Raw genomic sequence first — 55331 nt, 5'->3', positions numbered from 1 at the left:
AGTTAATGCTGGTTCAGACCGGCGAAATTATCTGGTCAGGTAAAGGTGCCGTTACGCAACAATAAGCGTACGCGTCATGACGTCCTGACGCGTTATTTCCCTCAGTACCGTGTTATCGCGCCGCAAGCCCCCGCCGGGCTTGGCGGCGCGAGTTGCATTATTGAGCGTGGCGACCATCGGCTGGTTTTACGTCAGCATCACGATGCCGCCGCGCCTGCCTCCCATTTTCGTCGCCAGTTCCGCGCCCTGAAGCGCCTGCCCGCCGACCTTGCGCCACAACCTCATCTCTTTATCAGAGACTGGATGGCGGTGGCGTTTATTGAGGGTGAGATCAAAAGCGAGCTTCCCGATACGCCTGCGCTTGCAGCCATGCTGTATCATCTGCATCGCCAGCCGCGTCTGGGCTGGCGGGTAACGTTACTTCCTTTGCTGGATCACTACTGGCAGCAGGCTGCGCCTGGACGACGCACGCCCTACTGGCTGGCGCAGCTTAAGCGGCTACGCAGAGCGGGAGAGCCGCAGGCGTTACGTCTGGCGCCGCTGCATATGGATGTCCACGCGGGTAATATCGTTCATACCACGGCAGGCGAGAAACTTATCGACTGGGAATATGCCGGAGACGGTGACGTGGCGCTCGAACTCGCTGCGGTCTGGATGCCTGATGAGGCGTCGCGCGAGCAGCTGATAACCGCCTATGCCCGAAACGCCAACATCAATGCGCTCACCCTTGCGCGGCAGGTCGCGCGCTGGCGTCCGTGGGTGTTGATGCTGATGGCGGGATGGTTTGAAATGCGCCTTCAGCAGACAGATGACAAACAATTTATTGCGCTGGCAAATGATGCCTGGCGTCAGTTACAAACGAAAGGATAAGAGAGGTAGGTGTGGGTCCAGTAATGTTGGATGTCGAAGGGTTTGAGCTGGATGCGGAAGAGCGCGAAATTCTGGCGCATCCGCTGGTAGGGGGGCTGATTCTTTTCACCCGCAATTATCATGATCCGGAGCAGTTGCGTGAGCTGGTTCGCCAGATCCGTGCGGCGTCGCGCAATCACCTGGTGGTGGCCGTAGACCAGGAAGGTGGGCGTGTGCAGCGTTTCCGCGAAGGGTTTACCCGTTTACCCGCCGCGCAATCTTTTGCTGCGCTGCTGGGGATCGAAGAGGGCGGTCAACTGGCGCAGGACGCCGGCTGGCTGATGGCCAGCGAGATGATCGCCATGGATATCGACATCAGCTTCGCCCCGGTGCTGGACGTAGGACACATTAGCGCGGCAATTGGTGAGCGTTCGTATCATGACGATCCGCGTATTGCGCTGGCAATGGCGACGCGCTTTATTGACGGTATGCATGCTGCGGGCATGAAAACCACCGGCAAACATTTCCCGGGCCACGGGGCGGTGACGGCGGATTCCCATAAAGAAACCCCGCGCGATCCGCGCCCGGAAGCAGACATTCGCGCTAAAGACATGTCGGTTTTCCGCTCGCTGATCGCTGATAACAAGCTGGATGCCATCATGCCTGCGCACGTCATCTACAGTGAGGTCGATCCGCGTCCGGCCAGCGGCTCTCCGCACTGGCTGAAAACCGTGCTGCGTCAGGAATTAGGCTTCAATGGCGTAATTTTCTCTGACGATTTATCCATGGAAGGGGCGGCGATCATGGGAAGCTATGCCGAACGTGGGCAGGCTTCGCTGGATGCGGGTTGCGATATGATCCTCGTCTGCAATAATCGTAAAGGGGCGGTGAGCGTGCTGGATAACCTGTCGCCGATCAATGCTGAACGTGTTACACAATTGTATCATAAAGGTTCATTTAGTCGTCAGGAGCTGATGGACTCGGCGCGCTGGAAAACGGTAAACGCCCGGCTTGAAGCCCTGAACGAGCGCTGGCAGGCACATAAAGCAGCCCTTTAATTCATCCCGGAAGGCGTAGCGTGGTGAGACGATGATCATTTATTTACACGGTTTTGACTCAAACAGTCCTGGTAATCATGAGAAAGTGCTGCAATTGCAGTTTATCGATCCGGATGTCCGGCTGATCAGTTACAGCACACGTCATCCGAAGCATGACATGCAGCATCTGCTTAAAGAAGTGGATAAAATGTTGCAGCTCAATATCGACGATCGCCCGCTGATCTGCGGCGTGGGGTTAGGAGGATACTGGGCAGAGCGCATCGGTTTTTTGTGCGATATCCGTCAGGTCATTTTTAATCCTAACCTCTTTCCGAACGAAAACATGGAAGGCAAAATCGATCGCCCGGAGGAGTACGCCGACATCGCAACTAAATGCGTGAGCAATTTCCGTGAAAAGAACCGCGATCGGTGTCTGGTGATCCTCTCCCGCAACGATGAAGCGCTGAACAGCTCCCGCGCCGCCGAGCTTCTGCACCATTACTACGAAATTGTCTGGGACGAAGAGCAGACCCACAAGTTCAAAAACATTTCCCCGCACTTGCAGCGTATTAAAGCCTTTAAAACGCTGGGCTGATCTCCCTGAACCTGATAAAGGCCCGGTACGTGAAAGCGTACCGGGCCTCTTTTTTGTCAGAGTTGTCTACTTTTAAACCATCAAAACTTGATACATATCAATTTTGGTATGACCAATGCGCCTGACGTGCTATTCTCAATGAATCTGAATGGTTTCAGCGCAGTAACCTGTTGTTAATTAAGGGTTATTTATATAACTTTTAATTAACAATTGGTTAATAATTTGAGGGGGTCACGTTGACTACGCCATTGAAAAAGATAGTGATTGTCGGCGGTGGTGCTGGCGGACTGGAGCTCGCGACACAGCTGGGTAAGAAGCTGGGTCGCGGTAAGAAAGCCAAAATCACGCTGGTGGATCGTAACCACAGTCATCTGTGGAAGCCGTTACTGCACGAAGTGGCGACCGGGTCGCTGGATGAGGGCGTGGATGCGCTGAGCTATCTGGCGCATGCGCGTAACCACCACTTCCAGTTCCAGCTGGGTTCGGTGGTGGATATCAATCGTGAAAACAAAACCATCACGCTGGCTGAGCTGCGTGATGATAAAGGCGAGTTGCTGGTTCCTGAGCGCAAGCTGGCCTATGACACGCTGGTGATGGCCCTGGGCAGTACCTCCAATGATTTCAACACCCCAGGCGTAAAAGAGCACTGCATCTTCCTGGATAACCCGCATCAGGCGCGTCGTTTCCATCAGGAGATGCTTAACCTGTTCCTGAAGTACACCAATAACATGGGTGCTAACGGCAAGGTCAACATTGCTATCGTGGGCGGCGGCGCAACGGGCGTTGAATTATCGGCGGAGTTGCACAATGCGGTCAAACAGCTGCACAGCTACGGCTACAAAGGGCTGACTAACGAAGCGCTGAATGTGACGCTGGTGGAAGCAGGTGAACGTATTCTGCCTGCGCTGCCGCCGCGTATTTCCGGCGCGGCGCACAACGAGCTGACCAAACTGGGCGTGCGCGTGCTGACCCAGACCATGGTGACCAGCGCGGATGAGGGCGGCCTGCATACCAAAGACGGCGAATATATCCAGGCCGACCTGATGGTTTGGGCTGCGGGGATCAAAGCGCCTGATTTCATGAAAGATATCGGTGGGCTGGAGACGAACCGCATTAACCAGCTGGTGACAGAGCCGACGCTGCAAACCACGCGCGATCCGGACATCTTCGCCATTGGCGACTGTGCCTCCTGCGCACGTCCGGAAGGCGGATTTGTACCGCCTCGCGCTCAGGCCGCGCACCAGATGGCAAGCCTCGTGCTGCATAACATCCTGGCGCAGATGAAAGGCAAACCGATGAAAGCCTATGTCTACAAAGACCACGGCTCTCTGGTGTCGCTCTCAAACTTCTCCACCGTGGGCAGCCTGATGGGTAACCTGATGCGCGGCTCCATGATGGTGGAAGGGCGCATCGCCCGCTTCGTGTACATTTCTCTGTACCGTATGCACCAGATTGCGCTGCACGGCTACTTCAAAACCGGCCTGATGATGCTGGTTGGCCGCATCAACCGCGTGATCCGTCCACGCCTGAAGCTGCACTAATTTCTCTCTCCCTCCGGGCCCTCCGGAGGGAATTCTTAGCACATCATGCTGTGCATTTCCCTCCTGACGCTTAAGAGTTCTCTTAAACCCACGTTGTCCCGGTCAACAGCCCTGATTTTGATCCTTTATCTTATTGGCGAAGCGTTTATTGCGCTGCAAAATTGCTACCAATTGCAACAAAGGAGGAAGTCCCGTGAATAAATCAATGTTGGCGGGTATAGGGATTGGCGTCGCAGCTGCGTTAGGTGTGGCTGCCGTTGCCAGTCTGAACGTACTTGATCGTGGCCCGCAGTATGCGCAGGTGGTTTCCGCTACACCGATCAAAGAGACGGTCAAGACGCCTCGTCAGGAGTGCCGTAATGTTTCTGTCACCCACCGTCGTCCGGTTCAGGATGAAAACCGTATCGCTGGCTCCGTGCTGGGCGCGGTTGCTGGTGGGGTGATTGGTCATCAGTTTGGTGGCGGCCGTGGTAAGGATGTCGCGACGGTGGTTGGTGCGCTGGGTGGCGGTTATGCCGGTAACCAGGTACAGGGCGCGATGCAGGAAAATGATACCTACACCACAACGCAGCAGCGCTGTAAAACCGTGTATGACAAGTCTGAAAAAATGTTGGGCTACGACGTAACCTACAAAATTGGCGATCAGCAGGGCAAAATCCGCATGGATAAAGATCCTGGCACGCAGATCCCTCTCGACAGCAACGGTCAGCTGATACTGAATAACAAAGTGTAAAAAAGATGTTCTCTGAACTTAGCTCCTCATGCGCTCAGGCTGAGGAGCTTTTTTTTTGCGTCAGAGTTTAAGAAGTTCAGGCCACAGGCGCAGCGTTGTTTGCGTAATCCCCTGCAATTTTTCCAGCGTCGCGCCTTCACGGGCGCTGATGGACATCCCCTGTAAAATACAGCTCAGATACTGGGAAAGCTCCTGCGGACGGCAATGCGCCGGTATTTCGCCGCGCTGCTGACGCTGAGCCAGAAACGTGCTGAGCGTCTCCTCCTGCATCGCATGTCGCGATTTGACCGTGTTGGCAATCTCTTTAGACGATGCCGCGAGGGTCGCGGAGGTGTTGATCATAAAACAGCCCGCAGGCGTGTCCTTGCTGGTATAGCAGGTCGCGATTGCCGTGAAATAATCCTGCAATGCCTGCTCAACCGTTTTTTCTTCGCAGAACAGCTGGGCTTCATGTTTTGCCGCGAAGCGCGCGATGTATCTGTCCAGAACGGCCCGGAATAAGCCTTCTTTGTTGGTGAACTCTGCGTACAGGGTAGGGGCTTTCGCGCCCGTTGCTTCCACGAGATCGGAAAGCGACGTGGCTTCATACCCATGCTGCCAGAAGAGCGTCATGGCCTTATCGAGCGCCGCATCCCTGTCGAACACTTTTGGTCGGCCACGGCTTTTCTTCGCGCAACGCGTGACATCGGTTGTCATGTGCCGTTGGTCCTCTGTTGTTTTGTTGAATAGTCATTATAAAAATAAACGTCTGCAACGACCAGCGGTGATTTCTGAAAAATAATTTAATTTTATCTTTATGAAATATAAGGCAAATGAAATTAATTTAACGACCATTATAAAAATGGGTTGACGTGTGACCTGGATCACATCTATCATTTACCTATCGATCGTTAACTAAATAACTAACGACCACTACATCATCTGCCTAAAGGTATAAAATCATGAAAAACGTTAAAACCCTCATCGCTGCCGCCGTTCTGAGTTCACTCTCTTTCGCAAGCTTCGCTGCTGTTGAAGTGCAATCCACGCCAGCAGACCAGCAGAAAGTCGGTACCATCTCTGCCACTGCCGGGACTAATCTGGGCTCTCTGGAAGATCAGCTGGCACAAAAAGCTGACGAAATGGGTGCGAAATCATTCCGCATCACCTCTGTGACCGGTCCTAACACCCTGCACGGTACCGCTGTTATCTACAAATAAGCGTAACGCAACCCTCCGTTATGCCACTGCAATAAAAAACGCCCTGCTGATGCAGGGCGTTTGTCGTTATTACTGCTTTACATTGATTGCTGAGCAACCTCATGATGCCGCGTGACATCGGTTGGCATCCCCGAGCGCGCTTCCATCGCCCGCTCCATCACCGCGCCATCGGTATTGGCATTCGTTTTAAAGCTCACCATCGAGGCATTCAGATTAATCGGCAGCGTCTGCGGATCGTCATTGATGTTTTTCGATAGCGGCTGGTGGATCTCAACCAGACGGACGCCACCCGGCTCTTCAGACACTTTAATCGGCGTATTAATGATATTCACTTTCGTGCCAGGGGCGATCACGCGGTAGAGCGTTTTGATATCGTCATCGCGCAGGCGAATGCAGCCGGAGCTGACGCGCATCCCGATCCCGAAATCCGCATTCGTTCCGTGCAGAAGATAAACCCCACCGTATGCCGCCAGGCGAATCGCATGGTGCCCCATCGGATTATCCGGGCCAGCAGGCACCACGGCAGGCAGGTCGATACCTTGAGCTTTATAACGGGCGCGAATGTTTGCCGTCGGGGTCCAGGTTGGATTAGCGCGCTTATCAGAGACGGTGGTGACCATGGTAGGCGTGAGCGTATCGCCCCCCAACTGACCAATACCGATAGGGTAGACGGTCACTTCGTTCTTGCCCGGCGGGTAGTAATACAGACGCAGCTCGGCGAGGTTAATCACAATGCCCTGACGCGGCGCGTCCGGCAGGATGGTTTGCAGCGGAATCGTCAGTACGCTGCCTGCCCGGGGCACGTATGGATCTACGCCCGGGTTGGCCTGCAACAGCGCCAGGAACCCGACGTTATATTTTTTGGCAATCGCTTCCAGCGAACCGCCATCGTTTTCAACCACGTGAAAGCGGTTTTCACCTACGACGTTGCTGCCGGCAGGCGGAAGAGGCCAGGTATTGGCGCGAGCGGGGAGCGCGACGGCAACCGTCGCGGCCAGCGCAAACAGAGTTAACCAGCGGGTAAAACGCGAAGAAATCATCATTATCATAATCCATACAAATGATAAGGTTATTGTTTTATAAGGCGTTAATGATAATTATGGCGAATGTATAGTCGGGAAGTTCGGGCGAAGTGCAAAGAGTTTGTAAATTGTCCCCCCGCCAGCCGGGCGCTGGCGGGGGATACCGTTATGCGATGGCGTTCTCTTCCAGCTGACGCATAAAGTTACGCACCCAGTCCATGCGGGTTTTACGTTCCGTCAGATCCTGAGTGAATTTCAGACGCGTCGGGCCATCAAGACGGAAATGCTGCGGCTGTTTTTGCAGGAGGCCAATCAGCCACATCGGATCGACGTGGTTCTTCTCGGCAAACTCAATGACGCCGCCTTTCTCATTGCCTTCAAGTTTGCGAATGCCCAGCTTCTGCGCCTGCTGACGCAGGCGGGCAATGTCCAGCAGGTTGCGCGCCGCATCGGGCAATATCCCAAAACGGTCAATCAGTTCGACTTTGATCTCTTCCAGCTCGCCTTCGCTTTTCGCGCTGGCAATGCGTTTGTAGAACGACAAACGGGTATTCACGTCAGGAATAAAATCATCCGGCAGCAGAGAAGGCATGCGCAGTTCCACTTCGGTCTGCTGGCTGGTGAGATCTTCCAGAGACGGTTCACGTCCGGCTTTAAGCGCGTCGACGGCATTTTCCAGCAGCTCCATATACAGCGAGAAACCGATGGTTTCCATGGAGCCGCTCTGGTCTTCACCCAGCAGCTCACCGGCGCCGCGGATCTCCAGGTCGTGGGTCGCCAGCGCAAAGCCAGCGCCCAGATCTTCCAGCGAGGCGATAGCTTCCAGACGCTTTTGCGCGTCGGTGGTCATCGCCTTCGGATGCGGCGTCAGCAGCCAGGCGTAGGCCTGATGGTGCGAGCGACCGACACGCCCGCGCAGCTGGTGCAACTGGGCCAGGCCGAAGTGATCCGCACGTTCGATGATGATGGTGTTCGCCGTTGGAATGTCGATCCCGGTCTCAATGATGGTGGTACACACCAGCACGTTGAAACGCTGGTGGTGGAAATCGTTCATCACCCGCTCCAGCTCGCGCTCGCGCATCTGACCGTGACCAATGGCGATGCGCGCTTCCGGTACCAGCTCTGCCAGCCTGTCGGCGGCTTTCTGAATATTTTCAACGTCGTTATACAGGTAATACACCTGGCCGCCGCGCAGCACTTCGCGCAGGATCGCCTCGCGCACCACCAGATTGTCGTACTCGCGAACAAAGGTTTTCACCGCCAGACGGCGCGCCGGTGGGGTGGCGATTATCGACAGATCGCGCATGCCGCTCATCGCCATGTTCAGGGTGCGCGGGATCGGCGTTGCGGTCAGGGTCAGAATGTCGACGTCGGCGCGCATCGCTTTGATGCGCTCTTTATGGCGCACCCCGAAGCGGTGCTCTTCATCCACGATCAGCAGCCCCAGATCTTTCCACTTCACGTCGCTTTGCAGCAGCTTGTGAGTGCCGATCAGAATATCAATTTTGCCTTCGCTTGCCTGTTCCAGGATTTGCGTCTGCTCTTTGGCGCTGCGAAAACGCGACAGCATCTCAATGCGCACCGGCCAGTTGGCGAAGCGGTCGCGGAAGTTGTCGAAGTGCTGCTGGGCGAGAAGGGTAGTCGGCACCAGCACCGCCACCTGCTTGTTGTTTTCCACCGCCAGGAAGGCGGCACGCATCGCCACTTCGGTTTTGCCGAAGCCCACGTCACCGCAGACCAGGCGGTCCATGGCCAGCGGCTGGCACATGTCGCTCAGCACGGCGTTAATGGCCTGGGCCTGATCCGGCGTAGTTTCAAACGGGAAGCTATCGCAGAACAGCTGATACTGCTCTTTATCATGCTTAAACGCATAGCCCTCTTTGGCCGCACGCTGGGCGTAAATATCCAGCAGCTCGGCGGCCACGTCGCGCACTTTTTCCGCCGCCTTCTGGCGCGCACGCGCCCAGGCATCGCCGCCCAGCTTATGCAGCGGCGCATTATCCTCAGCACCGCCCGCGTAGCGGCTGATCAGGTGCAGGGACGACACCGGCACGTACAGTTTGGCGTCGTTGGCGTAGGTCAGCATCAGGTATTCACCTTTGATGCCACCTGCTTCGAGGGTGGTCATCCCCTGATAGCGACCCACCCCGTGTTCAAGGTGAACGATCGGCTGGCCGGGGTGCAGTTCGGCAAGGTTACGGATCAGGGTGTCCGGGTTGATGGTGCGACGGCTGTCCTGACGACGGCGCGCGACGCGCTCGCCCAGCAGGTCGCTTTCACAAATCAACGCCAGGTTATTGAGCGTATCAATGAATCCGTGCTCGGCGGCGCCGATCATCAGGTAACGGCCATTTCCGGTCGCTTCGCTCAGACGAAGAATGCGCTTCGGCGCAACTTTGATCCGTCCCAGCAGTTCGCCCAGCGCTTCGCGGCGACCCTCACTTTCAACGGAGAAGACCACTGGCCCGGTGAAGGACTCAAGAAACTTGCGCAGATTATCAAGGGGGGATTTCTGCTGCGCCTGGACGGCCAGGTCAGGCAGCGTCCGGAACGCGAGATTGGTGTTCGCCGCCTTCTCGGTAAGCGCGTCGGTTTTGAGCTGCATGCGCGGCCAGCGTTTCAGCTCGGCGTTGAGCTCGTCGGTACGTAGCCACAGCATTTCCGGCGGCAGCAGCGGACGCATCGGGTCAACGCCCCGATTTTCAAAGCGGGCGCGCGTTTCGCTTTCAAAGCGGCTGGCACTGGCGTCGATATCCCCGGTGTTAACAATCAGCGTATTCGCCGGGAAGTAGCTGAACAGCGCCGGCAGCGGTTCGTTAAAGAACAGGGGCTGCCAGTACTCGATCCCGGCCGGAAGGGTGCCCTTGCTGACTTGCTGGTAGATATGTTCGGCATCGCGCTTCACGTCGAACCTGTCGCGCCACTGGCTGCGGAACAGCTCGATGGCGGTTTTATCCGTCGGGAACTCATGGGCGGGCAGTAGGTTAATGGAGTCCACTTCCTCCAGCGTGCGCTGGGTGTCAGCGTCGAACACGCGCAGGCTGTCGATCTCATCATCAAAGAAATCCAGACGATATGGCCGATCGCTGCCCATCGGATAGAGATCCAGCAGCGCACCGCGCGTCGCATATTCGCCGTGCTCCATCACCTGGTCGACATGTCGATAGCCGGCTCCGTCCAGCTGCACGCGCAGGGCATCGCGCGACAGGCGTTGGCCTTTTTTCATCACCAGCGCATGGCTGTGCAAATAGCTGTGCGGACAGACGCGCTGCATCAGGGTATTCACCGGCACAATCAGCACGCCGCGCTGCATGGTGGGAAGCTGATACAGCGTCGACAGGCGCGAAGAGATGATCTCCTGGTGCGGAGAAAAACTGTCGTAGGGAAGCGTTTCCCAGTCGGCCAGGCTGAATACCAGACTGTCGGTGAACTGACGAATTTCATCGTGCAGGCGCAGGGCGTTTTGCATGTCCGGGGCAACCAGCACCACCGGCCCTGGATGCCGCTCAGCAATTTCCGCCACCAGGGTGGCGCAGGCCGCGCCCGTGAGTTCGCCCAGCTGGCGCTGGTCGCCCGCTTTGACAGGCAAGGAGTAACGATAGTGTTCAGGCATGGCTATGTCAGAGTCTCTTGGGGATATACCAACAGTATTGGGGCATATCACTGATACGCAATGTCTTTATTATCCTCGATCGTTTTACATAAGCAAATCGTAACCGCACAAGAGGGAAAGTGCCCCCGGATGGGGGCCGAGGAGATTAACGGGTAGCAGTCTGTGGCGAAAGCCGCGCGGGAGGGGAGAAGAAAAGATCGCCAAAGAGGGCGGTCGAGAGCTTACGTGCCCCCAGCCCAACCAGCGTGCAGACGAGCAGGCTGATAAACGGGTAGACCAGAATCAGCGTTAACTCTGCCCAGATCGGCCAATACGACGCATTCATTTCGCGGATCAGGAGCAGGCTAAATGCCTCGATTAAAATGCGGTGAGTGGTATATATCGCGATGGTGTTTGAACCGATGACGTTCAGCAGGTTATTGGGATGAACGGCATAACGCTGCTCGAAGCTGTAAAAGAGCTTCATGATAACCACGATCGACAGCAGAGAGAGCGGCAGAGGGACATTAGCGAACCACAGCACCACCGACACCGCACCAGAGGCGATGAGTATCAGCCAGCTGCGGCGCAAATTCATCCCTTTCATCCACGCCATCAACTGCGCGCCGTACCATGCGCCGAGGCTGTAGTAGACCATGTTGCGTACCACGCTGTTCATTCCCCACCACGGTAACGGCAGGAAGTTGATGGCGATGCTTGCCAGCGCCAGAAGCCCCAGCATCGGCAGTTTCCAGCGGCTCAGCAGCTTACAGAGCGTAAAGTAGACCACTAACGCGTACAAATACCACAGGCTGGTGCTGGCCGTGAGCATTCCCAGTACAAACCCTGAAACGGAATCGGCGTAGGCCGCATTAGATGATGTCGCCAGTTCTCGCTCGGGGGCGAGCCAGGCATTCAGATGAGTCAGCGCCTGCCATTGCAGGACGCCCCACAGGGCCAAAACCCAGACAATGCTCCAGATCCGCTTGTCGAGACTGGTGCGCCAGTTCACCTCGTCAATATATCGACGGATCAAATAGCCGGAGATAAAGAAAAACACCGGCATACGGAACGGGGCAAGGTAAAGATTAAAGTAGACCCAGCATTTGGCGAGCAGGCCCGATAACGGATGCTGTAGCCCGTCCAGGTGAGGATAAAAGGTGATCACCGAGTGGTAAATCACCACCAGGCAGATACACAGACCTTTTATCTGGTTAATCCATAATGCTTTTTGTTTCATTGTGCGTGACGACCTTGTTGCCATAAACGAAAGGTCGATTGTTGTAAAATGAAACCCTGATGTAACGGGTAACAGTCTGTATCAGGACGATTTTCGGAAAAGGTGGAGGCTGTCTGGCGGAAGTTCAGTCAGTAGCATGATGATTTATCTGAATTTTTCGGAAAAATGATTACCGAATCTTACGGTTTCAGTCATTTACGCTTAGCGGATTCGCTTATATACTCGTGGGTCTGCTATCAGCAAACAGACGGATTTCATGTATCAACCTGTCGCACTCTTTATAGGCTTACGTTACATGCGTGGGCGCGCCGCGGACCGCTTCGGTCGCTTTGTCTCTTGGCTTTCGACTATTGGCATTACGCTTGGCGTGATGGCACTGGTGACGGTGCTTTCCGTCATGAACGGCTTCGAGCGCGAGCTGCAAAACAATATCCTGGGGCTGATGCCGCAGGCCGTTCTCTCTTCCACTCAGGGGTCCGTTAACCCGCAACAGCTGCCGGAAAGCGCGGTGAAGTTACAGGGTGTCACGCGCGTTGCGCCGCTCACGACGGGCGATGTGGTGCTGCAAAGCGCCCGTAGCGTGGCGGTCGGGGTGATGCTGGGTATCGATCCGGCGCAAAAAGATCCGCTGACGCCGTTCCTGGTCAATGTGAAACAAACCGACCTGGAAGCGGGTAAATACAACGTCATCCTCGGCGAGCAGCTTGCCGGGCAGCTCGGGGTCAACCGTGGCGATCAGCTGCGCGTGATGGTGCCGTCAGCCAGTCAGTTTACGCCGATGGGGCGTCTGCCAAGCCAGCGCCTGTTCAACGTGATTGGCACGTTTGCGGCGAACAGCGAAGTTGATGGTTACCAGATGCTGGTGAACATTCAGGACGCCTCGCGTCTGATGCGCTACCCCGCGGGGAATATCACCGGCTGGCGTCTGTGGCTTGATGCGCCGCTGAAGGTGGATACCCTTAGCCAGCAGATGCTACCGGAAGGGACGAAATGGCAGGACTGGCGCGACCGGAAGGGCGAACTGTTCCAGGCCGTGCGCATGGAGAAAAACATGATGGGGCTGCTGCTGAGCCTGATCGTGGCCGTTGCCGCGTTTAATATCATCACCTCGCTCGGGCTGATGGTGATGGAGAAGCAAGGCGAAGTCGCCATTCTGCAAACCCAGGGGCTGACTCCGCGCCAGATCATGGCGGTATTTATGGTCCAGGGTGCCAGCGCTGGCATCATTGGCGCGCTGCTCGGCGCGGCGCTGGGGGCGCTGCTCGCCAGCCAGCTCAACAATCTCATGCCGATTATCGGCGCGCTGCTTGATGGCGCGGCGCTGCCGGTGGCAATCGAGCCGCTCCAGGTGGTCGGTATTGCGCTGGCCGCGATGGCCATTGCGCTGCTTTCTACGCTTTATCCTTCCTGGCGGGCTGCCGCCACTCAACCCGCTGAGGCTTTACGTTATGAATAAGATCCTGTTGCAGTGCGACAACCTGTCCAAACGCTATCAGGAAGGCACTGTGCAGACCGACGTGTTGCACAATGTGAGTTTTAGCGTGGGCGAAGGCGAGATGATGGCGATTGTCGGCAGCTCCGGCTCCGGTAAAAGTACGTTGCTGCATCTGCTTGGCGGGCTGGACACGCCAACCGAAGGCGATGTGATCTTCTCCGGGCAACCGCTGAGTAAAATGTCGTCTACGGCGAAAGCCGAGCTGCGTAACCGCGAGCTGGGCTTTATCTATCAGTTCCACCATCTGCTGCCGGACTTTACGGCGCTGGAAAACGTCGCAATGCCGCTGCTGATTGGTAAAAAGAAACCCGCGGAAATTAATGCCCGCGCCAGCGACATGCTAAAAGCGGTAGGGCTGGGTCATCGCGGAAATCACCGTCCGTCTGAGCTTTCCGGCGGTGAGCGTCAGCGTGTGGCCATCGCCCGTGCGCTGGTCAACAACCCGCGCCTGGTGCTGGCGGATGAACCGACAGGTAACCTCGATGCGCGTAACGCAGACAGCATTTTCCAGCTTCTCGGCGAACTGAACGCCGCGCAGGGAACCGCGTTTCTGGTGGTCACCCACGATTTACAACTGGCTAAGCGGATGGGGCGTCAGCTGGAAATGCGCGACGGTCGTCTGAATGCTGAACTGACGCTGATGGGAGCGGAGTAATGGCTTCACCGTTATCGTTACTCATCGGGTTACGCTTTAGCCGCGGTCGTCGCCGGAGCGGGATGGTATCCCTTATCTCCGTGATCTCCACCATCGGTATCGCCCTGGGCGTGGCGGTGTTGATCGTGGGCTTAAGCGCCATGAACGGCTTTGAGCGTGAACTGAATAACCGCATTCTGGCCGTTGTCCCCCACGGTGAAATCGAGCCGGTTAACCAGCCGTGGTCCAGCTGGCGTGATGCCCTTAACAAAGTGGAAAAGGTGCCCGGCATTGCGGCGGCTGCACCTTACATCAACTTTACCGGGCTGGTAGAGAGCGGGGTAAACCTGCGCGCCATTCAGGTGAAAGGGGTAAATCCTCGTCAGGAAGAGCGTCTGAGCGCGCTGCCGCGCTATGTGCAAAATGGCGCATGGGCAAACTTTAAGGCTGGCGAGCAGCAGATCATTATGGGCAAAGGCGTTGCCGATGCGCTGAAGGTGAAGCAGGGCGACTGGGTCTCGATCATGATCCCGAACGCCAGCGCTGATCACAAATTGCAGCAGCCTAAGCGCGTACGTCTGCACGTCACCGGTATTTTGCAACTGAGCGGCCAGCTCGATCACAGCTTCGCGATGGTGCCGCTGGAAGATGCGCGCCAGTATCTGGATATGAGCGACAGCGTGACGGGCATTGCCATTAAGGTTAACGACGTCTTCAACGCCAATAAACTGGTGCGTGACGCTGGCAGCGTGACCAATAACTATGTCTACATCAAAAGCTGGATCGGCACTTACGGGTATATGTACCGTGATATCCAGATGATCCGCGCGATTATGTATCTGGCGATGGTGCTGGTGATTGGGGTGGCGTGTTTTAATATCGTCTCGACGCTGGTCATGGCCGTTAAGGATAAGAGCGGCGACATCGCCGTGCTGCGTACCTTAGGGGCGAAAGACGGTCTTATTCGCGCCATCTTCGTCTGGTACGGTTTGCTGGCGGGGCTGTTTGGCAGCCTCTGCGGCGTGGCGATCGGCGTGGTGGTTTCCCTTCAGCTGACGCCGATTATCAACGGGATTGAAGCGCTTATTGGCCATCAGTTCCTTTCAGGCGATATCTATTTTATTGACTTCCTGCCGTCTGAACTGCACTGGCTGGACGTTATTTATGTGCTGGTTACAGCACTTTTACTGAGTCTGCTGGCAAGCTGGTATCCGGCGCGTCGCGCAAGCCGAATTGATCCGGCGAGGGTATTAAGTGGCCAGTAATTTCGTCATGGTTTAGCGGTCTTTTGGCCGCTGAATCAAACAGAGGAATGCATCATGTATTACGGATTTGATATTGGCGGCACCAAGATTGCGCTCGGCGTGTTCGATAAAGACCTTAAGCTACAATGGGAAACCCGCGTACCCACGCCGCGCGAAAGCTACGATGAATTTTTAACCGCCATTGCCGCGCTGGTGGCGCAAGCGGATGAACGCTTTGGCGTCATAGGCAGCGTCGGCATTGGTATTCCGGGTATGCCCGAAACCGACGATGGCACGCTGTATGCCGCCAACGTTCCTGCCGCCAGCGGCAAACCGCTGCGTGCCGATCTCTCTGCTCTCCTTGAGCGCGACGTGCGCTTAGACAACGATGCCAACTGTTTTGCTCTCTCAGAGGCCTGGGACGACGAGTTTCGTCGCTATCCGCTGGTGATGGGTTTGATTCTCGGAACCGGTGTGGGGGGCGGGATAGTCATTAACGGTAAGCCCATTACCGGGCGCAGCTACATTACCGGCGAATTTGGTCATATCCGTCTGCCGGTGGATGCGCTGGATGTTGTCGGACGTGATTTCCCGTTGATCCGCTGCGGTTGTGGTCAGCACGGCTGTATTGAGAGTTACCTTTCAGGCCGTGGGTTTGCATGGCTTTATGAACACTTCTATCATCAGAAACATGACGCCCCCCAAATCATTACCCTGTGGGAACAAGGGGATGCGCAGGCGCGAGAGCACGTTGAACGCTATCTCGACCTGCTGGCCGTGTGCCTGGGGAATATCCTGACCATCGTCGACCCGGATCTGCTGGTGATCGGGGGAGGGCTGTCAAATTTCACTGCGATTACGGAACAGTTGTCCGGGCGTCTGCCCCGACATTTATTGCCGGTCGCCCGCGTGCCGCGCATTGAGCGTGCGCGACACGGGGACGCAGGAGGCATGCGCGGAGCCGCATTCCTTCATCTCACCGATTAGTTTACGAGGTTATTATGCTGTCGCGTCGCCAGGGTCGACTCAGCCGTTTTCGCAAAAATAAACGCCGCTTACGTGAACGCCTGCGTCAGCGGATCTTTTTCAGAGACAGGATGATGCCAGAAGCGATGGATAAACCCAGAGTGGTGGTGTTGACCGGGGCGGGGATCTCCGCCGAATCCGGTATTCAGACCTTCCGCGCGGCGGACGGACTGTGGGAAGAACACCGAGTTGAAGATGTGGCGACGCCGGAAGGTTTCGCCCGCGACCCGGCGCTGGTGCAGGCGTTCTACAACGCCCGCCGTCGCCAGCTTCAGCAGCCGGAGATTGCGCCGAATGCGGCGCACCTGGCGCTGGCAAAGCTGGAGGAAGCGCTGGGGGATCGTTTTCTGCTGGTCACGCAGAACATCGACAATCTTCACGAAAGGGCCGGAAACCACAACATCATCCACATGCACGGCGAACTGCTCAAGGTGCGGTGCGCATGGAGTGGTCAGGTGCTGGACTGGAAAGAGGACGTGCTGGACGAAGACCGCTGCCATTGCTGTCAGTTCCCTTCGCGTCTGCGTCCGCATGTGGTCTGGTTTGGCGAAATGCCGCTGGGAATGGATGAGATCTACAGCGCCCTGGCCATGGCGGACGTCTTTATCGCCATTGGCACTTCGGGACATGTCTATCCGGCGGCAGGATTTGTTCACGAAGCGCGACTGCAAGGTGCCCATACGGTGGAGCTTAATCTGGAGCCAAGCCAGGTCGGGAGCGAGTTTGAAGAGAAACATTACGGTCTGGCGAGCGAGGTGGTGCCAGCCTTTGTGGATAAACTCCTGAAGGGGCTGTAAGAGTAACGGGCGACATTGCGTCGCCCGTTATGCATTAACGGCCTGCTTTTAGCTTCTGATAATACTCTTCATACAGGCGGCTCGCGTCACCGACGTCGTTCTGCCATTCCCCTTTGCTGATGGTTTCAGCGTCCGGATAAAGCGATTTATCATTTGCCACTTCAGGGCTTAACAGCTTCCGCGCGGCCAGGTTTGGCGTCGGGTAGCCGATGGTTTCCGCCACCTCTTTTGCCACATCCGGGCGCAGCAGGAAATTGATCAGCTTCAGGGCGCCCTCGACGTTTTTCGCATTCGCCGGGATCGCGAGGCTGTCCATCCAGAAGATGCCGCCCTCCTTCGGCCAGACCACCTCCAGCGGCGTCCCGGCCTGACGCGCCACAAACGCAGAGCCGTTCCAGACCATACCCAGATTCACTTCACCTTCCATATACGGGTTAGCCGGGTTATCCGAGTTGAACGCCGCCACGTTTGGCATCAGCTTTTTCAGTTCGTTATACGCCGCTTCGATCTCTTTCGGATCGGTGGTGTTACCGGAATAGCCGAGTTTACGCAGCGCAACCTGGAACACTTCGCGCGCATCGTCGGTTAACAGCAGGCTGCTTTTGTATTCCGGCTTCCACAGGTCAGCCCAGGATGAAACCGTTTTTGGATCAATGGCATCGCTGTTGACGCCAATTGCCGTCGCGCCCCAGATGTACGGAATGGAGTAGTCGTTGTTCGGGTCGAACGGCTTGTTTAGCATCTCAGGATCGAGGTTTGAAAAATTGGTTAGCTTCGTTTTGTCGATCTTCTGGATCATGCCTTCTTTGCGCATCTTGTCGACGAAATAGGTCGACGGCACCACCAGGTCATACGCGCCATCTTTATAGGTTTTGAGCTTGGCGTACATGGTTTCATTCGACTCGTAGGTCGAATAGATCACCTTGATGCCCGTCTCTTTGGTGAACTGCTCCAGCAGGCCCGGCGGCACATACTCGGTCCAGTTGTAGAAATAGAGCGTTTTGCTGTCATCAGCATGCGCGGCGCCCATTCCGAGCACCAGTGCCGCAGCGGCAAGCATTTTTTTCATTTCTGTGTCCCCTGAGATTTTGTTTTATCACGAGCAATAACCTGGCTGGCAATTACCAGAACCAGCGATAACACCAACAGAATAGTCGCCAGCGCGTTCACTTCGGGTGAAACACCGACTTTAACCATTGAGTAGATCTTCAACGGCAGAATTTCATAGCTCGGCCCGGTGACGAAGGAGGACACGACCACGTCGTCCATCGACAGGGTAAAGCTGAGCAGCCATCCTGCTGCCACGGCGGGCATCGCCAGCGGCAGAATGATTTTGCGCAGAATGGTCATCTCGCTCGCACCCAGATCTTTCGCCGCTTCCAGCATGCGTACGTCGAACCCTTTCAGACGCGCGTAGACGGTTACCACCACAAACGGCAGACAGAAGGTGATATGCGAGAACAGCAGCGACCAGAAACCGAGCTGGACGCCCAGCAGCATAAACAGCACCAGCAGTGAAATGGCCATCACGATATCCGGGGACATCATCACCACAAACAGCATGCCACTGACGAACGGCTTACCGCGAAAACGGTAGCGGTACAGCGCCACGGCGGTCAGTGAGCCAATCAGCGTCGCGAAGGTGGCAGAGAATACCGCCATCGTCAGCGAGTGCTGAGCGGCCTGTAGCAGGCTGTCATTGTTCATCAGCAGGCCATACCATTTGGTGGTAAACCCTTGCCAGTTGATCCCGAAGCGTGAGCTGTTAAAGGAGTTCACGATCAAAATGATTATCGGAATATAGAGATACGCATAAATGGCGGTCATAAAACCGCCGCGAAGCAGTCGACCGATCATTCCAGTTCCACCTTCTTATTCAGCAGGCGTGATGCACGCCAGTAAACCAGCAGCATCAGTCCCATCACCACCGTCAACGTTATGCTGGTGGCCGAGCCGAACGGCCAGTCGCGGATATTCAGGAACTGACTCTTAATCACGTTACCGATCAGCAGGTTTTTCGCCCCGCCCATCAGGTCCGATACGTAGAACAGGCCCATCGCAGGCAGCATGACCAGCAGACAGCCGGCGATAATACCCGGCATGGTCAGCGGAATAATGATGCGGACAAAAGTTTGTAACTTACTGGCGCCCAGGTCTTTCGCCGCTTCCAGCAGCGGCTTATCGAGCTTTTCAATGCTGGAGTAGAGCGGCATCACCATAAACGGCAGCAGGATATAGACCAGGCCGATAATCACCGCGCCCGGAGTGAACATGATGCGGATCGGCGCCTCGATCACCCCCAGCCACAGCAGAAACTCGTTCAGATAACCTTTGGTGCTGAGGAAGATTTTCAGCCCGTAGATGCGGATTAACGAGTTGGTCCAGAACGGCACAATCAGTAAAAACAGCAGCAGCGGCCGCACTTTTTGCGGCAGGCGGGCCAGGAACCAGGCGAATGGATACCCCAGCACCAGACAGGCGAGGGTGGCAATCAGCGCCATATTGAGCGAGTGCAGCAGCACGTCAAAATAGAGCGGATCGAGCAGGCGCGCGTAGTTGTCCAGCGTAAAGACCATCGTCACGAAGTTCGCGTCGTCGCGGGTCAGGAAGCTGGTCACAATGATCATCAGGTTGGGAAGAAAGACAAACAACACAAGCCAACCGACGATCGTGGCAATCACCACATTCTGGAACTTACTTGTGTTCTTCATCAGCCAGTACAACCTCCCAGCTTTCTACCCAGTTGATGACCATTTTCTGATCCAGCGAATGGTCGAAGTCCGGATCGTCCTCGTTAAAGAACTCGCTGACCATCACCATTTTGCCGTTTTCCAGTTCCACAACGGATTCGAGGGTCATCCCTTTGTAGTTGCGTTCGCGAACGTAACCGATCAGACCTTCGACGTCAGCCGTGTCGTGGATCTCATCAACGCGGAGATCTTCCGGGCGCAGCAGGACGTTGAGCTTTTGACCCTTCTCGACGGCAAAGTTGACGGTAATATTGCATTCGCGGCCTTCCACATTTGCGCGAACGCGCCGATCGTCCAGATGCTCGATCACCGTGGCGTTAAAGATATTGATTTCGCCAATAAAGCTGGCGACGAACAGGTTTTTCGGCTCTTCGTAAATTTCACGCGGGGTGCCATCCTGCTCAATCTTGCCGTCGCGCATCACCACGATACGGTCTGACATGGTCAGGGCTTCTTCCTGATCGTGCGTGACAAACACGAACGTGATGCCGAGCTTACGCTGAAGCGCTTTCAGCTCGTTCTGCATCTGCTTGCGCAGCTTGTAGTCCAGCGCAGAGAGGGATTCATCCAGCAGGAGCAGGCGAGGTTTGTTGACCACGGCGCGGGCAATGGCCACACGCTGCTGCTGACCACCGGAAAGTTGATGCGGCTTGCGCTGGGCGAACGCCTCCAGCTGTACCATGCGCAGGGCTTCGGTAACCCGAGGTGGGATCTCGCTGGCCGGTGTTTTTTGCATCCGCAGGCCAAACGCCACGTTCTCAAACACGGTCATGTGCGGGAATAGGGCATAGCTCTGAAAGACGGTATTGACGTGGCGATCTTCGGCTGGAACCTGGGTTATGTCCTGGTTCTCAAGATGGATATGGCCGTTATCGACGCTTTCCAGCCCGGCGATAAGGCGCAGGACGGTGGTTTTGCCGCAGCCGGAGGGGCCGAGCAGCGTGAGAAACTCACCGTCATTGATGGTCAGATTAAGGTCGGAAATGACATCTTTGCCATCGAAACTTTTACGAATTCGTTCCAGTTGCACCAGCGGTGAAAGGGAACGGGGTTGTGTATTCAATTTTCGCGCTGTCCCATATAGACGCCTCAGGCAGCAGACTGAAGCGGGGTTTGTGTGTAACCACCTTGGTGACTCGTAATGAGGGCGGACATTCTACGGCAAACCCATTGAATCGCCAATCCTTCTCACTTATTCATAAGCTACATTTATTAACGCACAACGATATAAACGTAAAAAGTTCTCGTTTGCGGGATAAAAGTGACCTGACGCAATATTTGCGTTTTGCTGCTTAATGATAATGTTGTCACAAAAAGTGAGGGTGACTGCATGGATAAACTACTTGAGCGTTTCTTACATTACGTTTCGCTGGATACCCAATCTAAGCCGGGGGTCCGACAGGTGCCAAGCACCGAAGGCCAGTGGAAGCTACTAAATCTGCTGAAAGAGCAGCTGGAGGCCATGGGGCTGGTTGATGTCACGCTCAGCGAAAAAGGGACCGTGATGGGAACGCTGCCGGCGAATATTGACGGCGATATCCCGGCAATTGGCTTTATTTCTCATGTCGATACCTCACCTGATTTTAGCGGTAAACACGTAAACCCGCAGATTGTTGAAAACTACCGCGGCGGTGATATTGCGCTGGGCATTGGCGACGAAGTGCTGTCGCCGGTGATGTTCCCGGTACTGCATCAGCTGCTGGGGCAGACGTTAATCACCACTGACGGCAAAACCTTGCTGGGGGCCGATGACAAAGCGGGCATCGCCGAGATCATGACGGCGCTGGCGGTGCTGAAGGGCAAAAATATCCCACATGGCGATATCCGCGTGGCCTTCACGCCGGATGAAGAGGTTGGAAAAGGCGCAAAACACTTTGACGTTGAGGCGTTTAACGCGCAGTGGGCCTACACCGTCGACGGTGGCGGCGTGGGTGAACTGGAGTATGAAAACTTTAACGCGGCATCGGTAACGATCAAAATCGTCGGGAATAACGTGCACCCGGGGTCTGCGAAAGGGGTGATGGTGAATGCGCTGTCGCTGGCTGCGCGTATTCATGCGGAAGTGCCCGCCGAAGAGAGCCCGGAGATGACGGAAGGGTATGAGGGTTTTTATCATCTGACCAGCATCAAGGGGACCGTGGACAGCGCGCAGATGCACTATATTGTCCGCGATTTCGACCGCAAAGCCTTTGAAGCGCGCAAACGTAAGATGATGGAGATCGCGAAAAAGGTCGGCAAGGGGCTGCATCCGGATTGCTATATTGAACTCATCATCGAAGACAGCTATTACAATATGCGCGATAAGGTGATGGAGCATCCGCATATTCTTGATATCGCCCAGCAGGCGATGCGCGATTGTGACATCGAGCCGGTGATGAAACCGATCCGTGGCGGTACCGATGGTTCACAGCTGTCGTTTATGGGCCTGCCGTGCCCGAACCTGTTTACCGGTGGATATAACTACCACGGCAAGCATGAATTCGTGACGCTGGAAGGGATGGAGAAAGCGGTGCAGGTGATCGTGCGGATAGCGGAGTTAACCGCGAAGCGGTAAAAAAATGCCCGGTGGCGCTTCGCTTACCGGGCCTACAGGAATGGCTTTTGTAGGCCGGGTAAGGCGTAGCCGCCACCCGGCACATGAACAGGGAGTTCAAATGTCAAACTACCGCCGCCACTACATCCCCGGTGGGACCTGGTTTTTCACCGTCAATCTGCAAAACCGCCAGAGCGATTTACTTACTCGCCACATCGACAGCCTGCGTTCCGCTACCGCCACGGTTAAGCGTGCAAAGCCCTTTACCATTAACGCCTGGGTTATCCTGCCTGAACATATGCACTGTATCTGGACCCTGCCGGAAGGAGACAGTGACTTTTCAGCGCGCTGGCGCGACATCAAAAAAACGTCTAGCCGCAACATTGAAATGCGCCACGTCTGGCAACCGCGTTTCTGGGAGCACACTATTCGCAATGAGCAGGATTATCGGCGGCATATGGATTACATCTACATCAATCCGCTGAAGCATGGCTATGTCGGGAAAGTCGTCGACTGGCCATATTCAACGTTTCATCGGGACGTGCGGGAAGGGTTATATCCGGCAGACTGGGCGGGTGAGATTGAGGATTTTGCGGCGGGGGAGCGGAAGTAAAACAAAGCCCGGTGGCGCTTCGCTTACCGGGCCTACGGGTGCAATATGTAGGCCGGGTAAGGCGTAGCCGCCACCCGGCAAACATCATGGCTCAGTCCTCAAAAAACCAGTACCCGCTGTTCACCAGCGCGGCCAGCATGGCGAGGAAGGAGGGATCGTCCAGTGCGTCGCCAAAGGTATCCGCAGTCAGCACCATATGGCTGGCAATCGCTTCCAGCGCCGGGCGATGCGGAGAGTCCAGGCGCTCGCCGTTGACGAATACCTCTTCGCCAATGCGCAGTACGCGTAATCCGCCCAGACGAACCAGCTTATCGCCCTGCTGGAGCGCATCATAAATTTCATCTGCCTGATACGGCGGCTCTGGCGGTGCGACGTCCAGTTCGTGACGCGACTGGCTGATAAACTCGCCAAACCACTGTCTGAAGTGCTCCGGTTCGTTGATCAGATCCAGCATCATCCCGCGCAGCTTATCCAGCTCCTCTGGCAGAATATCCGCCGGGTGCTCACGCGCCGGAACGTCCGGATCGCTGTAACGGTAGCTGCCCAGCTCACGCTGTAAAACATAGTCAGCAAATCCGCTGATCATCTCGCGCCCGCTTGGCGCGCGGAAACCAACCGAATAGTTCAGCGAGTTTTCCAGGGAATAACCTTCATGCGGGAAGCCCGGTGGGATATAGAGAATGTCACCTGGCTCCAGCTCTTCATCAATGATCCCTTCAAACGGATCAACCTGAAGCAGATCCGGGTGCGGGCAGTGCTGCTTCATTGGCACTTTTTCGCCCACGCGCCAGCGACGGCGCCCGGTACCCTGAATGATAAACACGTCGTACTGATCCAGATGCGGACCCACGCCGCCACCGGGAACGGAGAAGGAGATCATCAGATCGTCCATTCGCCAGTCTGGCAGGGCGCGGAAGGGACGCATTAAGGCTGCGGTGGGTTCGTGCCAGTTGTTGACCGCCTGCACCAGTAAAGACCAGTTGTTTTCGCCCAGGTGATCGTAGCTTTCAAAGGGACCGTGGCTGACCTGCCATTTCCCGTCCTGGTGGCTCACCAGACGGCTGTCTACCTCGTTTTCCATCGCCAGACCAGCGAGTTCGTCAGGAGAAATAGGGTCGATAAAATTGCTGATCCCGCGTTTAAGAACGACCGGGCGTTTTTGCCAGTAACGTTCAATAAATTCGGGCCAGTTAAGCGTTAATTGATAATCCATATTTTTGTATTCCGCAGGCTCTTACTGAGACGGATTATAACGGAAGCACCGCCCCCTGACTGCGAGATCCGCGTATTTTTCACATTTCGGGTCAACTATCGTTCGATACGGGATGCTGGCGGCCAAAAATGACTTCCATACGGGCACCGCCCAGCAAACTTTCACCGGTTTCAATCTTGCCCTCGTACTGATCGACGATTTCCCTGGCGACGGATAATCCGACGCCCTGGCCTGGCCGCAGCGTATCGGCGCGCTGGCCGCGATCGAACACCACTTCGCGTTTATTACGGGGAATGCCAGGACCATCATCCTCAACGATAATATGCAGTTCGTTATCCGTTACCCGCGCGGACACCTCGACAAACTCCAGACAATATTTGCAGGCGTTATCGAGCAGGTTTCCCATCACTTCCATAAAGTCATTTTTCTCACCGACAAAGCTAATTTCCGGTGAGATATCCAGACTGATGTTGACCCCTTTACGCTGGTACACCTTGTTTAGCGCAGAGGTGAGGTTATCCAGCAGCGGGGCTACCGGGTGCAGTTCACGGCTCAACAGGGCGCTTCCGGAACGCATGCTCGCGCGGTGCAGGTAATAGCCGATCTGCTGTGAAATACGGCTGATTTGTTCCAGCATCACCGGCTCGGCGTCATCCACGCTCATTTTCGAACTGCGCATGGAACGCAGGGTACTCTGCATCACGGCCAGCGGGGTTTTCAGGCTGTGCGTAAGGTCGGTGAGCGTCGTGCGATACTTGTCGTAGCGTTCACGTTCGCTTTTCAGCAGGCGGTTGAGGTTGCGCACCAGGCTGGTCAGCTCACGCGTGGTCTCCGGGTTTAGCTTCTCGCGGTGATGTTCCTCCAGCTCGCGCACCTCTTTGGCAAGGGATTCAATCGGGCGGAGGCTCCACCACGCAGCAACCCACAGGAGAGGGATCACCAGCAGCAGGTTGGCAGCCAGAACATACACAAACCAGTTCCAGACCATATACGAGCGTTTCAGCTCAACCGGTATGGTATCGATCACCACAATGGTTAACTGCGGCATGTTCAGGGTGGCGGGGTAAAGGTTGATGGCCACAGAGTGGGTCATCTCCGTGTCGTCATCTTCGGCCCGGATCTCATTAAGCTTAATCTGTAAGGCGCGATCGTCACGCAGCAGGCTGCTGGTGGAGTTGAGGTCGGCTTCTATTTCATGAAAACCGTTGGTTTTCAGCCATTCCGGACGGATGCGCTTTTTCAACCACGGGACATCGCGCTGGGCCCAAAGCAATTTCCCTTTTTCATCATAGATCAGCGCCAGCGTCGGGCTCTGCTGATTCAGGTTTTCCGGCATCTCGACGGTGATTCGGTTGTTCTCCCACTTCGCCAGGGTATAAAACAGGTTACTTTCGCCGCGAAGCAGGCGGAAGGTGGTTTTATCGAAGCTCACGCTATAACCGACCAACGCCACCATCCCATAAGAGAGCGACAGCACCAGCACGACGGCGGCGGTTGCCAGCAAAAAGCGAACCCGCAGCGAAAGGGGTAAAATGTGGCGCAATATCCCTTTCATTTAGCGTAATTCGAACAGGTAGCCCTGACCACGCACGGTGGTGATCACGTCATGCGGGTACTGCGCCTGAATTTTTTTACGCAGGCGACCCATCAGCACGTCAATGGTGTGGCTTTCGCGCAGCTCGGCATCCGGATAGAGCTGAAGCATCAGGGAATCTTTGCTCACCACTTTACCGTTGTTACGGATCAGCGTTTCCATGATGGTGTATTCGAATGCGGTCAGCTTGATCACTTCATCATTAATAGAAAATTCGCGGCGAGAGAGGTCCACCTGGAACGGCGGCAGAGAGATAACCTGTGACGCCAGCCCGCTGTTGCGGCGCAGCAGCGCCTGCATACGCGCAGCGACTTCTTCAATATGGAAGGGTTTGGTCACGTAGTCATCCGCGCCAGCGCTCAGGACTTCAACCTTGTCCTGCCAGCCTTCGCGGGCAGTCAGCACCAGTACCGGCAGGGAAACGTCATGGCTACGCCAGCGGCGGATAAGGGACAATCCGTCTTCATCCGGCAGCCCTAAATCGACAATGGCGATGTCCGGCAGGTGTTCATTGAGATAATAATCGGCCTCTTTTGCGTCTTCAGCATCATCCACCTGATGACCCATCTCCTGAAGTTGAACTTTCAGGTGATGACGTAGCAATGCGTTATCCTCAACAACCAGTACGCGCATCATCACTTCTCCCTTTATAAATGGTATGAATAGTTTAACGCTGATTATTCAGGTTGACACCAGCGCAATGAAATTAAATGATTTTTTCATGCTCCCGAACACAGGGGGGATGACGCCAGGCACCTGATTATTAAGTATGTTGACCTGAGCCTGGTTCATATCACCCACCCAACTCACGTAAGCCTCATGCGCCCCCAGCAGGCGCGGGTAATATAAACTGACTTGTTTTCGCAAGCTTTCGCAATCCCGATAAAACAGCCATCCGTTTATGAACTGTTGAAGGCGAGTCGCTTTTTGGACAGCACGGGCACGCCAGTTTTGTAAATATTGCCCTTTTTTTTGTAAGGATGTTCTCACTATGCCTGGCTTTGTCTACGCTTATTTTATGGTGCGAAATTAGATTTGCATAAGATGTGCCAGAAAAGCAGCATTTTTACACAACAAAACAGCAATATAGCGAGTAAAGAGGATTTTATGGAATGGAAGGTTGTTGAGACTATTGCGAGCCCGGAAAGCGGAACCATCTTTTGCAAAGTTGAAACACAGTATGGCCTGAATTATATCCTGTGGTTAAAGGGAGATTATTACGTTCGTACAGGTGAAATCATCACCACTTCAAACCAGGGGATCCTGATTAACGATCGGCGGCGTAGAGTATGGATAGCGCAGGCAATGCCCTTTACATCAATAGGCTGGATGGGGTTCAAACAGAAAAACGCGTGTCCAGGCAACCGACAGGAGATGGATCGCCCGTGCACGGCTGAAACCCCGTGCCAGTTCAAACTGTGCCCGTTCGGCTTAAAACGGTATATTCCGGAAAGTTATTCCACGGCAAAAAATAACAATCAGCCTGACGGCAGGCTCTAATCCCGGCAAAACAGATAATGTGACGTGAAATGTCGGCTCGATGATGTAAAGCAGCCCCCTTTCCTGGTGGAAAGGGGGAAGGGCGATTACTTCAGCTCGTCAACCATAGCGATGGCACGGCCAATATAGTTTGCCGGGGTCATCTCTTTCAGGCGCGCTTTTTCTTCTTCTGGCAGCGCCAGACCGTCGATAAACTGTTTCATACCTTCAGCATCAACGCGTTTACCGCGGGTCAGCTCTTTGAGTTTCTCGTACGGTTTTTCGATGCCGTAACGACGCATCACGGTCTGAATCGGCTCCGCCAGCACTTCCCAGTTGTGATCCAGCTCGTCCAGCAGACGGTCGCGGTTAACTTCCAGTTTGCTCACACCTTTCAGGGTGGACTGGTAGGCGATCAGCGCGTAGCCAATACCTACGCCCAGGTTACGCAGCACCGTGGAGTCAGTCAGGTCGCGCTGCCAGCGGGATACCGGCAGCTTGCTCGCCATATGCTGCAACACGGCATTCGCCAGACCCAGGTTACCTTCGGAGTTTTCGAAGTCGATTGGGTTCACTTTGTGCGGCATGGTGGACGAACCGATTTCCCCGGCGATAGTCTTCTGCTTGAAGTGGTTCAGGGCGATGTAACCCCATACGTCACGATCGAAGTCGATCAGGATGGTGTTGAAGCGCGCAATGCAGTCAAACAGCTCGGCGATGTAGTCGTGCGGCTCAATCTGGGTGGTGTACGGGTTCCACTGGATCCCCAGAGAGTTCACAAACTCTTCGCTGAACTGGTGCCAGTCCACTTCCGGGTACGCGGCGATGTGGGCGTTGTAGTTACCCACCGCGCCGTTGATTTTGCCGAGGATCTCAACCTGCTCCAGCTGACGGTACTGGCGCTCCATGCGGTACGCCACGTTCGCCATCTCTTTACCCATGGTGGATGGGGTTGCTGGCTGGCCGTGAGTACGGGACAGCAGCGGAATGTCGCGGTATTCCACGGACAGCGCTTTCACCGCATCAATGATTTTACGCCAGTAAGGGAGTACCACTTCTTTCCGCGCGGTAGAGAGCATCAGCGCGTGAGACAGGTTGTTAATATCTTCAGACGTACAGGCGAAGTGAATAAACTCAGAGACCGCGTGCAGGGCAGGGACGCTTGCTACTTTCTCTTTCAGGAAGTATTCAACCGCTTTCACGTCGTGGTTGGTGGTGCGTTCGATGGTTTTAATGCGCGCGGCATCTTCTTCGCTGAACTCAGCAACGATTTTATCAAGGTAATCGTTTGCCTTTGCGTCAAAAGCAGGAACTTCCTTGATTGCTGTCTGGGCGGCCAGCTTTTGCAGCCAGCGTACTTCAACCTGAACACGGAACTTCAGCAGGCCATATTCGCTGAAGATCCCGCGCAGCGCGCTGACTTTATCGCCGTAGCGTCCATCGACAGGGGATACGGCGGTCAGTGAGGATAATTCCATAATTCGCAACTCCGGGAGGTTAACAATGAGCAAGAATTTGTTTTGCCTGAGTCGTCAGGCGATGACGAGAAAACATTAACTGTAGGCGGCCACCGCCGACCTGTTGCCACAGCACGGCGGCACGGATGCCTGCCAGCAGCGAGGCGCGTACCTTCGCCTGTACCTGTGGGCTTTGCAATACGGCAGGCGAACCGGTGACCTGAATACGCGGGCCGAGCGGGCTAATCACGTCAACGTAGATACCGGCCATCGCGCTGAGCAGGGTCTCAGACTGGAGGTCAAAGTGGTCGAGCTGGCGCTGTAGCCCGGCGATGCGGTAGCCCAGGGTATTCATTGCGCCTTTTGCCGCGTTCAGCTTACGTTCCAGCACCATCAGGCTTAAGGTGTAGCGGGTCAGTTCCGCGTTCAACCCCTGACGGTTGCTGGCGTTGAGCACGCCGAGCAGAGTTTCAAGACCGAGACGAAGATTGGTTTCACTGCCGCCAAAGACGCCCAGCGTGGAGCCGGGGTTAAGATCGATAACGCTGTTGAGTGAAACGTGCAGGGCATCAGCGTCGCAATGACCCTGATGCGCCAGCTGTTGCACCAGACGGGCTGACTGGCAAATTCCCGCCAGCGCCAGGGTGATGTCGTAATAGTTCTTCGCCACACGGTCTCCTTTATGTGTGCAAACGGTTTAAACAGCAGGCAGCGGCAGGCGCTGTTCAATGATCCCACCGCCGAGGCAAATTTCGCCGCTGTAGAAAACAGCAGACTGGCCAGGGGTAACGGCGGAAACCGGCTCGTCGAAACGCACGTCAATACGATCGTCATCCAGTGCGGTTACGGTGCAAGGGATGTCCGTCTGGCGGTAGCGCGTTTTCACTGTGCAGCGTAGCGTGCCTTTCAGCGGCTCGCGATCGACCCAGTGCAGCTGTTGCGCGATCAGTCCAACGGACATCAGGCGCGGGTGGTCGTGACCCTGAGCCACAACCAGAATATTGTTTTCGACGTCTTTGTCGACCACGTACCACGGATCTTCGCTGCCCTCTTTGGTGCCGCCGATACCCAGACCTTTACGCTGGCCGAGAGTGTGGTACATCAGCCCCTGGTGCTGACCAATCTCATCACCGTCAACGGTGACGATTTTGCCCGGCTGTGCAGGCAGGTAGCGCCCCAGGAACTCGCGGAATTTACGCTCGCCGATAAAACAAATACCGGTGGAGTCTTTTTTCTTCGCGGTGATCAGATCCAGATCTTCAGCAATCTTACGCACTTCCGGCTTTTCCAGCTCGCCGACCGGGAACAGGCTCTGGGCAATCTGTTCGTGGCTCAGCGTATAGAGGAAGTAGCTCTGATCTTTGTTGCCGTCCAGGCCGCGCAGCAGCTGGCTTTTGCCATTCACATCCGCGCGACGCACGTAGTGGCCGGTCGCAATGTAGTCTGCGCCCAGGTCTTCCGCGGCGAATTCCAGGAAGGCTTTGAATTTGATCTCTTTGTTGCACAGGATATCCGGGTTTGGCGTGCGGCCCGCTTTATACTCTTCGAGGAAGAGTTCAAAAACGTTGTCCCAGTATTCTGCGGCAAAGTTAACGGTGTGCAGTTCGATGCCGAGCTTATCGCACACGGCCTGCGCATCGGCGAGATCCGCAGCGGCAGTGCAGTATTCCTCGCCATCGTCTTCCTCCCAGTTCTTCATGAACAGGCCCTCCACCTTATAGCCCTGTTGCTGCAACAGGTAGGCGGAAACGGAGGAATCGACACCGCCGGACATGCCGACGATTACTTTTTTCTGGCTGTTATCTGACATGGAATACTCACGACATTGAACTTCAAGGCGGCGTATTCTATCACGCCCCCCCACCATTGACACCCTCTGTAAACGGCCAGTTAAACTCTGCAATGATATCCAGCGGCAGGCGCGCCGCAGACTGCCAGCAGCGGATGCTTTCCGCCACCAGCGGCGAACGCAGGTTTGGCGCGTTCAGGATCTCCTCGGCAGTCACCCACAGGCAGCGATCGATATCGTCGTCGTGCGGTTCAGTGGCGCACGTTTCGTTAAGTTCAACGGCGAATAAGAAGCGCAGGAAAGGCGTCTGGTCAGGCGCTATCCACTGATGCATACGGATAAAATGCTGCGGTTCGGCGCGGATACCCGTCTCCTCCCACAGCTCACGGGCTGCCGCCTGGCGTAAGGTTTCATTGGCTTCAAGATGCCCGGCAGGCTGGTTCCACAGCGCTTTGCCGTTGATGGTCTCTTCCACCACCAGGAATTTCCCCTGCGCATGGACCACGCAGGCGACCGTAACATGAGGTTTAAACATCAGTTCTCCTTAGGGGTAACATCCCGCCATTCCCCGTTTGCCAGCGAGTCCAGCGTGTAGCTGCCCATGGCATAGCGAATGAGTCGCAGGGTAGGGAAGCCCACATGCGCAGTCATGCGCCTGACCTGTCGGTTGCGGCCTTCATAAAGGGTGATTTTAAGCCAGCTGGTGGGAATGGATTTCCGCTCACGAATCGGCGGGTTGCGCGGCCATAGCCACTCGGGTTCATTCACGCGCTCAATACCAGCCGGCAGGGTGGGACCGTCGTTCAGCGTTACGCCGTTACGCAGTTTTGCCAGCGACGCGTCGTCCGGCTCGCCTTCAACCTGCACAAAGTAAATTTTCCCGGTACGCTTGCCCGGCTGAGTGAGCCTGGCCTGGAGCACGCCGTCATTGGTGAGCACCAGCAACCCTTCGCTGTCACGATCCAGACGTCCCGCCGCGTACACTCCCTGAACGGGAATAAAGTCCTTCAGCGTGCTGCGCCCGGCCTCGTCGGTAAACTGTGGCAATACATCGTAGGGTTTATTGAACAGTATGACCCGCGTTGGCTGGGGTTCTGGCGTTCTTCTGGTGGCTTGTCGTGAGCTGAATCGCTCAACCCGGTGTTTTCTAAAAGAAGTTTTCGTCATGGTATTTTCAGGCGTTATCAATTGCCGCATTATAGCCTAATAACGAAGACCTTTCATGGCGTCGGACAATCAGGTACTATCGGAAGGCTCATTACAATTTATTAACATAAGATCAGTAACAACCAGAAGCGCTCGAAGGAGAGGTTAATGGAAAGCAAAGTAGTTGTTCCGGCGGAAGGTAAAAAGATCACCCTGCAAAACGGCAAGATTAACGTTCCTCACAACCCGATTATCCCGTTCATTGAAGGCGACGGTATCGGCGTAGACGTTACCCCGGCAATGCTGAAAGTGGTTGATGCCGCTGTTGAGAAAGCCTACAAAGGCGAGCGTAAAATTTCCTGGATGGAAATTTACACCGGTGAAAAATCGACTCAAGTTTATGGCCAGGACGTCTGGCTGCCAGCCGAAACGCTGGACCTGATCCGCGACTATCGCGTTGCTATCAAAGGCCCTCTGACCACGCCAGTTGGCGGCGGCATTCGCTCCCTGAACGTGGCGCTGCGTCAGGAACTGGATCTATATGTGTGTCTGCGTCCGGTGCGTTACTACCAGGGCACCCCAAGCCCGGTTAAGCACCCGGAACTGACCGACATGGTTATCTTCCGTGAAAACTCAGAAGACATCTACGCCGGTATCGAATGGAAAGCGGACTCTGCTGATGCAGAAAAAGTGATTAAATTCCTGCGCGAAGAGATGGGCGTGAAGAAAATTCGCTTCCCTGAGCATTGCGGCATCGGCATCAAGCCATGCTCCGAAGAAGGGACCAAGCGTCTGGTGCGTGCCGCCATCGAATACGCTATCACCAACGATCGTGACTCTGTGACCCTGGTTCACAAAGGCAACATCATGAAGTTCACCGAAGGCGCGTTCAAAGACTGGGGCTACCAGCTGGCGACCGAAGAGTTCGGCGGTGAACTGATCGACGGCGGCCCATGGCAGAAAATTAAGAACCCGAACACCGGTAAAGAGATCATCATTAAAGATGTGATTGCCGATGCGTTCCTGCAACAGATCCTGCTGCGACCTGCTGAGTATGACGTGATCGCCTGTATGAACCTGAATGGTGACTACATCTCCGATGCGCTGGCCGCACAGGTGGGTGGTATCGGTATCGCCCCGGGCGCGAACATCGGTGACGAGTGCGCCCTGTTCGAAGCAACTCACGGTACTGCACCTAAATACGCAGGCCAGGACAAAGTCAACCCAGGCTCTATCATTCTATCCGCAGAGATGATGCTGCGTCATATGGAATGGTTCGAAGCCGCAGACCTGATCGTTAAGGGTATGGAAGGCGCGATTAACGCGAAAACCGTCACCTATGACTTTGAACGTCTGATGGAAGGCGCTAAACTGCTGAAATGCTCAGAGTTTGGCGACGCGATTATCGCGAACATGTAATCCACTCGCTGGGTTAAATGACAACGGGAGCCTGAGGGTTCCCGTTTTTTATGCACACAAGACGGAAACAACGCTATGACCCATGATATCCCGCTCAAGTATTATGACATCGTCGACGAGTATGCGACTGAAACGGCGAAACCGGTAGAAGAGGCAGAGCGTACGCCGCTGGCACACTATTTCCAGCTGCTGCTCACTCGCTTATACAACAATGAGGAAATCAGTGAAGAGGCGCAGCGGGAGATGGCTGTCCAGGCGGAGATAGACGAAGCGCGCATTGACGATATTGCGAACTTCCTGAATCAGTGGGGCAATGAATAACGCGTCATCGCGCTGAGTCTGCCAGCAGCCTGGCGAGGTCGTGCCGGGTTAGCGACTTCGAAAAGTACCAGCCTTGTACGAGGGCATCGGGGTATCTCTGCGCGATGAACTGATATTGCGTTTCGCTTTCAACCCCTTCAAAAACAAGGGTTTTGTGCAGTTTAGCTAGCGCGTCGCTGAAGATCACCAGGATATCCTGTTTATAGTGCTCGCTGATGCCGTCCACTAACGACTTATCCACCTTGATTTCGTCATATTTGAGATTTGATAGCCTGGCCAGATTAGAGTTTTGCACACCAAAATCGTCTATTGAAATTTTGACGCCTGCCGATTTAAGCTCCTCACAAAACTCTTCAAGGATGGCCGCGGTGGAAACGCCATTTTCGGATAACTCAACTTTGATTAACGATAAGGGAATCGCGTTCTCTGAGCATTCATGACGTAATACCGCCAGGAATTTGCCGTCTTCAATTTCCGTCCGGCCAACGTTCAGTGAAATCATTAACTGATGTTCAGCGGCCAGCGCGGCAATTTCCGCCAGGGATTTCTTTATCATGTTCTGATAATAAACGTTATACTGGCCAATTTTTTTAATTAACGGGATAAACAGCTCAGGAGAAACCTCTTTGTGATTGTTATCCTGCCATCTTGATAACACTTCAACCCCGACGATTTTCTTATCAGCAACCCGAATAACAGGCTGAAAATGAACGCTGATGGTATTCGCTTTTACCGCTTTGACCAGCGTTCGTTCCAGAGAACGTCGGTCTTCATAAAGTCGAAGAGAAAACAGCGTCAGGGATACCCAGATAAAGTATAAAAACAAGCACAGAAGCACCATCACTACGTGGGAGAGCGAAGCCAGTCCGGCATCATGGTGTGTGACGGTAACGCACAAATCCCAGCGTGTACTGCACTCTGTCACAGCCAGCGTAAATAACAGAGACTGTAAGCGGCTGAAGTTTTCTGATGGCGGCGTAACGGTGAAAAAGGTGCGGCCGAAATCTTTAGTGGAAGAACGAAGCGAATAGTTGGCGGTAACGGGGGCAAATTTATCGTAGGCTGAACGGGAGGTGAAGATAATAAGGTGGTTATAGATTGTCGCATTGCCGACAAAGAAATCTTTCTGCGAAAACTGCGCCAGGCTGAATCCGTTCTGGGTATTATGCAGCTCAGAGGGAAGGGCGATGGGATTTGCCAGCTTGCCCCAAAACGCGGTGCAGGTGATTTTCCCCTTTTCAATAAACCCCACATCGGCGAAATAGAGACTTCGCATCTTTAATTTTCGGTAGACGTTCAGACTGGCGCTATCGCATCCCTGCGCGGAGGTATTTTTAAGCGTACTGGCGATATTTTGCGTTAACTCTTCAGAATAGCTTAAGAGCGTGTGGGAGATCTCCCTCTGCCGGTTCTTTTGCTGCTCAGCGATAATGGCGTTAACCGCATACAGCGACAGGACGACCATAAAGGTTGAGATGATAGCAACGGCAATGGCCTTCTTCATTTTCCTGTTGTCCCACCACGTCCTGAGGTGCAGGGATCTTAACACAGGTCATAAAAGCTACAAGTATGAGAGTTGAGGCTGCACGGAATCGAAAGGAAAGCCACCATGCCAGGCTCCTTTCATCTCAGAACCACTCAAACCGTGTTGAGAGCAGTAGCAGTAACGTACTGGCAGAAACAAGATTAAGGCAGATGACAAACTTGCTTGATACGTTCATGTTATCAACGTTTTTGTTGTTCAGTAGCCACAGAGAATAGCGTTTCACCTCCACTTAAGAAACGCCAGATTTTGGTGGGTTCGGGCAAAAAAAAGCCCACTCAAGAGTGGGCAAGAAATACTGGAAGCAATGTGAGCAATGTCGTACTGAATACCTGAGTGATTTGCTCAACTATTCAGTAATGAGAAAGATAATCTTTCTCAGTAAAAGATGCAACCCCACGATGAGTGTGGAACGGCATTTTTTTACTGCTCATATTTTAATCAAGCGAACCGTGTGATTCCTATCACAAATTTCCTTTCTCAGATCCTGTGCTATCCTTTTCTGTGTCGTTGATTTAATGACAAAAACCATACAGAGAGGAAAGCTATGGGAATTTTATCCTGGATTATCTTTGGGCTGATTGCGGGGATCCTGGCGAAGTGGATTATGCCGGGCAAAGATGGCGGCGGTTTCATCGTCACGATCATTCTGGGGATTGTGGGTGCAGTCGTCGGTGGCTGGATCAGTACCCTGTTCGGCTTTGGCAGAGTTGATGGCTTCAACTTCGGCAGCTTTGTCGTCGCGGTGATTGGCGCGCTGGTTGTTCTGTTTATCTACAGAAAAATCAAAAGCTAAATCTGACCTGAGTTAAAAAAGGCTGCCTGACGGCGGCCTTTTTACTTTGGGCGTTACCACCAGCCCAACTGCGTACCGGCGACGGCCACGATGGCGACAATCAGCATGATGATGGTCGTTTTTCTCATTTAAGCCCCCGGCGCGGCGTAACCACCAAGGAAAAACCAGCCTAAAAACACCACCGCCGTGATAAAAATAACCACCGGAAAGAGGATCCCTATTCTCATGCCATCACCTGTTTGAGTTTGTATAAGGCCGTAGAGTGTACGATTTTAATCTAACGCGACAAAGCCTGTTTTGCTTTTTCCTTTTTTATCCTGATACATCGCGAGGTCTGCGGTGCGCAGGGCGCTATCTTCATCAGTGCGGTGAGGATCAACAATAACGACGCCAAGGCTTGCGCCGGGATAAAGAATAGTGGCATTACCTAACCCGTATTCGCCCGCAATAAGACCATTGAGGCGGGTTTTGATTGCGTTGACCCCTTTGCTGGCGTCGCCATCATCGCTGTGACTCAGGCTGGCAACCAGAAATTCATCGCCGCCGAGCCGGCCAATAATCTCATCCTGCGTTTGCTCGTGAGTCAGCCGCTTGCCGACCTGTACAAGGAAGCGATCGCCCGCCTCATGCCCGTACTGGTCATTGATTCGCTTGAAATCATCGAGGTCAATAAAGGCCATCATGACGTTGCGGTTAAGATGGCGCGCCAGTGAGAACAGGGTGGTAAGGTTTTCAAAAATGGCGCGACGATTCGGCAGGCCGGTAAGGGCGTCGGTGTAAGAGTGGGCAATGAGCGCCGCATTTGCTTCGCGAAGCTGAAGCACAAGCGACTCTTTCTGAATGTACTGACCAATTAAACCGGCAAAGAGCCTGATCACCTGCTCGCCACGCTCGCTGAACTGTTTCTGTGCGGTGCTGGCCGCGCAAAGCGTGCCATACAGAGAACCGTCAGCCAGGTGAACCGGCACGCTCATATAGGTTGTAATGCCCAGTGCTTTGGCCGCTTCACACTCCGGCCAGCGGTCGGGCACCTCGTTACTGAACAACGTGTCGCTGTCGATGGCGCGCTTACACAGTGTTTCGTCCCAGGGCACGCTGAAACCTTCCGGGATGTGCATTTGCTTTCTGTTACGGGCATATAAAATGTGCTGCAAACGCGCATTGATATCGACTTTCGTCAGGTAGGTTGATTCCATATCCGTCACAATTTCCAGCATTTCCAGTAGCTGACGCACCAGACTGTCGAGAGATTGTTCAGTGGAGAGGGTTTCTGAAACACGGGCAAGAATGATATCTGACATGAGGCAGGTTGACTCCCATGCAGAAGACCTCTGTATCTGCATGTTATGCTGAAAATATAGACTCCGGTCATAGTAAAACATGAACAGGATTAATTTTATAGATTCTTCTGGAAGCGGATGAGGGAGAGGCTAAAAAAAGCCCCGATGTTGAGATCGGGGCAAAACATCTTGATTACGGAATGATGTTCTCTGGTCAGTGTGAGAACAGGCATCACTATAAGGGGGAATCGTGCAGGTTTAATGGAGAAATCATGGAGAAAACGGCGATGACCCGTTACTCTGACGTTTTTACACCCTGAAGGATCATGATAATGAAATATCTTCTCCTGGCGCTGGTTTTACCGCTGGCCGCCTGCTCAACAAAGACAACCCCTCCTGATGCGCCTCAACCGCCGCACGCTATTGGTATGGCAAACCCGGCGTCAGTGTACTGTCTGGAGAAAGGGGGAGAGCAAATCCCTGTTCAAAGCCCGCAGGGCGTACGTACCGAGTGCAAATTGCCAGGCGGGGAAGTGATCGATGAATGGGATCTCTACCGCCGCGATCACCCGCAACCGACCAGATGACAACGGCAATAAAACTGCGATACACTTCTCTTTAGGATTATTCTTAGCCAGTTTCTGGCAGTACGTTTGCGAGAAGAAGTATGTTTCAGTTAAAACCGGGCAGCATGGCGATGATCGTGGGTGCGCGTACGGCGGCAGGCCGTCGAAATATCGGTAAATCCGTCGAGCTGTTTGGCCTCTGTCAGCCGGGCCAGCGTTTTGTGAACCCGGTTAACGGCGTCATGACGCAATTACCCGCCACGTCAGCGCGTGCGCTGTGGCTGGTCACCGGTGATGTTTACGCCTTTGATAATCAGCACGGTTTTGCGTTTGTTCGCCCGGAACATCTGATGCCGCTTACTCCCGACGAGATGCCACACAACGTGGATGAGCTGGCGATCGGTTAATCACAGTTTACGCAGCCAGTCCGCCAGTACCTGCGCGTGATTCTGCTCCGTATTTTTCGCCCCATAGAGTAGCGTCACGGTCTGCTGTTTGGCGAGAGCCGCCAGGCGTTTGCCTTCATCCGGATGCTGCGCCAGCTCTTTACGATAGGCTTCACTGAACGCGGTGAAATCTATCGTTTCACTGTGAAAGGCTTTTCGCAGTTCGCTGGACGGCGTTAGCGCTTTACACCACTCATCACAGGCGAGGTCGGTCTTTTTTATCCCGCGCGGCCAGAGTCTGTCGACCAGGATCCGGTAACCGTCTTTTGAGGTCGCCTGCTCATACACGCGTTTACATTGAATCATGGGTCCTCCTCATTTCCTTACGACGTTCTGCAAGAACACTATAGCACCCGGCTTTTATCCACCCAATTTAAGGTATTGTGATAATTGCAAAAGATCGGTAGTCTGAGGTTCCTTATGTTATCTGAAAATCCTCCGGCATAAGGAATCTCTGATGGAACTCTCCCCGGTTAAAACGACGCTGCGCATTGCGCTGGTTGGTGATTACAATCCCGATGTTATTGCGCACCAGGCGATCCCGCTGGCGATTGACGACGCCGCTGCGGTTCTGGAGCTCACCGCTGATTATGACTGGCTCGCCACGCCTGAGCTGACCAGCCCCGAAGACCTGGTCGGGTACGATGCCATCTGGCTGGTACCGGCAAGCCCGTATAAAAACACCGAGGCGGCGTTTATTGCGGCCCGTTACGCGCGTGAGAACAGCATCCCCTTTCTCGGCACCTGCGGCGGGTTCCAGCATGCGCTGATTGAGTATGCGCGTAATGTACTGGGCTGGCACGATGCAGGCCATGCCGAAACCGACACCGAGGGAAGGATGGTAATTGCCCCGCTGACCTGCTCGCTGGTGGAAAAAACCGATGCGATCGAGCTGCGGAATAACACGCTGATTGCTAAAGCGTATGGCAAGCCGGAAATTCAGGAGGGATATCACTGCAATTACGGCGTCTCACCTGAGTTTGCCGACCAGCTTGAGCGGGGCGACATGCGCGTAACGGGCTGGGACGAGCAGGGTGAGATCCGCGCGGCAGAGCTGGTAACCCATCCTTTCTTTGTCATCACCCTGTTCCAGCATGAGCGGGCCGCGCTGCAAGGGCGACCGGTCGTGCTGGTACAGGCCATGCTGCGGGCGGCGCAGGGATAAAAAAAGCAGACCTCCGGGTCTGCCTTGAATGTCAGCGGGGTGTGATCTCCCGGTCACGCCCGGCAAGCATACCGCATAACGCCATCACCACCGCGGCCAGGGCGCAGGCGAGCAGCGGAATGCGCCAGTCTCCGGCGGTATCGTGAATTTTCCCCATCAGCGGTGGGCCACAGGCCGCCAGAAGATAGCCAATCGACTGTGCCATGCCCGAGAGCGCCGCGGCCTGATGGGCCGAGCTGGCGCGCAGCCCGATAAACGTCAGGCCGAGGATCATGGTGGCGCCGGAGCCAAAGCCAAACACCAGCGTCCAGACGACGGCCAGCCCCGGCACGAACCAGAACCCGGCCGCGCTGACGGCGCACATCAGGGCGACAAGCCCGGCAATGCCTCGCTGATCGTTAAGACGGTGCAGGATCAGCGGAATGGCGAGACCGGGAACCGCGGTTGCCAGCTGGAGAAGCCCGTGCATGGAGCCAGCCTGCGTTTCGCTGTAGCCGTGGCTAAGCAAAATCGCGGGTAACCAGCCGATAATGACATAGTAAATCAGCGAGTTAATGCCCAGAAAAAGCGTCACCTGCCAGGCGAGCGCCGAGCGCCAGATAGCCCGATTGTGCAACGCGCCCGCTCCGGTCAGGGTGGCAGCCGGTCTGTGGCGCCATTGCGGTAACCACAGCAGCAGCGCCACCAGCGGGAAGAACATCAGCATCAACAGCGCCCCGTGCCAGCCAGCGCTCCCCAGCGACAGTGGGACGATCAGCGCCGACCCTGCGGCAGCAGCGGCCCCCATCGTCAGCGAATAAGCCCCCGTCAGTTTTGCGACCTGGCCCGGAAAATCACGTTTGATTAAGCCGGGTAGCAGGACATTGCCCAGCGCAATCCCACAGCCCACGATCGCCGTACCGATAAACAGCAGCGAGGCCGACGGCAGCGAACGTACGCCAATCCCGATGCAAATCAGCAGCAGAGCGATAAAAAGGCTGCGCTCCATGCCCAGGCGCCGGGCGACGCCTGCGGCGAGGGGAGAGATAAAGGCGAAGGCCAGCAGAGGCAGCGTCGTGAGCAGGCCGGTTTGCGCCGTGCTTAAGCCATAGTCCTGTCGGATAGTGTCGAGCAGGGGGGCGACACCGGTAAAGGTGACGCGCAGCGTCGTGGCAATCATCAGGATGCCTGCAATCAGCAGCACACCCTGTTTCCCGGAAGGTTGAATAGCAGTAGTCATTATTGTCTCTTACGTTCAGGCGAGCGCATACCATACCGATTTAAGTCGTGGTTGAAATCAGGCTAAAATGACAGTTTATCGCTAATATCGGACAACTTTATGTACGGACTGGGGCTCGACGGCTACGATCCCGATAGCCAGCACGACGCGGCGGTGGCCTTTCGCATCCGCGTGGTGGCACAGGAACAATATATTCCGCTGCATCAGCACCGCAAAGGGCAGCTGATTATGGCGCTGGGGGGAGCGATCACCTGTGAAGTGGAGAACGCGATGCTGATGGTGCCGCCCCAGTATGCGGTGTGGATCCCGGGACAAACGCCGCACAGCAACAAGGCGACGCCCGGCGCACAGCTCTGCCTGTTGTTTATTGAACCCGGTGCGCTCGAATTGCCGATGCGTACCTGTACGCTGAAAATATCGCCTCTGGTGCGGGAGCTGGTGCTGGCGCTTGCAGACAGGTCACGGGAAGAACTGCCTCTTCCCGCTACCGGAAGGCTGGTAGACGTCCTGTTTGATGAACTGCCTCTGCAACCGCAGGAGCATCTACAGCTGCCGGTATCTCCGCATCCAAAAATTCGCCTGATGAGTGAGACCATGGCAAACGAACCTGCCGCCTGGCAGACGCTGGCGCAGTGGGCCAGCCACTTTGCCATGAGCGAGCGCAATCTGGCGCGGCTGGTGGTGAAAGAGACCGGCTTAAGCTTTCGTCGCTGGCGGCACCAGCTCCAGCTGATTGTCGCATTGCAGTTTTTAATCGGCGGGAAGTCGGTCCAGCAGGCGGCGCAGGCGCTGGGGTATGACTCCACCACCGCCTTCATCACCATGTTTAAGAAAGGACTGGGACAGACGCCCGCCCGCTATATCGCAAGCCTGACTATGACTTCCCGATAAACAGCGAAACCAGACCGGCAGCAATCAGCGGGCCAACCGGCACGCCACGAAACAGCGCCACGCCTAACACGGTGCCTACCAGCAGCCCGGCCACCAGCGAAGGCTGGCTGCTCATCAGCGTCACGCCGCGCCCGCCAAGCCACGAGACAAAAACGCCCACCGCAATCGCCACCAGCGATTTCCAGTTTACAAAAGAGTGCAGCAGCGTTGAGGCCGGTAGCGTTCCGCTGGCAATCGGGGCCATCACACCGATGGTCAAAATAATGATCCCGATGGTAAGCCCCTGTTTTTCTATCCACGGGAAGAAGGTATTCAACGGTGTGACGCGAACGATGATCAGGACCAGAATGGAAATCGCGACGGTGGTGTTGTGGCTGACAAAACCCAGAGCAGCCAGGGCCAGAAGTATGAGCAGAGTAGGGTCGAACATGACGGGATCCTTGCCAAAAATAGTAAGCCTGCTTACTTTACGCGCAAACGCGACGGCAGGCAGGCTTTACTGAAAAAATTGTCTATTTTTGGGCACTTGCCTGACGTCAGTCCACCAGTTGCTGGATAAGCGGACTCCCTTCGCGGATAAATACCGGGATGGTTTCCAGCGCCGCAGGCACCCGGATATGCTCCCCACCGGCGTAGCGCTCACCGTTAAGAGCGACCCAGCTATTGCCCGTCGGCAGCCAGACATCGCGCTCACGCTGACCGGCCTGCATAACCGGCGCCACCAGCAGATCTTCGCCAAACAGATACTGATCTTCACACGCCCAGCTCTGCTTATCCTGCGGATAGTGCCAGAACAGCGGACGCATGAGCGGGTCTCCGTACAGATGAGCCTGCTGGTACAACGCGTCAATATACGGGCGCAGGGTTTCGCGCACGGTAAGCCAGTGCTGCATGATGGCGTAATTCTCTTCTCCGTAACTCCACAGCTCATTAGGCGAACCGCTGTTACACTGAGGAATGCCGTCACGGTAGCGCTCCGGGGGCTGGATCTGCGGTTCGCGATAGCCGTGCATGCGCAGAACCGGTGTAAACACCGCCCACTGGAACCAACGGATCAGCAATTCGTGGAACGCCGGGTCGTTAACGTTCCCTCCCTGGAAGCCACCGATATCGGTTGTCCACCATGGGATCCCCGCCAGCCCCATATTCAGTCCCGCGGCGAGTTGATTGCGAAAAGCATGGAACGAGGAGTGGACATCACCCGACCACGCCAGCACGCCGAAGCGCTGGCTGCCTGCCCAGGCACAGCGTACCAGGTTAACAATGTCGGTTTCACCATTTGCCTGGAGCCCATCGAAAAAGCCCTGCGCAAAGTCACGCGGGTAGCGATTGCCCACTTCCAGCACCGGACCGGCGTGGTAGCGATAGTTGTCAAAATCATAGGCGCGGTATTCCGGCTCCGCTTCGTCCAGCCAGAACAGCTTAATGCCCATGTCGTAGTAATTTTTCTTCACCGTATCCCAGACGAATTTCCGCGCCTCAGGATGGGTCGCATCAAAGAAGGTGGTATTGCCCATAAAATCGAGGTTGACCTGCACGCCACGTTCACTGCTGACCAGCCAGCCTTTGGCTTTCATCAGCGGGTAGAGAGGGCTGCGCGCCTCTACCGTTGGCCACACCGACACCATCAGCGCAATACCCATTTCGCGCAGCTCGTCGACCATCCCTTCAGGATCGGGCCAGTCTACGGGGTCGAAGCACCAGGTGCCCTGATTCGGCCAGTGGAAAAAGTCGATGACCATCACCGACAGCGGCAGATTACGGCGGCGATACTCCCGCGCAACCTCCAGCACCTCCTGCTGGGTGCGGTAGCGTAATTTGCACTGCCACAGCCCGCTGATAAACGCCGGGGCGGAGGGCGGAGTACCGGTGGCTTTCACATACTGGCGGGTGATATCCGCCACCGTGTCGGCGGCGGTGATCCAGTAGTCCATTTCTCCTGTGACGCGGGCGCGCCATTCCGTCTGATTTTTTGCAAAGCTGGCTTCACCAATCGCCGGGTTGTTCCACAGCAGGCCATAGCCAAGGCTGGACTGCATAAAGGGCACGCTGGCCTGGGAGTTGCGCTGTGCCAGTTCCAGCGTACAGCCTTTCAGATCCAGCCACGGCTGTTGATACTGACCCATGCCATAGATGCGTTCATCCGGACGCGATTCAAACCGGACGGTGAGCTGATATTTCCCCCCCATTAGCGGCTTAAATTCGCGGCCATCCAGCTTCAGGGCGCTGACATATTTATCCTGGCTCTTCTCGCTGGCACCGATACCCACCGTTGAACGCTGGCGCCACATCTCTTCCAGCAGCAGTTCGCCGCGCTGATTGTAGAAGGCCAGCTGACCTTTAAGATTCAGCGTCGCGGTAATATTGCCGTTGCGCAGCGTCAGGCTTTCCGCTTCGGCGACAATCTCAGCCTGGCAAGGGGCGGCGGGCAACAGTGCCTGTAAGGCGTCATCAAAAGCCGGGGAGCAGGTGGCCCTGACGCGCAGGCTGTTTTCACCCCACGGTTCAATACGCAGGGTCTGGCGTTCAAAACGCCATTCGATACTGTTGGAATGTTGGATCAGCTCACTCATGGAAAACGCGTCCTTCTAAACAGGGTGTTTGGCAAGATGGATGGATTGCATTGTGCTGTCGTCGAGCTTGTACCAGCGCAGCGTGGCAAACGCGCAGAGTGACAAGACGCCAGGCACGACGGTGAAGAGGGCGATGATGCAGTACATGGCCGTGGTGGTCTGTTCCGGGGCGTTGGCGACATAGCCGCTTAAGCCCAGCGTCCAGCCAACAATCGCGCCGCTGATCGCCATTCCCAGCTTGAGTACGGCGAGGAAGGTGGAGAAGATCACGCCGTCCATGCGTTTCCCCTGTTTCCATTCGCCGTAATCGGCGACGTCCGCCATCATTACCCACATCAGCGTGGTGGTGGCCTGGTAAAGGGTGGAGACGATAAACGTCATGGGCACCAGAATAAGCACCGACTTAGGCGCAAAGAACAGGGCGATGCTGAGTACCCCCGCCAGTACGGAACAGTATCCAAACATCTGTACTTTGCTGACGTTCTGCGTCAGACGTTTGGCCAGCGCGCTGCCTGCGGCTTTCCCGAGAATATGCGCCCCGAGCATCCACATAAAATAGCTCGCGCTACCGAGATAATAAGTGACGAAATACATCATTGCGCCAAGGCGAATAACGCCAAAACCAATGTTGGTTAATACCAGGACGGCGACAACCCGCCATTGGTCGTTTCGTAATAAATCCCGCAGTTCCGCAAGATAATTATTGTGGGTAGCGGGAGCCTTAATACGTTCACGCGTATTGGCGAAGCAGATCCAGAACATGATGACCGTGATGGTCGCCATAATGGCCATCGCCCAGCGGTAGCCCAGTAATTTATCATCGCCGCCTAAAAACTCTGCCAGCGGCATCATAAAGAATGTCGACAGCGCGCCACCCAGCGTGGCCAGGAAAAAACGATAGGACTGGAGGGAAATTCGCGCATCGTTGTCGGGCGTAATCACCGCGCCCATGGAGCAATAGGGAATATTGATTGCGGTATACATCAGCATCATCAGGGTATAGCTGACGGTGGCGAAAATCATTTTACCGTGCAGATCGAGCGACGCTGGCACGGCGTAGGTGAGCAGACAACTTGCCCCAAAAGGCAGCGCCAGCCACAGCATCCAGGGGCGGAATTTGCCCCAGCGCGTGCGCGTCCTGTCTGCGATATAGCCCATCGCCGGGTCTATTATGGCATCGGCGGTTCTCGCCAGAAGAAACATGGTGCCCACGAATGCGGCAGGTAGCCCCACCACGTCCGTATAGTAAAACGTCAGAAAAATAATGACGTTATCCAGCCCAATATGGCTCGCCATATCGCCTAACCCATAACTGATCTTTTCTTTACGGGTAATTATTTCGGTCATTGTATTCACCTTGCCAGTGTAAGGTTTATTTTTGAGGTGCTCCGTAAACAGGGTTAACCATGATGAAAAGGTTAACAATTGCGAGATCTGGCATCGGGGTTACGTAAATTTCTTTTCGTGATACCGGTAACAAATAAAGTATTTAAACAGTGACTTTATACGGTGGAGGATAGGTAACAGCGAATCGTTTCAGCGAAAAAATAGTTATTTCGCGGACGCGTCATTGTCATTTAACTGTCATTGTGCGGGGGTAAAAAAGAGGCAAATGGGCAAAGCAGAGGGCATCATGAACGATCCTATGTTTGTCGAAACGCTGATTATCTCCTCATCGTTTTTTATCATCGCGATTATTTTGATTGCTTCCGTGCTGCTGCTGGAAAACGGCTGACCGTTAGCCAGCCGCTGTATTTACTGTTTACGGAACGTCACCAGTTCAGGACGAGCGATACGCAGATAGTCCTGGGTATCCATAATCACCGATTTTTCCAGCAGGCCGGCGTTAAACGCGATCTCGTCGAAGCGCTCAAACAGCAGCGGATCGGCGACCAGCGTCAGATCCGGGTGAAAGCTGAAGGGGGGAATGGCGCCGAAAACGCAGCCGGTAAGCGCATCCACTTCAGCCGGACTGGCGAGCGAGGCCTTTAGCCCACCGAAATGACTGGCCAGCAGGCTCAGATCGGCCTGCCGATCGGCGGCGAGGATTGCCAGAATATGTTTCTTAACGCCGTTGCCTTTTACCTTGCAGACCAGTGCTTTTGCACCCTGTCGGAGATCGGTCCCGCGAATTTCACTGACCGCTTCGCATTTCCCAACGGCCTCATGCGCCACCACGCGAAAGCGCGCCTCCTGCTCGGTTAATAAGCTGATTAGCTGCTGATGGGTCGTCGTCCCGGTCACGTCATCAGACATAACGATTTCACCTGTGATTTGCCAATACGTAGCTTGCTACATTAGCACGGGACGGAGAGGGCTGAAAGAAAACAGCCAGCGGGTGCGCTGGCTGTTGGGTCATGCGTTGCTGGTGGACGACTGTTTCTGGAACAGTTCCCGGAAGACCGGGTAGATGTCATCCTGGTCACGAATGTGCTGCATCGCAAAGTTATCGAACATCGCTTGCAGATGCTCATACTCACGCCACAGCGTCTGGTGGGCGCGACGGGTAATTTCAATGTAGCTGTAGTAACGCACCACCGGCAGGATCTTCTTCGCCAGAATTTCATGACACAGCGGCGAGTCATCCGCCCAGTTATCGCCATCCGATGCCTGCGCGGCGTAGATATTCCACTGCGCCGGATCGTAGCGCTCCTTCACCACCTCGTCCATCAGCTTCAGGGCGCTCGACACGATGGTGCCGCCGGTCTCCTGCGAGTAAAAGAACTCATGTTCATCCACCTCTTTCGCCTGAGTGTGATGGCGGATGTAGACCACCTCCACGTTCTTATACGTTCTGCTCAGGAACAGATAGAGCAGAATATAAAAACGCTTAGCCATATCCTTGGTGGCCTGATCCATTGAACCTGACACGTCCATCAGGCAGAACATTACTGCCTGGCTGGAAGGCTCCGGCCGTTTTTCGTAGTTCTTGTAGCGCAGGTCGAACGTGTCGATAAACGGCACCCGGTCGATCTTCGCCCGCAGTTCGGCGATCTCTTTTCGCAGGCGCTCCTCTTCCAGCAGTTGTGCCGGCTCCGTGTTTTCCACCACTTCCAGGCTGGTTTCCAGCTCGCGCAGTTCGCGCCGTTTGCCTGCCGTCATCGCCGTGCGTCGCGCCAGCGAGTTTTGCAGTGAACGCACCACGCTGATGTTGGCGGGTACCCCGTTTGCGGTATAACCCGCGCGATGGGTTTTGTATTCGTTGAGCTGACGGTGCTGATTCTTTCTCAGATTCGGCAGGGCCAGATCCTCAAACAGCAGGTCGAGATATTCGTCTTTTGAAATCTGAAAGACGAACTCGTCCTGGCCTTCACCGTCCTGGCTGGCCTGCCCCTGACCGCTGCCAGAACCGCCGCCTCCGCCTTGGGGCCGCTCGATTCTGTCATTCTGGACGAAGTGGTCATTACCTGGGTGCACGCGATGGCGAAGGCCGCCACGCCCCTGATGAAACATCGGTTCGCTGATGTCATCGTTAGGGATGGAGACGGATTCGCCGCTGTCGACGTCGGTCACCGAGCGTTTGTTGATGGCCTCGGAGATCGACTGTTTAATTTGCGCTTTATAACGGCGCAAGAAGCGCTGGCGATTCACCGTGCTCTTGTTTTTGCCGTTAAGACGCCGGTCAATAAACCAGGTCATATATCCCCCGTACTGCATTTGCCAACTTGCAGCGTCCGTAAGTGCCGGACATTTTGTTGGCCCGGTAAGCGCGTTACCGGGCACTTGTTTTAAGACGATTTACGCACGCGCAGATACCATTCACAGAGCAGGCGGACCTGTTTGCGGGTATAGCCTTTCTCCATCATACGGTCGACAAAATCGTCGTGCTTTTTCTGCTCGTCGGTTGAGGTTTTGGCGTTGAACGAGATGACCGGCAATAGCTCTTCCGTGTTAGAGAACATTTTCTTCTCTATAACCGTGCGCAGTTTTTCGTAGCTGGTCCAGTTCGGATTGCGGCCGTTGTTATGCGCTCTGGCGCGCAGCACGAAGTTCACAATCTCGTTTCGGAAGTCTTTCGGATTGCTGATCCCGGCTGGTTTCTCGATTTTTTCAAGTTCCGCGTTCAGGGATTCACGGTCAAACAGCTGGCCGGTATCCGGGTCGCGATACTCCTGATCCTGGATCCAGAAGTCAGCGTAGGTGACGTACCGGTCGAAGATGTTCTGGCCGTATTCGGAATAGGATTCCAGGTAGGCGGTCTGGATCTCTTTGCCGATAAACTCGGCGTATTTCGGGATCAGGTAGCCTTTCAGGAACTCCAGGTAGCGTTCAGCCTGCTCCTGTGGGAACTGTTCACGTTCAATTTGCTGTTCCAACACGTAGAACAGATGTACCGGGTTGGCGGCCACCTCCGCGTGGTCGAAGTTAAAGACGCGGGAGAGGATCTTAAACGCGAAACGCGTCGACAAACCGTTCATCCCTTCGTCGACCCCGGCGTAATCGCGGTATTCCTGGTACGATTTCGCTTTCGGGTCGGTATCCTTCAGGCTTTCACCGTCATACACGCGCATTTTTGAGTAGATGCTGGAATTTTCCGGCTCTTTCAGGCGCGACAGGATCGAGAAGCGCGACAGCGTTTCCAGCGTTCCCGGTGCGCAAGGGGCATGGACCAGCTCACTGTGGTTGAGCAGTTTTTCGTAAATCTTGATCTCCTCGGAGATCCGCAGGCAATAAGGCACTTTGACGATATACACACGGTCAAGGAACGCCTCATTGTTTTTGTTGTTACGGAAGGTCACCCATTCAGATTCGTTAGAGTGGGCAAGGATAATCCCGTTAAACGGCAGGGCGGAAATACCTTCTGTCCCGTTGTAGTTCCCTTCCTGGGTGGCGGTCAGTAGCGGATGCAGCACTTTGATCGGTGCTTTAAACATCTCGACAAATTCCATAATCCCCTGGTTGGCGCGGCACAGCGCACCGGAATAACCGTAGGCATCCGGGTCGTTTTGCGCGTGATGCTCCAGCTTACGGATATCGACTTTACCCACCAGCGCCGAGATATCCTGGTTGTTCTCGTCACCGGGTTCAGTTTTAGCGATGGCGATCTGCTCGAGGATAGACGGCCACACTTTCACGACGCGGAACTTGGTGATGTCCCCGCCAAACTCGTGCAGACGTTTTGCCGCCCACGGCGACATGATCGTACCGAGATAGCGATGCGGAATGCCAAACTCTTTTTCCAGAATTTGCGCATCCTCTTGCGGATTAAACAGGCACAGCGGATGGTCATTGACCGGGCTGCGTTCGCCGTTGGCGCTCAGCACATAGATCGGCACGCGCTGCATCAGCGCTTTCAGCCGTTCAGCCAGGGAGGATTTACCCCCACCGACAGGACCCAGCAGATAAAGGATCTGTTTCTTCTCTTCCAGCCCCTGAGCGGCATGCTTCAGGTAGGAGACGATCTGCTCAATGGCGTCTTCCATGCCATAGAACTCTTCAAACGCCGGGTATCGGGCGACCACCCGATTCGAAAATAGACGGGAAAGCCGTGGCTCCAGGGCAGTATCAACCATGTTTGGCTCACCAATAGCCATCAATAGCCGTTCTGCCGCATTGGCATAGGCACTGCGATCTTGCCGACAAATGGTAAGAAACTCCTGCAGTGTGAACTCTTCGTCCTTGGCAGCTTCGTAGCGCTGGCGATAGTGATCGAATATATTCATGGCATGCCGTCCTTTCGTTTTTTAGCACAGGATAAGAGCCGTTCGTATGAGTAGTGGAGGCTCCCGGAAGAGAATTTTTCGCACCTCACTGCCAGAGCAGCAACCTGTGTGCCAGGTCGAAGGCTATGAACCGCAGGGTGTTCAGCAAAACCTCTTCTTAAATTAAAGCGTAGATGGCAATTGCAAAACTTGCATACGGATAAAATCTACTTTCAATGACATATCAATAACTCATCCAAAAATTTCCACTGCGGTTATAAGCGAAAAGCGGGTTTTTCATTTATCGGTCACATAAATGAAAGCGGGATGTCATCTGAAAAATGAAAAATAACGGGTTAATCAAACGGATTAGCGCGCAAAAAATTTTGGGATGTACGGGAATGGCGGTTACACTTCACCCGCTGATTATTTGACTACAGGAAAGAATGGATTGTGACCAAACTCAAACTTCTGGCATTGGGCATCCTTGCCGCTACCGCAGCGAGCACCGTACAGGCTGAGAGCCAGTGGACTGTTGGCGCGGGTGCTGGCGTGATTAACAGCCCGTACAAGCAGTATGACCGCGACGTTTATCCTGTCCCCGTTGTCACCTATGAAGGCGATAACTTCTGGTTCCGTGGGTTGGGCGGTGGCTACTATCTGTGGAACGATACGGCCGATAAGCTCTCCATCATGGCCTATTACGATCCAACGCACTTTAAACCAGGCGACAGCGACAGCAATGCGCTTCGTCAGCTGGACAAACGCAGAAGCTCACTGATGGCGGGGCTTTCTTACGTCCATAATACCGAGTATGGCTTCCTGCGCACTGCGCTGGCGGGCGATACCCTGGACAACAGCAACGGCTTCATCTGGGATCTGGCGTGGCTTTATCGCTATACCAACGGCGCAGTGACGCTGACGCCGGGTATCGGTGTGCAGTACAGCAGCGAGAATTACAACGACTACTACTATGGCGTGTCTAAAGCGGAGTCTCGCCGCAGTGGTCTGAAGAGCTACAGCGCGGATGATGGCTGGGACCCGTACCTGGAACTCACCGCCTCGTATAACTTCCTCGGTGACTGGAATGTATACGGTACTGGCCGTTACATTCGTCTGAGCGATGAAGTGAAAGACAGCCCGATGGTCGACAAGTCCTGGTCTGGCATCTTCTCCGTGGGTGTGACTTACAAGTTCTGACCAGAACGTGATGCATTAAAACGGGGCGCTAGCGCCCCGTTTGTTTTTTATGATGCCTGAACAATATTAGCGCTTCACAATCTTGATCGTCTGGCCTAAGCGGGACGGTTTTTCTTCGCTGGTTTTCTGCGGCGCGGTCACGCACGCGGTTTCCACGCACACGAAGGTCTTGTAACCGTCATCCGGGATATCCGCCATGCTGACGGAAAGGGCAGGGCCCGGGTTCCAGCCCACCACGTTGCTGTGGTGGTGATGAACCACATCAATACCGCGGTTCAGCGCGCTGTCGTGGATGACGCTACAGGCTTCCGGGTGCAGATACACGCGGTCGGTACGATCCGGGAAAGTCTGCACGCCGTCGTCCAGCTTGCCTTCTTTCGCGTTATCCACTTTGTCGATAAAGGTATCGCCAAGTCCGCTCACCTTAACGGCCTGAATGTCGCCTACGTTGAAATAGGTGTGCAGGGCGGACGTTGTTTCGAATTCGCCGTGCGCTTCCAGTTCAATTTCGCAGGTTTTACCCAGCTTGAAGCGGGCATACAGGGTGAACTCGTGTGGCCACAGGGCACGCGTTTCATCATTCGGCTGGAGTTCAAAGGTCAACACCGCACCGTTTTCATCTTCGTTGTGGGCTTTCAGCGTCCACTGCTGGTTACGGGCGAAACCGTGTGAGGGTAAACCCTGCTGCGCTGACGGGCCAAACCATGGCCAGCAGATCGGTACGCCGCCGCGGATCGCCGCCCCTTTTTTGAACGAGGTGGCCTCGCTCAGCCACAGGCCTTCTTCTTCACCTTCTGGTTTCCAGGAGAGCAGGTGGGCACCATTGAGCGCTACGGAGGCTTTAACGCGTGGATGATCAACGACGATGATATCAGCACCGTCGATCTGACGGCGGGAGAGCACAGGGGTAAGTTGTTCGACTACCGGAAGTGCAAAAATTTTATTAATCATTAAGCAATCCTCTGTCTAAAAACAATAAAAAAGGCGACCGAAGTCGCCTTTTAGGATCAAGCACTCATCTCAACTTATTTGGAGATGTGAGCGATCAGGTCCAGTACTTTGTTAGAGTAGCCAGTTTCGTTGTCGTACCAGGAAACCAGTTTCACGAAGTTGTCGTTCAGTGCGATACCTGCTTTAGCATCGAACACGGAAGTGCACACTTCGCCGTTGAAATCGGTAGATACAACGTCGTCTTCGGTGTAACCCAGAACGCCTTTCATTGGGCCTTCGGAAGCAGCTTTGATTGCTTTCTTAATTTCTTCATAAGAAGCAGCTTTTTCCAGACGAACGGTCAGGTCAACAACGGATACGTTAGGAGTTGGAACGCGGAACGCCATACCAGTCAGTTTGCCATTCAGTTCTGGCAGTACTTTACCTACTGCTTTAGCAGCACCGGTAGAAGATGGGATGATGTTCTGAGCCGCGCCACGGCCGCCGCGCCAGTCTTTGTGAGACGGGCCATCAACGGTTTTCTGAGTAGCGGTGGTTGCGTGAACGGTAGTCATCAGACCTTCGATGATGCCGAAGTTGTCGTTGATAACTTTAGCCAGCGGTGCCAGGCAGTTGGTGGTGCAGGATGCGTTGGAAACGATGTCCTGGCCAGCGTAAGTTTCGAAGTTTGCACCGCGAACGAACATTGGGGTGTTGTCTTTGGAAGGACCAGTCAGAACAACTTTCTTCGCACCCGCAGTGATGTGTTTACGTGCAGTTTCGTCGGTCAGGAAGATACCGGTAGCTTCAGCTACAACGTCAACACCGATTTCGTTCCATTTCAGGTTAGCTGGGTCTTTCTCAGCAGTAACGCGGATGGTTTTGCCATTAACAACCAGGTGGCCGTCTTTCACTTCAACGGTGCCGTCGAAACGACCGTGAGTTGAGTCGTACTTCAGCATGTACGCCATGTATTCAGCGTCCAGGAGATCGTTGATACCAACGATTTCGATGTCAGAACGTTTCTGAGCAGCACGGAAAACAATACGGCCGATACGGCCAAAACCGTTGATACCTACTTTGATAGTCATATATTCCACCAGCTATTTGTTAGTGAATAAAAGGTTGCCTGTAAAATTACAAAAACCTTACGCAGCGTCAAGCGGAATCGTGTCAATCATTGCGACAAATCAATCCTGTGACTAACGTTTGTGCGACTGACTCGCCTCACTTTCCCTTTGAGCTAGCAACCACATGGGGGCTGCGCCCGGAATTTTAAAGGCCTCGCAGGATTAAAATGTGAAATTGATCACAATTGCCTGACCGCCTTTTCGCGACACATAAGTTTAGAACAAAAGTGCACGCGCGGGTGTTAATGTTTTGTTAGAATCTGGGTTAAAAGATGTCTGTTTCAACAGCGAGATGTAAGCATATGTCGAACCAACGTAACCCCGACGATTTGAAAAAAAACCTTACAGAGATGCAGTTTTACGTGACGCAAAATCACGGCACAGAACCGCCGTTTTCCGGGCGTTTGCTGCACAATAAACGGGAAGGCGTCTACCACTGCCTGGTGTGTGATGCACCGCTGTTTAACTCCCAGACGAAGTACGATTCTGGCTGCGGCTGGCCGAGCTTTTACGAGCCTGTCAGCGATGATGCGATCCGCTACCTGACGGACACCTCGCACGGCATGGTGCGCACCGAAATTCGCTGCGGGAACTGTGACGCCCATCTCGGGCATGTCTTCCCGGATGGCCCGCAGCCGACGGGGGAGCGTTTCTGCGTAAATTCGGCTTCCATGAGCTTTACCGATGATGAAAACGGCGACCAGACCAAGGGTTGAAAAAACGATTCAGCAAATTATTCCTTTGAAAGGGAGAGATCATGAATATTGATGACATGATTGCAGGTATGACCCCGGAGGTTTATCAGCGTCTGGTAACGGCCGTTGAGCTGGGAAAATGGCCGGACGGTGTGGCGCTCACACCTGAGCAAAAAGAGAACAGTTTGCAACTGGTGATGCTGTGGCAGGCGCGTCACAATACCGACGCCCAGCACATGACCATCGACACAAACGGTCAGATGGTGATGAAAAGCAAGCGCGAGCTGAAAGAAGAGTTCGGCATCGCGCCGAAGCCGATTGCGACCTTCAAATAAAGATCCCATGTAGGCCGGGTAAGCGCTAGCGCCACCCGGCACACTGCACTTTAGTGCGGGATCCCAAGCGACTCCGCCAGCTGTTTCGCGAGCTGGTTTTCGTCGTCAGCCCCATACTCCCAGAACATGGCGCCAGCCAGACCTTTCTCCTTAATGTAATCCGCTTTGATCGCCACGGATCGCGGGTTCTCATAGGAAATCGCAAACAGCGCCTTCCCGTCGGCGGATTTCACCGACAGCCACGGCACCTTCGCCTGTTCGTCCCAGTGCTCGGTAAAGCGTTTCTGCGGATCGTTCAGCAGCTTGCGGACGATATCGTTGTATTTCACATAGGTATCTTTGGTCAGATCATAGCCAAGCGATTTGAACAGGCCCAGTTCCTGCGGCCCGAAGTAGGGCTGCGTCACCGGATTGTTCTGCGCGTCCGATTTGCTCCAGTCGATACCCGGTTCAACGGCGCGCTTCGGCACGCGCCCATAGAAACCAATTCCGAGGTTCATCTGCTGCGGCTTCAGCCCGGCGGCCAGATAGTTATTCACCACAAAATCGACGCTGTACTTGTCTGCGGCAGCCACCGTTGGCCAGGCGCTGGAGTCATACAGATTCGCGTTAAAATACTGAGTACCGTACGCCATGTCGTAGGTCATCAGGTTGATGTAATCGAGCAGGGGGGCAATGGCTTTCACATCCACCCAGCTTTTCGGACTTTCCGCATTCGCGCCCACCGCAATCGTGACCAGCTTTTTCTTACCAAACGCGTCACGCATCTCTTTTAACAGCGCGGTGAAATTATCCCGGTCGGCAGGGGTGCTCTCGACCAGTCCCCACGCGCCGTTGACCGGATATTCCCAGTCCAGGTCGATCCCATCCAGGCCGTATTTACTGACGATCTCCTGCGCGGAGCGAATAAATACCGCGCGACTCTCTTTGGTTGCCGCTGCGCCAGAAAAACCACGCGCCCCCCAGCCGCCAACGGAAAGCAGGACTTTCAGGTTCGGGTTTTGTTTACGAAGCTGAGGAAGTAACGCCAGATCGGATGCCACCTTAGGTGATAACCAGATTTGATGCAGTTTTGCCGGATCTTTCAGCGCGGCGTTGGTTTCGTCTTTTTCATCGTTGTAGACCAGACCAAACGAGTAGTTCAGGTGGGTAATCTGGCGGACGTCCAGCTTATTGATATCGCCACCCGGTCCGGCGGTGACGTCACCCCCGCCATTAAAGTAGCCCACGGACATCAGGGTACTGGCAGAAGCAACGGAAGCGCACAGCAGGGGCAATGCTGCCAGCAAAGGCATACGTTTCATACAAGTTCCTCTTTGACATAATAAAATTAATCACGCCACGGAAAAGGCGTGGCGAAAAAACAGCCTGACGAGAATAGCATTGCCGCTGCGCTGAGGATGCGAGGGAGTTCACTTTATGGGGATTGGGGAAGAAATGCCGGGTGGCGGCTTCGCCTTACCCGGTCTACTTTCTGTGGCTTTGTAGGCCGGGTAAGCGCAGTGTATGACCGGATACATAGGTGACAGATCAGACCGGGAACATAGGTAACACTTTTCAGTCTATCCGGAGCACACTCTGGGTTTTTCGGTCGTAGTACGC

59 protein-coding genes (1 of these 59 running past the window's edge) are annotated in these 55331 nt (G+C 54.8%); 26 read left to right on the top strand and 33 right to left on the bottom strand.

Going from position 1 to position 55331, the window contains the following annotated elements; translation table 11 throughout:
- From lpoB to ACJTMZ_RS04865, 6 genes are all read left to right on the top strand, one after another.
- Window positions 1-65, top strand: partial view of a penicillin-binding protein activator LpoB gene (lpoB, locus tag ACJTMZ_RS04890; RefSeq protein ID WP_085939398.1) — the 3' portion only. 580 nt of this gene lie to the left of the window's left edge; 65 of the gene's 645 nt are visible here — the last part of the coding sequence; its start codon lies off the left edge, out of view; the stop codon is at window positions 63-65.
- Window positions 46-870 carry a thiamine kinase gene (gene thiK, locus ACJTMZ_RS04885; protein WP_047745363.1) on the top strand — a complete coding sequence of 275 codons (825 nt, stop codon included), beginning with the start codon at window positions 46-48 and terminating at the stop codon, window positions 868-870. Before lpoB ends, thiK begins: the two co-directional genes overlap by 20 nt.
- Window positions 871-881: 11 nt before the next feature.
- Window positions 882-1907, top strand: coding sequence for a beta-N-acetylhexosaminidase (gene nagZ, locus ACJTMZ_RS04880; protein WP_003857934.1), 1026 nt, complete (start codon window positions 882-884; stop codon window positions 1905-1907).
- Window positions 1908-1938: 31 nt separating this feature from the next.
- Window positions 1939-2481 carry an alpha/beta hydrolase YcfP gene (gene ycfP / locus ACJTMZ_RS04875; RefSeq protein ID WP_006809239.1) on the top strand — a complete coding sequence of 181 codons (543 nt, stop codon included), beginning with the start codon at window positions 1939-1941 and terminating at the stop codon, window positions 2479-2481.
- Window positions 2482-2717: 236 nt separating this feature from the next.
- Window positions 2718-4022, top strand: a complete 1305-nt coding sequence (locus tag ACJTMZ_RS04870) for an NAD(P)/FAD-dependent oxidoreductase (RefSeq protein ID WP_017693633.1) — start codon at window positions 2718-2720, stop codon at window positions 4020-4022.
- Between the two features lie 193 nt (window positions 4023-4215).
- On the top strand, window positions 4216-4755 hold the full coding sequence (locus tag ACJTMZ_RS04865; RefSeq protein WP_017384715.1) for a glycine zipper 2TM domain-containing protein: 540 nt from the start codon (window positions 4216-4218) through the stop codon (window positions 4753-4755).
- Between the two features lie 60 nt (window positions 4756-4815).
- Here ACJTMZ_RS04865 and ACJTMZ_RS04860 read toward each other — a convergent pair whose 3' ends face one another.
- Complete coding sequence (locus ACJTMZ_RS04860; protein WP_015570813.1) at window positions 4816-5451, bottom strand: TetR/AcrR family transcriptional regulator; 636 nt, start codon at window positions 5449-5451, stop codon at window positions 4816-4818.
- Window positions 5452-5696: 245 nt separating this feature from the next.
- Here ACJTMZ_RS04860 and bhsA point away from each other — a divergent pair, with 245 nt between their 5' ends.
- A complete protein-coding gene (gene bhsA, locus ACJTMZ_RS04855) occupies window positions 5697-5954 on the top strand; it encodes a multiple stress resistance protein BhsA (RefSeq protein ID WP_006809234.1) in 258 nt (85 codons plus the stop codon).
- 77 nt (window positions 5955-6031) lie between these two features.
- On the opposite strand, the gene ACJTMZ_RS04850 is transcribed toward bhsA, so the two are convergent.
- The 3 genes from ACJTMZ_RS04850 to ACJTMZ_RS04840 all read right to left on the bottom strand — a co-directional run bounded on the left by ACJTMZ_RS04850 (window position 6032) and on the right by ACJTMZ_RS04840 (window position 11808).
- On the bottom strand, window positions 6032-6997 hold the full coding sequence (locus ACJTMZ_RS04850; RefSeq protein ID WP_023303432.1) for a L,D-transpeptidase family protein: 966 nt from the start codon (window positions 6995-6997) through the stop codon (window positions 6032-6034).
- A 145-nt stretch (window positions 6998-7142) separates the two neighbouring features.
- Window positions 7143-10589: a transcription-repair coupling factor gene (gene mfd, locus ACJTMZ_RS04845; protein WP_252010817.1), complete on the bottom strand. Its 3447-nt coding sequence runs from the start codon at window positions 10587-10589 to the stop codon at window positions 7143-7145.
- Window positions 10590-10734: 145 nt separating this feature from the next.
- A complete protein-coding gene (locus ACJTMZ_RS04840; RefSeq protein WP_047057633.1) occupies window positions 10735-11808 on the bottom strand; it encodes an acyltransferase family protein in 1074 nt (357 codons plus the stop codon).
- A gap of 256 nt (window positions 11809-12064) precedes the next feature.
- Between ACJTMZ_RS04840 and lolC the strand changes: the two genes are divergently transcribed.
- The 5 genes from lolC to cobB are packed head-to-tail and all read left to right on the top strand — an operon-like array spanning window position 12065 to window position 17004.
- A complete protein-coding gene (gene lolC, locus ACJTMZ_RS04835; protein WP_033487228.1) occupies window positions 12065-13264 on the top strand; it encodes a lipoprotein-releasing ABC transporter permease subunit LolC in 1200 nt (399 codons plus the stop codon).
- On the top strand, window positions 13257-13958 hold the full coding sequence (lolD, locus tag ACJTMZ_RS04830) for a lipoprotein-releasing ABC transporter ATP-binding protein LolD (protein ID WP_015570809.1): 702 nt from the start codon (window positions 13257-13259) through the stop codon (window positions 13956-13958). Before lolC ends, lolD begins: the two co-directional genes overlap by 8 nt.
- Window positions 13958-15202 carry a lipoprotein-releasing ABC transporter permease subunit LolE gene (gene lolE / locus ACJTMZ_RS04825; RefSeq protein WP_017384711.1) on the top strand — a complete coding sequence of 415 codons (1245 nt, stop codon included), beginning with the start codon at window positions 13958-13960 and terminating at the stop codon, window positions 15200-15202. The genes lolD and lolE overlap by 1 nt, the downstream gene beginning before the upstream one ends.
- 54 nt (window positions 15203-15256) lie before the next feature.
- Window positions 15257-16168, top strand: coding sequence for an N-acetylglucosamine kinase (nagK, locus tag ACJTMZ_RS04820; RefSeq protein ID WP_015570807.1), 912 nt, complete (start codon window positions 15257-15259; stop codon window positions 16166-16168).
- Window positions 16169-16182: 14 nt separating this feature from the next.
- On the top strand, window positions 16183-17004 hold the full coding sequence (gene cobB, locus ACJTMZ_RS04815) for a Sir2 family NAD+-dependent deacetylase (RefSeq protein WP_006809226.1): 822 nt from the start codon (window positions 16183-16185) through the stop codon (window positions 17002-17004).
- A gap of 34 nt (window positions 17005-17038) precedes the next feature.
- Here cobB and potD read toward each other — a convergent pair whose 3' ends face one another.
- From potD to potA, 4 genes are read right to left on the bottom strand one after another with little or no spacing between them, the layout of a single operon-like run.
- On the bottom strand, window positions 17039-18073 hold the full coding sequence (gene potD / locus ACJTMZ_RS04810) for a spermidine/putrescine ABC transporter substrate-binding protein PotD (RefSeq protein WP_015570806.1): 1035 nt from the start codon (window positions 18071-18073) through the stop codon (window positions 17039-17041).
- Entirely contained in the window at window positions 18070-18861 is a 792-nt protein-coding gene (gene potC / locus ACJTMZ_RS04805; protein ID WP_015570805.1) for a spermidine/putrescine ABC transporter permease PotC, read from the bottom strand. The genes potD and potC overlap by 4 nt, the downstream gene beginning before the upstream one ends.
- Window positions 18858-19715 (bottom strand): spermidine/putrescine ABC transporter permease PotB, encoded by an 858-nt coding sequence (gene potB, locus ACJTMZ_RS04800; protein WP_214604585.1) that lies wholly within the window; start codon window positions 19713-19715, stop codon window positions 18858-18860. Before potB ends, potC begins: the two co-directional genes overlap by 4 nt.
- A complete protein-coding gene (potA, locus tag ACJTMZ_RS04795; RefSeq protein ID WP_162837483.1) occupies window positions 19699-20847 on the bottom strand; it encodes a spermidine/putrescine ABC transporter ATP-binding protein PotA in 1149 nt (382 codons plus the stop codon). Before potA ends, potB begins: the two co-directional genes overlap by 17 nt.
- 237 nt (window positions 20848-21084) lie before the next feature.
- On the opposite strand from potA, the gene pepT reads away from it, so the two are divergent.
- A complete protein-coding gene (gene pepT / locus ACJTMZ_RS04790; protein WP_006809220.1) occupies window positions 21085-22308 on the top strand; it encodes a peptidase T in 1224 nt (407 codons plus the stop codon).
- A gap of 100 nt (window positions 22309-22408) precedes the next feature.
- Entirely contained in the window at window positions 22409-22900 is a 492-nt protein-coding gene (locus ACJTMZ_RS04785) for an REP-associated tyrosine transposase (protein WP_045339954.1), read from the top strand.
- 91 nt (window positions 22901-22991) lie between these two features.
- Here the strand turns inward: ACJTMZ_RS04785 and ACJTMZ_RS04780 are convergent, their stop codons facing one another.
- The 4 genes from ACJTMZ_RS04780 to ACJTMZ_RS04765 all read right to left on the bottom strand — a co-directional run bounded on the left by ACJTMZ_RS04780 (window position 22992) and on the right by ACJTMZ_RS04765 (window position 26697).
- Window positions 22992-24113 carry a cupin domain-containing protein gene (locus ACJTMZ_RS04780; RefSeq protein WP_017384706.1) on the bottom strand — a complete coding sequence of 374 codons (1122 nt, stop codon included), beginning with the start codon at window positions 24111-24113 and terminating at the stop codon, window positions 22992-22994.
- A 91-nt stretch (window positions 24114-24204) separates the two neighbouring features.
- Window positions 24205-25668, bottom strand: a complete 1464-nt coding sequence (phoQ, locus tag ACJTMZ_RS04775; protein WP_015570801.1) for a two-component system sensor histidine kinase PhoQ — start codon at window positions 25666-25668, stop codon at window positions 24205-24207.
- On the bottom strand, window positions 25669-26340 hold the full coding sequence (gene phoP, locus ACJTMZ_RS04770) for a two-component system response regulator PhoP (protein ID WP_026094318.1): 672 nt from the start codon (window positions 26338-26340) through the stop codon (window positions 25669-25671).
- Between the two features lie 48 nt (window positions 26341-26388).
- Window positions 26389-26697 carry a hypothetical protein gene (locus ACJTMZ_RS04765; protein WP_045338859.1) on the bottom strand — a complete coding sequence of 103 codons (309 nt, stop codon included), beginning with the start codon at window positions 26695-26697 and terminating at the stop codon, window positions 26389-26391.
- Between the two features lie 117 nt (window positions 26698-26814).
- On the opposite strand from ACJTMZ_RS04765, the gene ACJTMZ_RS04760 reads away from it, so the two are divergent.
- Complete coding sequence (locus tag ACJTMZ_RS04760) at window positions 26815-27207, top strand: hypothetical protein (protein WP_023303483.1); 393 nt, start codon at window positions 26815-26817, stop codon at window positions 27205-27207.
- Window positions 27208-27293: 86 nt separating this feature from the next.
- Here ACJTMZ_RS04760 and purB read toward each other — a convergent pair whose 3' ends face one another.
- From purB to rluE, 5 genes are read right to left on the bottom strand one after another with little or no spacing between them, the layout of a single operon-like run.
- A complete protein-coding gene (gene purB / locus ACJTMZ_RS04755; protein WP_045339955.1) occupies window positions 27294-28664 on the bottom strand; it encodes an adenylosuccinate lyase in 1371 nt (456 codons plus the stop codon).
- Window positions 28665-28683: 19 nt separating this feature from the next.
- Window positions 28684-29313, bottom strand: a complete 630-nt coding sequence (hflD, locus tag ACJTMZ_RS04750; RefSeq protein ID WP_408626878.1) for a high frequency lysogenization protein HflD — start codon at window positions 29311-29313, stop codon at window positions 28684-28686.
- A 27-nt stretch (window positions 29314-29340) separates the two neighbouring features.
- A complete protein-coding gene (gene mnmA / locus ACJTMZ_RS04745) occupies window positions 29341-30453 on the bottom strand; it encodes a tRNA 2-thiouridine(34) synthase MnmA (protein ID WP_032103856.1) in 1113 nt (370 codons plus the stop codon).
- A gap of 40 nt (window positions 30454-30493) precedes the next feature.
- Complete coding sequence (locus ACJTMZ_RS04740; protein WP_015570797.1) at window positions 30494-30967, bottom strand: NUDIX hydrolase; 474 nt, start codon at window positions 30965-30967, stop codon at window positions 30494-30496.
- Window positions 30967-31629 (bottom strand): 23S rRNA pseudouridine(2457) synthase RluE, encoded by a 663-nt coding sequence (gene rluE, locus ACJTMZ_RS04735; RefSeq protein ID WP_017693618.1) that lies wholly within the window; start codon window positions 31627-31629, stop codon window positions 30967-30969. The genes ACJTMZ_RS04740 and rluE overlap by 1 nt, the downstream gene beginning before the upstream one ends.
- A gap of 117 nt (window positions 31630-31746) precedes the next feature.
- Here rluE and icd point away from each other — a divergent pair, with 117 nt between their 5' ends.
- Complete coding sequence (icd, locus tag ACJTMZ_RS04730) at window positions 31747-32997, top strand: NADP-dependent isocitrate dehydrogenase (protein WP_003857898.1); 1251 nt, start codon at window positions 31747-31749, stop codon at window positions 32995-32997.
- Between the two features lie 75 nt (window positions 32998-33072).
- Window positions 33073-33318: a YmjA family protein gene (locus ACJTMZ_RS04725; protein WP_022650806.1), complete on the top strand. Its 246-nt coding sequence runs from the start codon at window positions 33073-33075 to the stop codon at window positions 33316-33318.
- A gap of 4 nt (window positions 33319-33322) precedes the next feature.
- On the opposite strand, the gene ACJTMZ_RS04720 is transcribed toward ACJTMZ_RS04725, so the two are convergent.
- Window positions 33323-34822, bottom strand: coding sequence for an EAL domain-containing protein (locus tag ACJTMZ_RS04720; protein ID WP_252010816.1), 1500 nt, complete (start codon window positions 34820-34822; stop codon window positions 33323-33325).
- Between the two features lie 124 nt (window positions 34823-34946).
- Window positions 34947-35039 carry a stress response membrane protein YncL gene (gene yncL, locus ACJTMZ_RS04715; RefSeq protein WP_071524166.1) on the bottom strand — a complete coding sequence of 31 codons (93 nt, stop codon included), beginning with the start codon at window positions 35037-35039 and terminating at the stop codon, window positions 34947-34949.
- Window positions 35040-35408: 369 nt separating this feature from the next.
- On the opposite strand from yncL, the gene ACJTMZ_RS04710 reads away from it, so the two are divergent.
- Window positions 35409-35657, top strand: a complete 249-nt coding sequence (locus ACJTMZ_RS04710) for a GlsB/YeaQ/YmgE family stress response membrane protein (RefSeq protein WP_003857896.1) — start codon at window positions 35409-35411, stop codon at window positions 35655-35657.
- A 53-nt stretch (window positions 35658-35710) separates the two neighbouring features.
- On the opposite strand, the gene yoaJ is transcribed toward ACJTMZ_RS04710, so the two are convergent.
- The 3 genes from yoaJ to ACJTMZ_RS04695 are packed head-to-tail and all read right to left on the bottom strand — an operon-like array spanning window position 35711 to window position 36958.
- Window positions 35711-35785 carry a protein YoaJ gene (gene yoaJ, locus ACJTMZ_RS04705; protein ID WP_015570794.1) on the bottom strand — a complete coding sequence of 25 codons (75 nt, stop codon included), beginning with the start codon at window positions 35783-35785 and terminating at the stop codon, window positions 35711-35713.
- Window positions 35786-35884 (bottom strand): YoaK family small membrane protein, encoded by a 99-nt coding sequence (locus ACJTMZ_RS04700; protein WP_015570793.1) that lies wholly within the window; start codon window positions 35882-35884, stop codon window positions 35786-35788.
- 45 nt (window positions 35885-35929) lie between these two features.
- Window positions 35930-36958, bottom strand: coding sequence for a sensor domain-containing diguanylate cyclase (locus ACJTMZ_RS04695; RefSeq protein ID WP_015570792.1), 1029 nt, complete (start codon window positions 36956-36958; stop codon window positions 35930-35932).
- Between the two features lie 311 nt (window positions 36959-37269).
- On the opposite strand from ACJTMZ_RS04695, the gene ACJTMZ_RS04690 reads away from it, so the two are divergent.
- Both ACJTMZ_RS04690 and ACJTMZ_RS04685 read left to right on the top strand, forming a co-directional pair.
- A complete protein-coding gene (locus ACJTMZ_RS04690) occupies window positions 37270-37524 on the top strand; it encodes a DUF333 domain-containing protein (protein WP_015570791.1) in 255 nt (84 codons plus the stop codon).
- 80 nt (window positions 37525-37604) lie between these two features.
- Window positions 37605-37910 (top strand): hypothetical protein, encoded by a 306-nt coding sequence (locus tag ACJTMZ_RS04685; RefSeq protein WP_015570790.1) that lies wholly within the window; start codon window positions 37605-37607, stop codon window positions 37908-37910.
- Here ACJTMZ_RS04685 and ACJTMZ_RS04680 read toward each other — a convergent pair whose 3' ends face one another.
- Window positions 37911-38255 (bottom strand): DUF488 domain-containing protein, encoded by a 345-nt coding sequence (locus tag ACJTMZ_RS04680; RefSeq protein ID WP_015570789.1) that lies wholly within the window; start codon window positions 38253-38255, stop codon window positions 37911-37913.
- A 151-nt stretch (window positions 38256-38406) separates the two neighbouring features.
- Between ACJTMZ_RS04680 and ACJTMZ_RS04675 the strand changes: the two genes are divergently transcribed.
- A complete protein-coding gene (locus tag ACJTMZ_RS04675) occupies window positions 38407-39114 on the top strand; it encodes a CTP synthase (protein ID WP_015570788.1) in 708 nt (235 codons plus the stop codon).
- A gap of 31 nt (window positions 39115-39145) precedes the next feature.
- On the opposite strand, the gene ACJTMZ_RS04670 is transcribed toward ACJTMZ_RS04675, so the two are convergent.
- Window positions 39146-40333: a CynX/NimT family MFS transporter gene (locus tag ACJTMZ_RS04670; protein WP_047365658.1), complete on the bottom strand. Its 1188-nt coding sequence runs from the start codon at window positions 40331-40333 to the stop codon at window positions 39146-39148.
- 99 nt (window positions 40334-40432) lie between these two features.
- On the opposite strand from ACJTMZ_RS04670, the gene ACJTMZ_RS04665 reads away from it, so the two are divergent.
- Window positions 40433-41224 carry a helix-turn-helix transcriptional regulator gene (locus tag ACJTMZ_RS04665; protein ID WP_015570787.1) on the top strand — a complete coding sequence of 264 codons (792 nt, stop codon included), beginning with the start codon at window positions 40433-40435 and terminating at the stop codon, window positions 41222-41224.
- Here the strand turns inward: ACJTMZ_RS04665 and ACJTMZ_RS04660 are convergent.
- The 3 genes from ACJTMZ_RS04660 to ACJTMZ_RS04650 all read right to left on the bottom strand — a co-directional run bounded on the left by ACJTMZ_RS04660 (window position 41208) and on the right by ACJTMZ_RS04650 (window position 45144).
- Complete coding sequence (locus ACJTMZ_RS04660; protein WP_003857881.1) at window positions 41208-41654, bottom strand: DUF441 domain-containing protein; 447 nt, start codon at window positions 41652-41654, stop codon at window positions 41208-41210. The genes ACJTMZ_RS04665 and ACJTMZ_RS04660 overlap by 17 nt on opposite strands.
- Before the next feature lie 106 nt (window positions 41655-41760).
- On the bottom strand, window positions 41761-43797 hold the full coding sequence (locus ACJTMZ_RS04655; protein ID WP_015570786.1) for a TIM-barrel domain-containing protein: 2037 nt from the start codon (window positions 43795-43797) through the stop codon (window positions 41761-41763).
- Between the two features lie 15 nt (window positions 43798-43812).
- Window positions 43813-45144: a glycoside-pentoside-hexuronide (GPH):cation symporter gene (locus tag ACJTMZ_RS04650; RefSeq protein WP_252010815.1), complete on the bottom strand. Its 1332-nt coding sequence runs from the start codon at window positions 45142-45144 to the stop codon at window positions 43813-43815.
- A 286-nt stretch (window positions 45145-45430) separates the two neighbouring features.
- On the opposite strand from ACJTMZ_RS04650, the gene yoaI reads away from it, so the two are divergent.
- Complete coding sequence (gene yoaI, locus ACJTMZ_RS04645; protein ID WP_017384693.1) at window positions 45431-45532, top strand: small membrane protein YoaI; 102 nt, start codon at window positions 45431-45433, stop codon at window positions 45530-45532.
- Window positions 45533-45552: 20 nt separating this feature from the next.
- Here yoaI and ACJTMZ_RS04640 read toward each other — a convergent pair whose 3' ends face one another.
- From ACJTMZ_RS04640 to yeaG, 3 genes are all read right to left on the bottom strand, one after another.
- The gene (locus ACJTMZ_RS04640; protein WP_032653242.1) at window positions 45553-46053 is read right to left on the bottom strand and encodes a YbaK/prolyl-tRNA synthetase associated domain-containing protein; all 501 of its coding nucleotides are present in this window, start codon (window positions 46051-46053) and stop codon (window positions 45553-45555) included.
- Window positions 46054-46152: 99 nt separating this feature from the next.
- Window positions 46153-47436, bottom strand: a complete 1284-nt coding sequence (locus ACJTMZ_RS04635) for a YeaH/YhbH family protein (protein WP_032670956.1) — start codon at window positions 47434-47436, stop codon at window positions 46153-46155.
- A gap of 89 nt (window positions 47437-47525) precedes the next feature.
- Window positions 47526-49460, bottom strand: coding sequence for a protein kinase YeaG (yeaG, locus tag ACJTMZ_RS04630; protein ID WP_006809140.1), 1935 nt, complete (start codon window positions 49458-49460; stop codon window positions 47526-47528).
- 432 nt (window positions 49461-49892) lie between these two features.
- Between yeaG and ACJTMZ_RS04625 the strand changes: the two genes are divergently transcribed.
- Window positions 49893-50639 carry a MipA/OmpV family protein gene (locus tag ACJTMZ_RS04625; protein WP_017384691.1) on the top strand — a complete coding sequence of 249 codons (747 nt, stop codon included), beginning with the start codon at window positions 49893-49895 and terminating at the stop codon, window positions 50637-50639.
- Between the two features lie 66 nt (window positions 50640-50705).
- On the opposite strand, the gene ACJTMZ_RS04620 is transcribed toward ACJTMZ_RS04625, so the two are convergent.
- On the bottom strand, window positions 50706-51590 hold the full coding sequence (locus ACJTMZ_RS04620; protein WP_045907480.1) for a D-hexose-6-phosphate mutarotase: 885 nt from the start codon (window positions 51588-51590) through the stop codon (window positions 50706-50708).
- Window positions 51591-51664: 74 nt separating this feature from the next.
- Window positions 51665-52660 carry a glyceraldehyde-3-phosphate dehydrogenase gene (gene gapA, locus ACJTMZ_RS04615; RefSeq protein WP_006809136.1) on the bottom strand — a complete coding sequence of 332 codons (996 nt, stop codon included), beginning with the start codon at window positions 52658-52660 and terminating at the stop codon, window positions 51665-51667.
- Window positions 52661-53001: 341 nt separating this feature from the next.
- Between gapA and msrB the strand changes: the two genes are divergently transcribed.
- Window positions 53002-53415 (top strand): peptide-methionine (R)-S-oxide reductase MsrB, encoded by a 414-nt coding sequence (msrB, locus tag ACJTMZ_RS04610; protein WP_003857865.1) that lies wholly within the window; start codon window positions 53002-53004, stop codon window positions 53413-53415.
- A gap of 41 nt (window positions 53416-53456) precedes the next feature.
- Complete coding sequence (locus ACJTMZ_RS04605; RefSeq protein WP_017384688.1) at window positions 53457-53729, top strand: YeaC family protein; 273 nt, start codon at window positions 53457-53459, stop codon at window positions 53727-53729.
- Between the two features lie 50 nt (window positions 53730-53779).
- Here the strand turns inward: ACJTMZ_RS04605 and ACJTMZ_RS04600 are convergent, their stop codons facing one another.
- Complete coding sequence (locus ACJTMZ_RS04600) at window positions 53780-55033, bottom strand: glycoside hydrolase family 18 protein (RefSeq protein ID WP_063660032.1); 1254 nt, start codon at window positions 55031-55033, stop codon at window positions 53780-53782.
- Window positions 55034-55331: the final 298 nt, after the last annotated feature.

It is taken from the genome of Enterobacter sp. DN (genome assembly GCF_046054285.1).
Lineage (GTDB): Bacteria > Pseudomonadota > Gammaproteobacteria > Enterobacterales > Enterobacteriaceae > Enterobacter > Enterobacter hormaechei_C.
This window is presented reverse-complemented; position numbering and strand designations above follow the sequence as displayed.

Excerpts from the sequence above, each read along its gene's own strand:
- ycfP (WP_006809239.1), top strand. The coding sequence starts at position 1,939 with ATGATCATTTATTTACACGGTTTTGACTCAAACAGTCCTGGTAATCAT.
- ACJTMZ_RS04860 (WP_015570813.1), bottom strand. The coding sequence starts at position 5,451 with ATGACAACCGATGTCACGCGTTGCGCGAAGAAAAGCCGTGGCCGACCA.
- bhsA (WP_006809234.1), top strand. The coding sequence starts at position 5,697 with ATGAAAAACGTTAAAACCCTCATCGCTGCCGCCGTTCTGAGTTCACTC.
- ACJTMZ_RS04850 (WP_023303432.1), bottom strand. The coding sequence starts at position 6,997 with ATGATGATTTCTTCGCGTTTTACCCGCTGGTTAACTCTGTTTGCGCTG.
- mfd (WP_252010817.1), bottom strand. The coding sequence starts at position 10,589 with ATGCCTGAACACTATCGTTACTCCTTGCCTGTCAAAGCGGGCGACCAG.
- ACJTMZ_RS04840 (WP_047057633.1), bottom strand. The coding sequence starts at position 11,808 with ATGAAACAAAAAGCATTATGGATTAACCAGATAAAAGGTCTGTGTATC.
- lolC (WP_033487228.1), top strand. The coding sequence starts at position 12,065 with ATGTATCAACCTGTCGCACTCTTTATAGGCTTACGTTACATGCGTGGG.
- lolD (WP_015570809.1), top strand. The coding sequence starts at position 13,257 with ATGAATAAGATCCTGTTGCAGTGCGACAACCTGTCCAAACGCTATCAG.
- lolE (WP_017384711.1), top strand. The coding sequence starts at position 13,958 with ATGGCTTCACCGTTATCGTTACTCATCGGGTTACGCTTTAGCCGCGGT.
- nagK (WP_015570807.1), top strand. The coding sequence starts at position 15,257 with ATGTATTACGGATTTGATATTGGCGGCACCAAGATTGCGCTCGGCGTG.
- cobB (WP_006809226.1), top strand. The coding sequence starts at position 16,183 with ATGCTGTCGCGTCGCCAGGGTCGACTCAGCCGTTTTCGCAAAAATAAA.
- potD (WP_015570806.1), bottom strand. The coding sequence starts at position 18,073 with ATGAAAAAAATGCTTGCCGCTGCGGCACTGGTGCTCGGAATGGGCGCC.
- potC (WP_015570805.1), bottom strand. The coding sequence starts at position 18,861 with ATGATCGGTCGACTGCTTCGCGGCGGTTTTATGACCGCCATTTATGCG.
- potB (WP_214604585.1), bottom strand. The coding sequence starts at position 19,715 with ATGAAGAACACAAGTAAGTTCCAGAATGTGGTGATTGCCACGATCGTC.
- pepT (WP_006809220.1), top strand. The coding sequence starts at position 21,085 with ATGGATAAACTACTTGAGCGTTTCTTACATTACGTTTCGCTGGATACC.
- ACJTMZ_RS04785 (WP_045339954.1), top strand. The coding sequence starts at position 22,409 with ATGTCAAACTACCGCCGCCACTACATCCCCGGTGGGACCTGGTTTTTC.
- ACJTMZ_RS04780 (WP_017384706.1), bottom strand. The coding sequence starts at position 24,113 with ATGGATTATCAATTAACGCTTAACTGGCCCGAATTTATTGAACGTTAC.
- phoQ (WP_015570801.1), bottom strand. The coding sequence starts at position 25,668 with ATGAAAGGGATATTGCGCCACATTTTACCCCTTTCGCTGCGGGTTCGC.
- phoP (WP_026094318.1), bottom strand. The coding sequence starts at position 26,340 with ATGCGCGTACTGGTTGTTGAGGATAACGCATTGCTACGTCATCACCTG.
- ACJTMZ_RS04760 (WP_023303483.1), top strand. The coding sequence starts at position 26,815 with ATGGAATGGAAGGTTGTTGAGACTATTGCGAGCCCGGAAAGCGGAACC.
- purB (WP_045339955.1), bottom strand. The coding sequence starts at position 28,664 with ATGGAATTATCCTCACTGACCGCCGTATCCCCTGTCGATGGACGCTAC.
- mnmA (WP_032103856.1), bottom strand. The coding sequence starts at position 30,453 with ATGTCAGATAACAGCCAGAAAAAAGTAATCGTCGGCATGTCCGGCGGT.
- ACJTMZ_RS04740 (WP_015570797.1), bottom strand. The coding sequence starts at position 30,967 with ATGTTTAAACCTCATGTTACGGTCGCCTGCGTGGTCCATGCGCAGGGG.
- rluE (WP_017693618.1), bottom strand. The coding sequence starts at position 31,629 with ATGCGGCAATTGATAACGCCTGAAAATACCATGACGAAAACTTCTTTT.
- icd (WP_003857898.1), top strand. The coding sequence starts at position 31,747 with ATGGAAAGCAAAGTAGTTGTTCCGGCGGAAGGTAAAAAGATCACCCTG.
- ACJTMZ_RS04725 (WP_022650806.1), top strand. The coding sequence starts at position 33,073 with ATGACCCATGATATCCCGCTCAAGTATTATGACATCGTCGACGAGTAT.
- ACJTMZ_RS04720 (WP_252010816.1), bottom strand. The coding sequence starts at position 34,822 with ATGAAGAAGGCCATTGCCGTTGCTATCATCTCAACCTTTATGGTCGTC.
- yncL (WP_071524166.1), bottom strand. The coding sequence starts at position 35,039 with ATGAACGTATCAAGCAAGTTTGTCATCTGCCTTAATCTTGTTTCTGCC.
- ACJTMZ_RS04710 (WP_003857896.1), top strand. The coding sequence starts at position 35,409 with ATGGGAATTTTATCCTGGATTATCTTTGGGCTGATTGCGGGGATCCTG.
- ACJTMZ_RS04700 (WP_015570793.1), bottom strand. The coding sequence starts at position 35,884 with ATGAGAATAGGGATCCTCTTTCCGGTGGTTATTTTTATCACGGCGGTG.
- ACJTMZ_RS04695 (WP_015570792.1), bottom strand. The coding sequence starts at position 36,958 with ATGTCAGATATCATTCTTGCCCGTGTTTCAGAAACCCTCTCCACTGAA.
- ACJTMZ_RS04690 (WP_015570791.1), top strand. The coding sequence starts at position 37,270 with ATGAAATATCTTCTCCTGGCGCTGGTTTTACCGCTGGCCGCCTGCTCA.
- ACJTMZ_RS04685 (WP_015570790.1), top strand. The coding sequence starts at position 37,605 with ATGTTTCAGTTAAAACCGGGCAGCATGGCGATGATCGTGGGTGCGCGT.
- ACJTMZ_RS04680 (WP_015570789.1), bottom strand. The coding sequence starts at position 38,255 with ATGATTCAATGTAAACGCGTGTATGAGCAGGCGACCTCAAAAGACGGT.
- ACJTMZ_RS04675 (WP_015570788.1), top strand. The coding sequence starts at position 38,407 with ATGGAACTCTCCCCGGTTAAAACGACGCTGCGCATTGCGCTGGTTGGT.
- ACJTMZ_RS04670 (WP_047365658.1), bottom strand. The coding sequence starts at position 40,333 with ATGACTACTGCTATTCAACCTTCCGGGAAACAGGGTGTGCTGCTGATT.
- ACJTMZ_RS04665 (WP_015570787.1), top strand. The coding sequence starts at position 40,433 with ATGTACGGACTGGGGCTCGACGGCTACGATCCCGATAGCCAGCACGAC.
- ACJTMZ_RS04660 (WP_003857881.1), bottom strand. The coding sequence starts at position 41,654 with ATGTTCGACCCTACTCTGCTCATACTTCTGGCCCTGGCTGCTCTGGGT.
- ACJTMZ_RS04655 (WP_015570786.1), bottom strand. The coding sequence starts at position 43,797 with ATGAGTGAGCTGATCCAACATTCCAACAGTATCGAATGGCGTTTTGAA.
- ACJTMZ_RS04650 (WP_252010815.1), bottom strand. The coding sequence starts at position 45,144 with ATGACCGAAATAATTACCCGTAAAGAAAAGATCAGTTATGGGTTAGGC.
- yoaI (WP_017384693.1), top strand. The coding sequence starts at position 45,431 with ATGAACGATCCTATGTTTGTCGAAACGCTGATTATCTCCTCATCGTTT.
- ACJTMZ_RS04640 (WP_032653242.1), bottom strand. The coding sequence starts at position 46,053 with ATGTCTGATGACGTGACCGGGACGACGACCCATCAGCAGCTAATCAGC.
- ACJTMZ_RS04635 (WP_032670956.1), bottom strand. The coding sequence starts at position 47,436 with ATGACCTGGTTTATTGACCGGCGTCTTAACGGCAAAAACAAGAGCACG.
- yeaG (WP_006809140.1), bottom strand. The coding sequence starts at position 49,460 with ATGAATATATTCGATCACTATCGCCAGCGCTACGAAGCTGCCAAGGAC.
- ACJTMZ_RS04620 (WP_045907480.1), bottom strand. The coding sequence starts at position 51,590 with ATGATTAATAAAATTTTTGCACTTCCGGTAGTCGAACAACTTACCCCT.
- gapA (WP_006809136.1), bottom strand. The coding sequence starts at position 52,660 with ATGACTATCAAAGTAGGTATCAACGGTTTTGGCCGTATCGGCCGTATT.
- msrB (WP_003857865.1), top strand. The coding sequence starts at position 53,002 with ATGTCGAACCAACGTAACCCCGACGATTTGAAAAAAAACCTTACAGAG.
- ACJTMZ_RS04605 (WP_017384688.1), top strand. The coding sequence starts at position 53,457 with ATGAATATTGATGACATGATTGCAGGTATGACCCCGGAGGTTTATCAG.
- ACJTMZ_RS04600 (WP_063660032.1), bottom strand. The coding sequence starts at position 55,033 with ATGAAACGTATGCCTTTGCTGGCAGCATTGCCCCTGCTGTGCGCTTCC.